Source organism: Pseudomonas sp. 1L-B-1-E-C1, from assembly GCF_057291835.1.
The window spans coordinates 284,507-339,300 of sequence record NZ_JBXAWN010000003.1; the positions used below are offsets into that span (position 1 = coordinate 284,507).

Consider the following 54,794-nt stretch of genomic DNA (forward strand, 5'->3'; position numbering starts at 1 on the left):
TATCCGCTGGGGGCCAATGGCCTTTGGCATGGCGGCGTGCATTTCGATGAAGATTCGGGTCTGGTGCAGGACTCGACAGAAGTCCGATGCATAGCGGACGGTGAAGTGGTTGCCTATCGAATCGATAGCATCTATCCCAAGTCGAATTTCGGTACAACCCAGTCCGACTTTTCCACTGGCTTTGTATTGGTCAAACACCGATTGGAAGTGCCGATGCCGCCAGCGTCGCCGGTACCAGCGGGATCTCCTCCTGCAGCACCCGTTCCCGGCCCGAGTCTTACCTTTTTCAGTCTGTATATGCATTTGTTGCAATGGAAAAGCTATGAAGAAACCCCGGCACTGCCGCGGCCGGCCTTTTGGAGCGGCGGTACGTTGCAGGTCAAGGCAACTGCCAACGATGAACTTCTGGGCTTGCGTGTCCGCCAGGAACCACGAGGAAAGCCCGGGTATGCAACGGTCTTGACAGTTTTGAATCGCGGCACGGTTGTCGAGACAGGCGAAGAGCACAATGGTTGGCTCAAGGTTGTCAGCGTCACGCCAGCCAGTAGCGACCTGCCGCCAGGTACAGGCTGGGTGTTCAAAAGAGAGATGACCGCAGGTCCAACGCCCAATACTTACGTCATTGGTGCCGCTGCCAAAGACCCAATGACTCCGCCTCAGAAAGGTCTTGTTGTACGCGCCTCTGCCAGCCCGTCAGGCGCTGTGAAAGCAATTTTGCCGCACGGTACGCAAGTTAAAATCGGAACCGACGGGACGCGTGGCAAGTACCAGAAACTGCTGGAGATCGTCAGTGGAAATGCTGTTCCGCCGCTGGCAGCGGGAGAGGCGCTTGGATATGTCTGGGAGGGGCTACTTGAGGCCAAGAGTGAGCCAGCCGAAAAGGACGCCGTGCATGTCTTGGCGACTCCATTCCCGATTACCGCGGGCAGTCTGATTGGACATGTAGGGAAGTATCAGAATCACTCCGATTCGGCCCCGAAAAATCTACTGCACGTTGAGATGTTCAGCTGTGAAGACGTGAAAGCCTTTACCGCGCTGAGCAAAGAGAAGGCTGCGGGACTGCCAGCAGCTGAAAAAACGCTAGTGAAAATTCCGAAAGGCAGCGTGGTGGTTACTCACGTTGAGGGAATGGGGCCTGCCAATCCACCTAAAGTGACTGATCCGCAAAAAACAGTTGGCTATGATTTTCTGGTTCCTGTCGGAGTGCTGGAAGCTTTACCCGCGGAAAGAAAAATAAAGGTTCCTGTTGTCATGGGAGGAAGCACTACCTATACGTTGTGGTGGCGCTTGGACGGGTTATTGGGTGATGCCGACGGGAATGAACTCAATGGATGGTTTGCCGAGCCGGATACCAAGTTATCGCGGCATTCACCCTTTGAGTGGGAAGGTTTCAGTTTCATCGAAGAAACTGTCAGTAATGCGGACCACCTCGCTGCATCCCTGCATGCTCAGGAAAATTTGACTGAGGAAGAGCGAGCGACATATTTACCCAATGTTGGAAACGCCAATGATGGTCCCGCTAAGCAGCATCTGTACAAAATGCTCGATAAAAACAGCGACAATAAACTTACACCTGCGGAAATCAAGGAAGCGTTAAGCAAGCCTTGGTTTTCTCAGCCGATATCCCAAATGGTTACGCGTTACGAAAGCGAGTGGCAGTTCAAAAAAGAAAAGTGGGATTCGCTGGACGAACTGATGGGGCATAGTGTCTCGGATCCTCATCAGCAGTGGCTGGAAGAAAAGCTTCGAATTGAACGCCTCAGTTGGTGGGATAAGTTGGTCGGGAAGCATGGCATAACCAGTGATAATAACGTTCAGCATATCCATTTGCTTGGTTTGTTGGGCGGTTTCTTGTCCGGCTGCCCTGAGAAGTGTAAGGCCGAAGTGTATACCCTCGACACAACAGTTGGGCCATATGTAGTATCGAAAAAACTTTTTGAATTTCTGTTGGCAATCGAAGCTTATCGGGAACACCCATATGCATTGTCCGATGCCAACAGTGGAATAACGATAGGTTATGGTTACGATCTGGGGCAGCAAACAGCCGCGAGAGTGGATGCAGAGCTGAAGGACCTGTACACCCCTGAAGAGATAGGAAGATTGAAAGGAGCTCTTGGCAAGAAAGGTCAAGATGCGCGCGATTATGTGCACAACGTCAGCTCGATATCCATCAGTAAGGACAACGCTTTAAAGTTGGCTGTCATCATGAAAAAACGGTATGCCCAACAAGTTGTTGACGTATACCCTAAAGCTATAAATTTGCATCCGGATTGTCAGGGCGTATTACTTTCCCTCGTAGTCAATCGCGGCAATTCCTTATCAGGAAGCACGCCGGCGAAGGCTTTGAAGCGGCTAGAGATGAAACAGATAAAAGAAGATTTCGATAACGATAAACCCGAACTGATTCCTTCCCGGTTACGTAGCATGAAGCGGCTTTGGGAGAATGACCCTAGTACTGCCGGTGTAGCCACGAGACGTGAAAAAGAAGCGGTATTTTTTGAGGAGGCGTTGAAATGCAATTGCTGGAAGTGACGAAGAAAATATTTGCTGTTTTATCGGTCGTATTTCTTTCTACCGGCGTTGCGTCGGCCGAGGTTGATTGTAGCGCCGTCAGTTCAACGAATCCTGACATTATCAGTTGCTCCCAGAAATCGTTTGAAAAAATTGATAAGGTCCTGAATGAGCAATACAAGGCGTTGTCTGCTGAACTCGATTCAACAACTAGGGCGGCGCTTCTTTCTACGCAAAAAAAATGGATAACCCTTAGGGATGAATATTGCAAAAACGACGATGAAGAGGGCGGAGAGTCTCCGATTGAGCAATTGTCGTGTAAGAAACAGTTGACGAGTTTTCGTGTTGCTGAACTTGTTTATCTTCGCACCGGGGTCATAGGAGATGGTTTTTACAAAGCCGTATCGCTGGTTAATGAAAAAGCCACCGCTATGAACTATCCGGAGGCTTTGAAGTTTGTCGGTGGTAACGAGGATTTCGGACCGGCTTGGAAAGGATATGCAGAAGAAAACTGCGCGATAACATCCAGGTTGTTCGGCGAGGCTAAAGATCGGTGCATGGGGAGAATGCGTTTTCAGATTCCGATTTTTTGATTGCTGGTCTCGGTGGTAGTAGTGAAATAGGGCCAGACCACCTTTTAGTAGTATCCGAAAGAGGTGGTCTGCCCCCATGTTCCCACCAAACGCAAAGCCTGAATGACTCAAGGATGAACACAGTGAACCGTTTTGTTTTAACCCTTCTGGCCGTGCTGCTACTGCCAGATTCAGCGGCCTATGCACAGGACGATTGCAGCCATGTCACCTCAAGTCTGGAAATGGTGCCCTGCTCGGAGGCGGCGAAGAAGGCCGCCGATGCGCAGTTGAATGTCAGCTACAAGCAGTTGATGTCGCGGCTTGAGTCTGACTATCGAGCAGATCCGGCATTGGGCGCGGAGTACGCCGCGAAGGTCAAAGAGTCACAACGTGCGTGGTTGAAGTTGCGCGATGCGAACTGCCCTTTGGAGGCATTCGAAATCGAGACGGGGATGCCGGCGCATGTGTTTGCGGTTAACTCGTGTATCGCCAGAATGAGTCGTGAGCGTTCGGAGTATCTGGACAAAATCGTCCCTGTACTTTCATCCGACAAGAACGCTTCGACGGCTCCCACCAGCGACGCTTGCCCCTCGGAGGAGTTCGCGCCTTTCCTGGCAGCGTTTTCCGCCAACAGCGAATCACAACGCCGTCTCACTGCGATGACGGTCAAGTCGCTGGTGTTGAAACCGGTGGCGGGAAAGGAACGTAGTACCTTTGAGCCTTCGACCTCGGGTGTCAGTGGAACAACGTTCACCTATCCGCTGATGGCCGCCATCACACCCGGCAAGACACCTGGAGTCGAGATCGAAGAGGTCGATGACAGTCACGTCAACGTTGTGGATAAACGGGCGGGTAACAGCAATATCAAGATCTTCAACTTCTCTCGTCAGGCATGTTGGGTGCTTGAGGGGGTTGAGGATTGGTCGGTCAGCGAGAAGGATCTTGTCGCAACGGATAACCCGGGAATGAGCCGCGCCGAAAACTTTTGTTATCAGCGTGCAGAAGCGTTGGGTGGGCTGGGGTCTCTTGAGCAATACCGGCTGACTGCGGAGCTGATTGAAGCGTCGCTGGAAAATTTTGTGTGTGCTGCAGAGTCGGGTGATGCACAGGCGAGCCTGTCGGCGGCAAGCCTGAGTCTTTCGCAAATGGCATCTCAGCTGGAAACCCCTAAGGTTGAGGCTTTGTTCAAAGCGGCTTCGAAAATACCAAAGGGTGCGATGGGCTATGCGACGTTTCTTTGTTCGGGAAACTCCACCGACTATAACGGCCCTTGCCTTCATCCCAAGCAGGCAGAAGAGCAGGTTATTCGAGCGATTACCATGGGCTCCACAGACGCGATGAATTATCTGGCTTCTACCTTTGAAGCAGGCGAGTGGGGAACGAAGGATATGTCTCGAGCGTTAGCCTGTTATCAAATGGCGGCTGACAAAGGTGATCAGCTGGGCCTCTTCAACGTGGGGCGATTGGGATCGTCAGCCACGGCGCCGGTCAAAGCCAGCCACTGCATTTAAATGTCGAGGGCCTGTTTGAGGCGGTTTTGCACAAGTTCTTTCTGAATTCCTCACGCTAAAACGTTTAATGCTTGAGCATCTGACGACCCCGATTTTCCTTTAAACTCCCCACCCCCAAGGAACGCGCTCAGGACACGGAATGCCAGCCCCTTCTTCCTCGCTTCGCCCTGCGTTGGTGCTTTGGCTATACGCCGCTGCGATCACGCACATCCTCGCCGGTCTTACCCTGACCTGGGCCGGTGACTCCGGCTTGCTCGATGGCTACCTGCAAGTCCTCGAACTGTCGTTCTGGGGTGCCGATGCGGTTCCCACCGCCGGCCACGAACAACAAGTCTGGTGGCTCGCGCTGTTCGGCGCGACGTTGCAAAGTTATTCGCTGTACATGTTCGCGCTGGTGCACTTGGGCAATCGCTTGAAAGCTCCGGCCATCTGGGGCTGGTTGATCGCCGGCATCCTGTTATGGGCGCCGCAGGACATGTGGCTCTCGGCGCAACAGCAGGTCTGGTCGCACGTGTGGCTCGATGGTTTTGCTCTGTTGGTGTTGTTGCCGCCGCTGTTTTGGCTCTATCGACATGACTGTCGGAAAGGCAATTGCGCGACCGAATCGAGCGACCAGAGCCGTGGCTGATGTATCACCGTTGAGTTTCATACAGCCTCGGTATCTACGCGGACTGCTCTTTGGTTTTGCCCTCACGCAGGTTAGTCATGCCATTGCCGACAAGACCGTGTTGATCGGTGATGCTCTCGGTCAATCGCAGGCCGCTCAAGGGCCAGTTACCGCTTTGGTGGTTATGACACCCTGCCGGTTTTCGATGACGCTTACGCAAGATCAATGGCTGCAGTTCAATTCGCCTGATCTGGTATTCGTTGCGACAAAACAACTTCCCAACACATTGAACGCGCCGCACTTGTGGCAGGCGCCAAGCTCAAACAGCGCTGAGTGGAATTTCGAAAAGTCAGCGGGTCTGAGCGAGCCATGGTTTGGTGTTATGTGTGAAAGTGCGGGAAGTTTTTCCGCTCTCACTAGTCAGCAGTTGCCGGCCGATGGCGCGATGGAGTTGCAGCTGTTGCGTGAAGCCAACGACCGCAAGTGTCCGGCGACTCTGACAGATCACGGCTGGGGGCCAACGTTGTTGGCGGGGGATCCGCAAACCTACACGTTTGAGTCGCTGAAGGGGGCAAAGTCGTCAGGATTCATCATCGGTTATCACGATGAGAGTCGACGTCTGTTCAGTCGCATCACCTTCTGCCTTATGCATAACGAACAGGTACTGATTGGGTCCGCGGAGTCGGGCTCATCCGCCCCGTTGGCGATAAGCGTTGAAGGATTTGAAGAAATCAAAACAGCAGTGCGGAGCATCGCCTTCGAGTGAGGATGTTGACGATGCATTGCATAGATGGAGCTACAGCGTGAAAGGATTTTCGGTTCTTCTCGGCAGCCTGTTATTGGTTGCCGCATCCATGGCATTCGCTGCCGATCCAACCTTCAAGGATTACACCGTCACGCCAGTTTTCACCGGCCCCAACCATAAGCTGGTGCCGCAAGAAAACAGCAGCCCAATGATGGATCAGGCACGGGTGCAAGCCCTGAAAGGCAAGGTCAACTTCGCCGGCCATTACATCCTGCACAGGCTCGGCTGTGGCGGCAGCGCCATTTGCGGCGAAGTGATGGACGCTCAGACTGGGGAAGTCGTTGGCGGTCTACCGAATGCTTACGACGGCAGCACGTTCGGCATGGTTTTCCAGCCCGACAGCAGCTTGATTATCGTGTCCGGCATCACGCTCGACGGCGAAGAAGATGCGCAGGGGAATGCTTTGGAGAGCGGCAACCGGGATCGTTACTACGAGTTTGTGAGCAACGAATTCCGGCTGCTGAGCATGACCGACGTTGAATCGTCGCCGATGGATGAGGAGTGAGTGGATGAACCGTCTTCTCGCGGGCAGTCTTAAGTGGTTGATGATTGTCATGAGCCTGTCAGCTTCAGCCAATGCCTTGTCTGCAAATATTCAGATCGTGGGGGTTGGCGGGCACTTAGTGACGCTGAAGGACAAGACATGGGGCAGGCCTGCTGCGGAGTCGGCGGTTGCCTCGTTTACCGCCAATGGAAAAACGTTTCCCCTCTATGTACCCGCGGTGGGTACTGAGACGCATGAGGCTTGGTTAAGTCCCGACAAGAAAACATTGCTCCTCCTTCAGACTCTGTATGGCGTTGTCATTGGCCAGGAGGGTGAAGAAATCCCGACAGAGGAAACTGGTTGCGGGGTCATTTCAATGGAGACCGGTTGCGTGCTCAGTCAGCCGGCAGCCAGGTTTTGCTACGGCAAGTGGAAGGGCAATCGGTGGACTTCCGGGGAAGAGGATGCGCCTGACCTCGTCATGCAGACGCCGTCTCCAAAGGACTTATTGAAGCAGGTCTCAAATATTGAGATGCCACAATCTCGCGTGGAAGAACTCGCATTCAATCTTCGCACTATAAGTCCAGAGTCCTATATGGCTTGTCACCCACCGTCGCGCAATGTTCAAGCGTTCAACGACCTGGCTTTCTACTTGGCCGAGGGCGGTAGAGATGAGCTGGCGCTGAAGTTTTATCGCGGCGTTGAGGCCGTTGGTAAACGCACGGTACTGATGTTGAACATCGCCGATTCACTCTGGCGCCTCGATCGCAAAGATGAAGCGCAGCGCTATTACAGCCAGTACCGCGACGCGATGAGCGCCGACGGCAAGACGCAGAAAATACCTCAACGTGTCGTTGAGCGATCCGCCATTCAGGGAATGAAAAATTGAACATGTTTGTGCGTTTTATCGTGTTGTCCTTTGGATGCCTGTTTGCCTCCTGCGCGATGGCCGAGGACGACTGCAAAGAAATCACCGTGAGCGCCCAGGTCGATCGGTGTGTGGAGGCAGCTCGCAAAGAAGCCGACACACAACTCAATGCCAGCTACAAGAAGCTGCTGGGACGGTTTGAGGCTCAACAACGGCGCGACCCTGAGCAGGGTAAGGCGCTGGTCGCAATGGCCAGAGAATCCCAGCGCGCCTGGATCAAGCTACGCGACACCACCTGCCCGCTTGAAGCCACGGAAATCGAGCCTGGGGTGGCAGCGCATGTCACAACGGTTAACAACTGCATGGCCAGACTGAGTCTGGAACGTGCGGCTTACCTGGACACAATCGTCGCTGATGAGCCGGGTAATGTGGTCGATCTCAACAAGGTGTACCTGTCCGGCTCCCAGCGCTTCGGCGATGTCGTGGCACGTTATGTCAGCACCTTTGGCAGCCCATGTCTGACGGTCCAAATACTGGCGCCCAACGGCGGTTGGAGGGTGCTGTCCTCCAAGCGGTTCTGCCGCTTCGAGGGCAAGGCATTTTGGACGGATTATGCCGATGCCGGGTTTGAGGATCATTTGTTTGCCGAGGATGGGTTGCACGTGACGCTCAGTTTGACGGAGCTTCGTGGGCTCGGAGAGAAGCGCCTTGCATGTGTGGTTCCGATTCAGAGTGAGCAAATCAAAGAGCTGAAGTGCGGCGCGCTTGAGCCTGGGGCATAACAGGCCAGAGTAATTTGCTGATACCCCTGAAACCGCTAAAGGAATGTTCGGTTTGAAATTTTCGTCTGCATTGTTTTCCGCGTTGCTCGTTTTCGTTCCTCTGGCGGCTCATGGCGAGGTCACGACCAAGGTTTTTTGCTTCCGCTCCTACGAAGGCAAACCCATAAATTTTGAATTCCGAACCTATTACGACTCTGTCGCCAAGTGGAGCGGTGCTGGCGTCAAATACAGCAAGTCAAAAAAGGCTATTGGGCTGGTTCATCGCAGTACTGAACAAGAAGAACTCGTGTATGGCCGGCCCTACCAGTACACGACAACTTGGGTTGAAGTAGTTAATGGCGCACTGACAGGTGAGTATCAGATGGTCACTCAGGGTGGCCGGGTTGATGCGATGTCGTATACGAATTACAAATCCGCAAAGAAGTATTCGTTTGAAAACGATTACAACGTGGATTCGAAATCTGAAACAGGTTGCCAATGGTGAGGCAGGGAATATTCAGAAAGGGGACTTAACGTCCCCTTTTTTCATCCGCAAATCTCGCTACGGCTTGGCCGCCACGCTTCGCACTTCAATCTGGTCGAGCGTCCCTTCCACCATCAATCTCACACCGTCCGCCATTCTGCTCAGGGCCAGGGCCACCGAGCGGCGGGAGCCATCTATGTCGTCCGCAAGATCTGCAGCGATGATGCTGATGGACAGCAGGTCTTCCGAGGCGTTGGCTAGAAGAGCTTCGGCGTCGATGTCCGGGTTCAGGCTGAACAGGCCTTCACGGCGTGGGGCCTGAGGGAGGTCGGATTTGCCGAAGTGGTGATCGAGGGCGCGTTCGGCGGCTTCATGTAGTTTTCTTGAATCGAAGGATTCGTAGGGGGAGGTGTCCTCAGTGTTGGCAGTTGAATTGGTCATCGGTGTAAATCCCTTGGAGTAAGAAGAAATTGCTCCCGAATTCGGACTTGCACATCCGGTCACCGAATACCCGATGACGCAGGAAGCCTATCGGTGATCTTCAAGCTCGACTAGTTCATGGACCGCCCCGCACTTCGCAGGAAATTTCCCATAGATTCGCGGGCCGGAAGATCAAAAGATCGCAGGCTTCGCCAGCTCCTACAGGGATGTGTTTCAACAGGTGTAGGACGTTGCTTGCGGAATCGTGACTTGGTGGTCATCGTGCGGGGAATAGTCAGCATCCTCTGCCAACAGCGTCAGATAGTGGCGTTATCGTCCGAATCCCTTACACTGCCCCGGCCGTTCATTTTCCTTTTGAGGCTGTGCGCATGAAATTTCGTTTTCTTCTGTGGATGATGGGTTTGTTGATGGGTAAGGCCAGCCGGACAAATCCTGCGTTCCAGCAGCAGTTGGGTGACAAGGACCTGGTGTTTCAGCTGCAGACCCTGGATGGGAAAGTGGCGCGGCATTTTGTGGTGAAGAATCAGCGCATCACCAGCAAGTCTGGGGTGGTGGCGGAGCCGGCGTTTGCGATTGCGTTTAAAGATGCCGGTTATGGCTTTGCGACGATGCAGGCGAAGAACAAGCAGTTGGCGTTTATGCAGGGCATTCAGGACAAGTCGATCCAGCTCAAGGGTAATCCGGCGCTGGTGATGTGGTTTCAGGGGTTGATGAAGTATTTGGTGCCGAGGAAGGCTAAGCCTAAGGCTTGAGCCTTTGGTGACGCGGAGCGTGGGAACGATCAGTGGCGGTCTGGTAGACCGAGTTGGATTCTTCGCGAGCAGGCTCGCTCCCACAGGGATTTGTGTAAATCCTGGGGAGCGGGCCTGTTTCGTTTTAGGCCTGGCTGAACTGCGAAGCCAGTTCGCGCAGCAGCACTTCGGCTTCGAGGACTTTGCTGACGACGTCATTGGCCTTGTCGCGAGTCAAACCCACACGCTCAAGCAGCGCGTCGGGGATGTCTTCGTCCGGCCCAGAGCCAATCCCGCGACTGCGCAGCAGGCGCACGGCCAGGCAGACGAGGTTCGGGTATTCGGCGTAGGCGCCGTCGTAGCTTGGGTCGTGCTGGAAGCGCAGGGCGGTGGCCAGCTCATCAGGCATGTCCCAGTAGCGCATCAGCCACGAGCCGATCTGTTCGCGGCTGATACCGAGCAGGTGTTGCTCGATGTAGCTGTGGCACAGGTGCGGGTTGACCTCCAGGTGGCGGCAGATCAGCGAGAAGTGCGGCGGGAACACGTGGGCCAGCAGCAGGTAACCGAAGTTGTGCAGCAAGCCAGCCAAGTAGGTCAGGCCGGCTTCCGGGCGCTGGGCGCGCGGCATGGCGCGGGTCAGGCCTTCGATGACGGCGGCGGTGTAGATCGACTGCTGCCAGTACGGTGTGGTGTGTTGCGGGTGGTCTTTCGGCAGGCTCAGGGTCTTGCCGAGGGCCAGGCCCAGCGCCAGGTTGATCACCAGATCGAAGCCCAGCACGCGAACGATCGCGTCTTCCACCGAGCGGATCTTGCCCGGCGAGGCGTAATACGGCGACGCTGCCCAGCTCACCACCTGCGCAGCCAGCGCCGGGTCGGTTTCAACGACGCCGGTGATGTCGTCGATGGTGGCGTTGGGGTCGACGCGCAGCTTGATGATTTTTTGCGCGGTTTCGGCCAGCGGTGGAATCTCGATGGTCGCTTCCAGACGCTGCTGAATGCGCCGCGCAGTGAACGCCTGCACTGCCTGGGTGATTTCCTCGCGGTCATCGTCCGGGCGGTCGAGATTGGGGCGGATGCTGCTCAGGGCTTCGCCGAAGTTGGCGGCGCTGGCCTTGGTCAGCATCGATTTGAAGTCTTCGCTGGTGATTTCCAGCAGCAGGCCCGGCTCGCCGGAGTTGATCAGCAGCTTCGGCTCGCGCAGCAGGCTTTCCTCGTAGAGGCACGGCGAACTGGTGAGCGCCGGCAGGCCCGGCAGCAGGCTCAGGTTGTGTTTGCCGAGCATCTTTTCCAGACGCTCGGTGGACACGGCGGTTAGGCGGCGACCAGTGAGTTCGGCGAGGCGATTGAGGTCGAGCAACTGGCTCTGTGGAAACAGCACCATCAGCGCGCCCACGGCGTCATCCAGCAACACGGCCTGGACCTTGCGCGAAGCATTGAGGCCGTGGTGGTCGAGCACTTCTTCGTAGGCGATACCCAGCTTGCCAAGCAGCAGCCGAATTACAGACGGCGCGTGCGGGAGTTCGGGGGCGAGAGCTGCGTCAGTCATGGTCTGTATCCGTTTTTGAAACAATGGCAGGAGTATAACCAGCTCTGTAGGAACGATCCTGCACAAACTGCGACGGTGCTCACACTTGGCCGTATTGCTGCCCATGCCGCAGCCAACGGTCGAGCAACGGGCTGACGTGGGTCGGCCAGCGCTCCAGCAAGGCCTGGGCGGCATCGCGCACGGCGGGCAACAAATCGGCGTCGCGCATCAGGTCGGCGACCTTGAATTGCAGCAGGCCGGTCTGGCGGGTGCCGAGCATTTCCCCGGGGCCGCGCAGTTCGAGGTCCTTTTCGGCGATGACGAAACCGTCGTTGGTCTCGCGCATGATGCCCAGGCGCTGGCGGCCGATCTGCGACAGCGGCGGATGGTAGAGCAGCACGCAATGGCTGGCGGCGCTGCCCCGGCCGACTCGGCCACGCAACTGGTGCAGTTGCGCGAGGCCGAGGCGCTCGGGGTTTTCGATGATCATCAGGCTGGCGTTGGGCACGTCGACGCCGACTTCGATCACCGTGGTCGCGACCAGCAGTTGCAGGTTGCCGGCCTTGAACTCGGCCATCACCGCAGCCTTTTCGACCGGCTTCATGCGGCCGTGAATCAGCCCGACTTTCAATTCGCCAAGGGCGGCGGTCAGGTCTTCGAACGTGGTTTCGGCGGCTTGGCAGGTCAGCTCTTCGGACTCTTCGATCAGCGTGCACACCCAATAGGCCTGACGCCCCTCGGCACAGGCGCTGCGCACTCGTTCGATGACTTCGACGCGGCGGGTGTCAGTGACCAGCACGGTGTTGACCGGGGTTCGGCCGGGCGGCAATTCGTCGAGGATCGAGGTGTCGAGGTCGGCGTAGGCACTCATCGCCAGTGTCCGCGGGATCGGCGTGGCAGTCATGATCAGTTGGTGCGGGCACATGCGCCCGCCGACGCCTTTCTGCCGCAGCGCCAGACGCTGTTGCACGCCGAAGCGGTGCTGTTCGTCGATGATCACCAGCGCGAGGTTCTTGAACTGTACTTCGTCCTGAAACAGCGCGTGGGTGCCGACCACCATCGGTGTACCACTGGCGATCTGCTCCAGCGCAGCGACGCGGTTCTTGCCCTTGAGCTTGCCGGCCAGCCACGCGACTTCAATGCCCAGCGGTTCGAGCCAGCGCTTGAAGGTGATGAAGTGCTGTTCGGCGAGAATCTCGGTCGGCGCCATCAGCGCGACCTGATAACCGGCCTCCAGCGCTTGCAGTGCGGCGAGGGCGGCGACCACGGTTTTCCCCGCGCCAACGTCACCCTGAATCAGGCGCAGCATCGGTTCGTGCTGGCTGAGGTCGTAGGCGATTTCGTTGCCGACGCGCTGTTGCGCGCCGGTCGGGTTGAAACCGAGGTTTTTCAGGTATTTCGGTGGCAGTTTCGTGGCTTTCGGCATTGCCGGCGCGCGCAGTGAACGCATGCTTTCGCGCAGACGCTGCTGCGACAGTTGATGCGTCAGTAATTCTTCAAAGGCCAGGCGATGCTGGGCCCAGTGATGACCGAGGGCGAGTTCATCGACGTCGGCATCGGCGGGCGGGTTGTGCAGGTAGCGGATCGCATCGGCCAGCGGCGCCAGTTGATAGTCGCGGGCGAGCTCGGTCGGCAGCCAGTCGGGCAGGGTGCTTGGCTTGAGCAGCGTCAGGGTCTGCATGCACAACTGGCGCAGGCGCTGCTGGGTCAGGCCTTCGGTGAGCGGGTAGACAGGGGTCAGGGTTTCATCCACTGGCGGCGGTTCGTCGCCGGTGATGGCGCGGTATTCCGGGTGGTAGATTTCCAGGCCTGATGCGCCGGGCCGGGCTTCGCCGTAGCAGCGAACCCGCGTGCCGCGTTTGAGGCCTTCTTTCTGCGCGTTGCTGAAATGGTAGAAGCGCAGACTCAGGCCGCCGGTGCCGTCCTGCAAGCGCACGACCAGACTGCGGCGGCGGCCCATGACCACATCGGCGCCGCTGACGGTGCCTTCGACCACGGCGTCCTGTCCCGGCCGCAACGCGCCGATCGGCACCACGCGGGTGCGATCCTGGTAACGCAGCGGCAGGTGGAACAGCACGTCCTGCAGATTCTCCAGGCCGACCTTGGCCAATTTCTCGGCCATGGCCTCGCCGACACCCTTGAGTGCCGTCACCGACACTTGCGACAGCTCCGTCATGACGCTCGCTTAACCGGCCGTAACCGGCGCGGCAGGCTTGGCCACCGAGCACAGGCGAATGGAGTCGGCGAGGATCTCGATGGCTTTCGGCCGTGGGAAGCTCGCGCGCCAGGCGATCGCCACGGTGCGGAACGGCACTGGCGCGGTCAGTGGGCGCACTTCAATCACGCCCGGAGCGTAGTGATGGCTGTCCACCGCGGACAGCGGCAGGATCGAAATACCCAGGCCGGACGCGACCATGTGGCGAATGGTTTCCAGCGAGCTGGACTCGACCGTGGTGTGCTTGGCGCCGTCGTTGCCCTTGGTCAGGGTCGGGCAGGCTTCGAGCACCTGATCGCGGAAGCAATGGCCTTCACCGAGCAGCAGCAGGCTCTTGTCGTTGAGCAGGCCGGCGTCGATGGATTCTTTCTTGGTCCACGGGTGCTGGGCCGGCATGAGCACGTAGAACGGTTCGTCATACAGCGGCAGGGTCAGCACGTCGGCTTCGTTGAACGGCAGGGCGATGATGATCGCGTCGAGCTCGCCGTTGCGCAGTTTGTCGCGCAGCACGTGGGTGAAGTTTTCTTCGATGTACAACGGCATCTGCGGGGCAACCCGGTGCAGTTGTGGAATCAGGTGCGGGAACAGATACGGGCCGACGGTGTAGATCGCGCCGACTTTCAGCGGTGCGGTCAGCTGGTTCTTGCCGGCCTGGGCCAGTTCGCGGATGCCCTGGGCCTGTTCCAGCACTTTTTGCGCCTGGGCGACGATGCCTTCGCCGACCGGGGTCAGGCGCACGGCACTTTTGCTGCGCTCGAAAATCAGCACACCGAGTTCGTCTTCAAGTTTTTTCACGCCCACCGACAGCGTCGGCTGACTGACGTGGCAACGCTCGGCGGCATGGCCGAAATGTTGCTCTTGGGCGAGGGTAACGATGTAGCGTAATTCTGTGAGGGTCATAGCAAGCGTCCATGAAGATGCGCGCCAAGCATACCGGCTGCAATCGATAGACGCACGTTATCAGACTGCGGGCTGAGTGCGACACTGGCCAAGGTCGGTTTGCCGCTCGTAAATAAGGCGAAAAGCAAAAGATCGCAGCCTTCGGCAGCTCCTACATTTGGAAATGCGATCCCCTGTAGGAGCTGCCGAAGGCTGCGATCTTTTGATCTTGCTCTTTAGCGGCGACGTTCAAGCGAATAAACAAACGGCGCAACGATTTCGATCGAGCCGTTGTTGAGCATGTCGGCCGGTGGCTTGGGCAGCGGTTGGGCGCGGCGGATCATGTCCAGGGTGGCACGGTCCAGATCAGCGTTGCCGGAGCGGCCCACCAGTTCGAACGACAGCACATTACCTTCGCCATCAACCACGAAGCGCAGACGATTCAAGCCTTCCTTGCCCCGCGACTGTGCACTCTGCGGGTATTTCTTGTACTTCTGCAAATGCGCGAGCAGGGTGCCTTGCCAGCTGGCCTTGGCCGCCAGTTGAGCCGGCGACGGACCCGGTGCAGGCTGGGCGGATTTCTCCGTCGGTGCCTGGGTCGGTTGAGTATCGGCCGGCTTCTCCTCGGAAGGTTTCTCCTTCGGTGGATCAGGCAGCTTCTTCTCGACCGGCTTCGGCGGTTTCGGCTTGGGCTTCGGCTTGGGTTTCGGTACCGCGATTTCCGCTTTCGGTGCTTCAGCCAGTTTCGGGATCGGCAATTCTTCAACCGGAGCCGGTGGCTGCGGCGGTGTGACGACTTTCGGCGGAGCCGGCGGTGGCGGGGCGGGCAACGGAGCCAGCTCGACCATCATTGCCTGCGGCGGCAGTTCGATGGGCGGGCGGGCGGTCCAGTTCAGCGCCAGCGCGATGGCCAGCGCGTGCACGCCCAGCACCACGGCCAGGCTACCGCTGTAACGCGTCAGCTTATGGCGCGTCGTGATCATTTCTTGGCTGCCGTCTCAAGTCCGACCAGACCGACCTTCAGGTAACCGGCGGCGCGCAGGCTATCCATCACGCTCATCAGGTCACCGTAATCCACGCCTTTGTCAGCCTGGAAGAAGATCGTGGTGTCTTTCTTGCCCTGGGTCTTGGCGTCGAGGGTGGCGCCGAGGGTTTCGGCTTTCACTTCGTCGTCGCCGAGGAACAGGCGCTGGTCCGCTTTCACACTGAGAAACACTGGTTTCTCTGGCCGCGGCGCCGGTTTGGCGGTCGAGGCCGGCAGATCGACTTTGATGTCCACAGTGGCCAACGGCGCGGCCACCATGAAGATGATCAACAGCACCAGCATCACGTCGATGAACGGCGTAACGTTGATTTCGTGGTTCTCGGCCAGATCGTCGTCTGCGCCTTCTTTCAAATGCAGGCCCATGGCCGATTACCCCACTTTAACCATGTGCGGCTGCGAGCTGCGCTCAGGCTGGTGGTCGAGATCGCGGCTGACCAGCAGCAGGACTTCTGCCGAGGCATCGGAGACCTGCGCCTTGTAGCCGGCGATGGAGCGGGCGAAGACGTTGTAGATCACCACCGCCGGAATCGCCGCAACCAGACCCAGTGCAGTGGCCAGCAGCGCTTCAGCGATACCTGGGGCCACGACGGCGAGGTTGGTGGTCTGGGTTTTGGCGATGCCGATGAACGAGTTCATGATGCCCCACACGGTACCGAACAGACCGACGAACGGCGCGGTTGAGCCGATGGTGGCGAGGACGCCGGTGCCGCTGCTCATGTTGCGACCACAGGCAGCAACGAGGCGCTCGAGGCGGAAGCTGACACGCTCCTTGATGCCTTCCTTCTCGCGGCTGTTGACCGACAGGCGCATCTCTTCAAGAGCGTCGTGCACCAGCAGGTTGGCGAGGGTGCCTTCCTTGCCGGCCGTGGCGCTGGCTTCTTTGAGGGTGGTGGCTTTTTTCAGTGCGGCGATCTCGCCTCGCAGACGACGCTTGGCGCCCATCAGCTCGAAGCCTTTGGCGATCCAGATGGTCCAGGTGATGATCGAAGCGATAGCGAGACCGATCATCACGATTTTCACGATGATGTCGGCGTTCTGGTACATGCCCCACGGCGACAGGTCGTGGGCCATGCCCAAGGTGTTATCGGCTTCGAGGACTTCAGGTGCGTCGGCCGCGTCGACAGCCTGCACCGGATCGGTGGCGGCGGGTGCAGTCGGAGCGGCAGCGGGTGCGCTCTGCTCGGTGGCGGCTGGGGTGGCTGGCGCTTGAGCGTCGGCGAAGGCCGCGGTCGGTGCCAGCATCAGGCTGAGCAACAGAGCCGCGACAGCGCTCCAGGCGCGAGGTCGAGTGGTTGGCGAAGCGGGATTTTGATTACGTGTCATGCTGGCCGGACCTGAGGTAGAAAAACGTTGTTGCTCTTCCAGGCCTCGTGAGGCCGAGAACAAAAGTGGCGTGCATTATTGCAAGTAATTCTTGTTAACAAAAGTAATAGAGTAACTTTTTTTCCTTCATTGCTAGCCGTTCGTCCTGTGCCAGAGCTAGTCTGTGCCTTTCCGATGGGAGTTTTCTGATGTCCGCGCCTTCTGTTTTGATTGCCGGTTGTGGTGATGTCGGCAGTCGTCTCGCCACGCAATTGCTGGCGGCTGGCTGGCAGGTTCATGGCTTGCGCCGGGATGTTTCCAGGCTGCCGGAGGGCGTCATCGGCGTCGCTGGTGACCTGTTCAGCGAAGAGTGCCCGGCGACTTGGCCGGTGGGCGCTGTGGATTATCTGGTGTATTGCGCTGCGGCCACCGACCACGACGAAGAAGGCTATCGCAAGGCCTACGTGCAAGGTTTGCAGAATGTGCTGAGCTGGCTGGACGACTATGGACAAGTGCCCGAGCGACTGATCTTCGTGTCCAGCAGCAGCGTGTATGGCCAGCAGGACGGAGCCTGGGTGGATGAGACCTCCGAGACTGTCGCTGCCGGTTATTCAGGGCGTTTGATGCTCGAAGCCGAGCAAATTGCGCTCAATAGCGGGATCCCGGCGAGCGTGCTGCGCCTGACCGGCATTTACGGCCCGGGTCGCGAATGGCTGCTGACCCAGGTGCGTCGCGGTTATCGCGTGGCGGTCGAGCCGCCGCTGTATGGCAATCGGATTCATGCCGATGATGCGGCCGGGTTGCTGGCATTCCTGCTGGAAAAAGATCGCGAGGGCGTGAAGCTGGAGCAGCTTTACATCGGTGTCGACGATGCGCCGGCGCCATTGGCCGAGGTGGTGGGCTGGTTGCGCGAATATCTGGGTGTGACTGAATGGGCGGAAGACGCCAGCGTGCGCCGCACCGGCAGCAAGCGTTGCAGCAATGCGCGGGCGAAAGCGTTGGGCTGGGTGCCGAAGTATTCGAGCTACCGCGAAGGCTATGCAGCGATTCTGGAAGGTCGCTAAAAGCAAAAGATCGCAGCCTTCGGCAGCTCCTACAGGAAAATGCATTCCAAAGTAGGAGCTGCCGAAGGCTGCGATCTTTTCAAAGGGTTACTGCTTTTCCAGCAACCACTTGCGCTCACCTGCGGCGAACTGCGGTTGCTCATCCGCCAGCGCAGCATTCACTGCCTGCAGAATCTCCAGCTCCTTGCCCTTGCGCACAAAGATCCAATTGTTGCCCTGGCCATTGAGTTGCAGCCACATGCTGTCGTTGCCATTGCTCATCGACGCGCAATCGCCGGCCAGGCACAAGGCATAACGATCAACGCCCGGAAGGCCGGTCACCTGGCCATCGGCCTGGAACTGCACGGTGCCGCCTTCACCCTGACCGCTGGTGATGGTCCAGTTGCCGCCCAGATACGCCGAATACAGCGCGCGTTCGAAGCTCGCACCGATTGGCGCGCCTTCGGGCACCGGGATCTGTGCGCGATCGAAGAGTTGTTCGGGTTCGTTGTCGCTGGCGGCTTGCTGCAGGCGTCCGCCGTCGCGTTTCAGTTCGCTGGCGGAACTGCCGTAGAAATCGACTTTCCAGGCGCCGGACTCTTGGCCCAGCAACCGTCCTTCGACATTCTCAAAACCGTTGGTGTAGCGAGCCTGACCGGCCTTGGTGTTGACGTCCCATTCCAGATTCGGGCCGTAGGCCTGCAGCGCTTCGCGCAGAGGGCCGCCCTTGGCGGCGGCATCGATCGCCACCTGGTTGATCCAGGTGCCGCTGATGTCACGGTCGGCAGGGTCGCTGGCGCAGCCGCCGAGGAACAGGGCGAGCAGCGAGAGAGCTAGCGCTTTGCGCATGGTGGAATCCTTTCAAAACCTTTTCTTGCAGCAGTCGGCGCGGCGCTGAAGGCCGCGCCGTGCGCATCACTCGATGACCAGAATGGCATCCATTTCAACCTGCGCACCCTTCGGCAGGGCGGCCACGCCGATGGCGGCGCGGGCAGGGTAGGGCTGGTCGAAGTACTTGCCCATGATCTCGTTGACCTTGGCGAAGTGGCTCAGATCGGTGAGGAAAATGTTCAGTTTGACAATGTCCTTGAACGAACCACCGGCAGCTTCGGCCACGGATTTGAGGTTCTCGAAAACCTGGACAGTCTGCGCTTCGAAGCCCTCGACCAGTTCCATGGTTTTCGGGTCCAGAGGGATCTGTCCCGACATGTAAACAGTGTTGCCTGCCTTGATCGCCTGGGAGTAAGTGCCGATGGCGGCCGGGGCCTTGTCGCTGGTGATGACGGTTTTGGTCATGTAGGACTCCTTGTAATTGGCAGGTTATGCACGCATGCGGGTGATGCGGATCACCCCGGTCAAGGCGCGCAGTTTCTTGATCACGCGGGCCAGGTGCACACGGTCGTGGACGCTGACCACCAACTGCACGACGCTGATGCGACCATCGCGTTCGTCCATGCTGATTTTCTCGATATTGCCGTCGGCCGCGTTGACGCTGCTGGCCAGCAGGGCGATCAGGCCGCGCTGGTGTTCCAGTTCGACGCGCAGCTCGACGTTGAATTCGCCGGTGACATCCTTGGCCCACGAGAGCTGGATGCATTTTTCCGGGTTGTGCCTGATTTCGCTGATGTTGCGGCAGTTGTCCAGGTGCACGACCATGCCTTTGCCCGCCGACAGGTGCCCGACGATCGGGTCGCCCGGGATCGGCGTGCAGCACTTGGCGTAGCTGAGCACCAGGCCTTCGGTACCGCGAATCGCCAGTGGACCTTCCGGACTCGGCAACTGTTCGCCTTCGCCGAGCAGGCGCCGGGCCACCACGTAGGCCATGCGGTTGCCCAGGCCAATGTCTTCGAGCAGGTCTTCGATCAGTTCGAGGCGGTACTCGGTGAGCATCGCCTTCACGCGCTCGGCCGGAATTTTTTCCAGTGAGCTGTCGAAACCGTTGAGCACCTTGTTCAGCAGGCGTTCGCCGAGGCTGATGGACTCGGAACGGCGTTGCAGTTTCAGCGCATGGCGGATGTGCGTACGCGCCTTGCCGGTGACCACGAAGTTGAGCCACGCCGGGTTCGGCCGGGCGCCGGGGGCGCTGACGATCTCGACCGTGGAGCCGCTTTGCAGCGGTTCGGACAGCGGCGCGAGTCGGCGATTGATCCGGCAGGCGATGCAGCTGTTGCCGACGTCGGTGTGCACCGCGTAGGCGAAGTCGACCGCTGTGGAGCCTTTCGGCAGCTCCATGATCCGGCCTTTGGGCGTGAACACGTAGACTTCGTCCGGGAACAGGTCGATCTTCACGCTTTCGATGAATTCCAGCGAGTTGCCGGCGCGTTGTTGCATTTCCAGCACACCCTTGACCCACTGGCGCGCGCGGGCGTGAGTGCCTTTCGGTTGCTCGTCGCCACTGGATTTGTACAGCCAATGGGCAGCGATGCCGTTGTTGGCCATCTCTTCCATTTCGCGGGTGCGGATCTGGATTTCGATCGGCACGCCGTGCATGCCGAACAACGTGGTATGCAGCGACTGATAGCCGTTGGCCTTGGGGATCGCGATGTAATCCTTGAAGCGCCCTGGCAACGGTTTGTACAAATTATGCACAGCGCCCAGTACGCGGTAGCAGGTATCGACCTTGTCGACGATGATCCGGAACGCGTAGACGTCCATGATCTCGTTGAAGGCCCGACGCTTGCCGCGCATTTTCTTGTAGATGCCGTAGAGGTGTTTCTGCCGACCGCTGACTTCGCCCTGGATGCCGTCGATGGCGAGGCAGTGGCCGAGGGACTCTTCGATCTTGTTGACGATTTCCTTGCGGTTGCCCCGGGCGCGTTTGACCGCCTGGTAGATCCGCGCGGAACGCATCGGGTGCATCGCCTTGAAACCGAGGTCTTCGAACTCGATGCGGATCGCATGCATACCCAAGCGGTTGGCGATCGGCGCATAGATCTCCAGGGTTTCCTTGGCGATCCGCCGGCGTTTTTCGCCGGACAGCACTTCCAGCGTGCGCATGTTGTGCAGGCGGTCGGCGAGCTTGACCAGGATCACGCGAATGTCGCGGGCCATGGCCATGGCCATTTTCTGGAAGTTTTCCGCCTGCGCTTCGGCTTTGGTCTCGAAGTTCATCTGGGTCAGCTTACTGACCCCGTCGACCAGCTCGGCCACGGTTTCACCGAACTGCGCTTGCAGCGCCTCTTTGGCGATACCGGTGTCTTCGATCACGTCATGCAGCATTGCGGCCATCAGGCTCTGATGGTCCATGTGCATATCGGCAAGAATATTCGCCACCGCAAGAGGATGCGTGACGTACGCCTCGCCACTGCGACGGCGTTGACCGTCATGGGCTTGTTCGGCGTAGAAATACGCTCGGCGGACCAGGTTGACCTGGTCGTCGCCGAGGTAGGTCGATAAGCGATCGGCGAGGGCGTCTATGCTCGGCATGATGATTCCTGCCGAAAGCTGTGACCCCGCGCCGTGCTACGTCGACCAGGCATAGGCTTAGACGGCCTCGTTCGACTCGTCCTCGAACGCTGCGAACAGCGGTTCATCCTGGACGATTTCCTGTTCGGCGATGAACTCGTAGCTCATGAGGCCTTCAGCAATTTCACGCAGCGCGACTACGGTCGGCTTGTCGTTTTCCCACTGCACCAATGGCTCTTTGCCGCCGGTGGCCAGTTGACGGGCACGCTTGGTAGAGAGCATGACCAGCTCAAAGCGGTTTTCCACGTGTTCTAGGCAGTCTTCAACGGTTACGCGGGCCATGGTATTCCTCGGAGCGAATGCAATATGCGCGCTGCCCGGTTGGGCGAGCGGACTGAGCAGTTTAAAAAATCACCAGCGATTAGGGAAGCGCTGATTTTTTGACCAGACCCTTCAACGCGCTGCAAGCTCCAATGTAAAGCGCTTGCAGGCATTTTGGGAAGTGATGATTTAGCCGAGCAATTCAGCCAGCAATTTGCCGAAACGCACTTGCTGGCGTTTCTGTTGCAGTTGATTGGCACGGAAAATCGCTTTCAGATCGTCCAGCGCGTGGGCGAAATCGTCGTTGATGATCAGGTAATCGTAATCGACGTAGTGGCTCATCTCGCTGACCGCTTCGCGCATGCGGCCGTCGATGATCTCGTCGCTGTCCTGGCCACGGTTGGTCAGGCGCTGGTGCAGGGCTTGCAGCGATGGCGGCAGGATGAAGATCGAGCGCGCCTGCGGCATCAGCTTGCGCACTTGCTCGGCGCCTTGCCAATCGATTTCCAGAATCAGGTCATGACCTTCGTCCAGCGTCTGTTGCAGGCGGCTTTGCGAAGTGCCGTAGAAGTTGCCGAAGACTTCGGCGCGTTCAAGGAAGTCACCATGCTCGCCCATTTTCACGAACTCTTCGCGGGTCACGAAGTGGTAGTTCACGCCGTCCACTTCACCCGGACGCATGGCGCGGGTGGTGTGCGAGACCGAAACGCGGATCTCCGGATCGGCGTCGGTCAACGCCTTGACCAGACTGCTCTTGCCCGCGCCCGATGGCGCGGAAATGATGTACAGGGTGCCGGTGTGTTGGGTCATGTCGGGGTAGCCTTACTCAATGTTCTGCACTTGTTCGCGCATCTGCTCGATCAACACCTTGAGGTTGACGGCGGCCTGGGTGCTGCGCGGGTCGAAGGCCTTGGAGCCCAGTGTGTTGGCCTCGCGGTTGAGCTCCTGCATCAGGAAGTCCAGACGCCGCCCGGCGGCACCGCCGGACTTGAGCACCCGGCGAACTTCGATGATGTGGGTGCTCAGGCGATCCAGTTCTTCGGCTACGTCGCTTTTTTGCGCGAGGATGACCATTTCCTGTTCCAGACGCTGCGGGTCGAGTTCGGCCTTCATGTCAGCAAAGCGGTCGAGGACTTTCTGGCGCTGGGTGGCGAGCATCTGCGGCACCAGTTCACGCAGGGTCACCACGTCTTCTTCGATGGACGTCAGGCGATCATTGATCAAGCGAGCCAGCTCCGCGCCTTCGCGCTCGCGGCCAGCCTTCAGATCCTTCAAACCCTGATTGAACAGCGCCAGCGCTTCGGCGTTCAATGCTTGCGGGTCGGTCGCATCGGCCACCAGAACGCCGGGCCAGGCCAGCACTTCCAGGGGATTCAGTGCGGCGGGATTCTTGATCAGCCCGGCAACGGTTTCCGCAGCGGCAACCAGTTGCGCAGCGCGCTCGCGGTCGACTTGCAGCGGCTTGCCGGTGCTCTCCTCGGTGAAGCGCAGCGTGCACTCCAATTTGCCCCGCGACAGGCCCTGACGCAGCGCTTCACGCACGGCGCCCTCGAGGTCGCGAAACGATTCGGGCAAACGCAGGTGCGGTTCCAGATAGCGGCTGTTGACCGAGCGCAGTTCCCAGCTCAGGGTGCCCTGAACACCGGCTTTCTCGACGCGGGCGAAGGCGGTCATGCTGTGCACCATGGCGGTGACCTCGCAATGCAGATCGGCGCGAAACGCTGTTTCGCAGGCGCGATTTCAATGAATTTAAGCCGACTGGCAGCAAAGGCGCAGGATTGTAGCGCAGTGCGGCGAATGCGCCCAAACACACGGTGTGACAAAGCGCTGCAGCCCGTCGGTTATGCACGCTTGAGGGGCTTCGGTCGTCGGCCGGCAGTTTTAACCAGTGCCCACTCGCGGTGCAGCGCTCTATAATGCTCGGCAGTTTTCCGTCCTCAGTACAGGTATCCCTATGAAACGTCCAAGTGGTCGCGCTGCCGATCAGCTCCGCTCGATCCGCATCACCCGCAACTACACCAAACACGCCGAGGGATCCGTACTGGTCGAATTCGGTGACACCAAAGTCATCTGCACCGTCAGCGTCGAGAACGGCGTGCCGCGTTTCCTCAAAGGCCAGGGCCAGGGCTGGCTGACTGCCGAGTACGGCATGCTGCCGCGCGCCACCGGCGAGCGTAACCAGCGTGAAGCCAGCCGTGGCAAGCAGGGCGGACGTACTCTGGAAATCCAGCGTCTGATCGGCCGTTCCCTGCGCGCGGCGCTGGACATGTCCAAGCTCGGCGACGTGACCCTGTATGTCGATTGCGACGTGATCCAGGCCGATGGCGGTACTCGCACCGCGTCCATCACCGGCGCCATGGTTGCGCTGGTCGATGCCTTGAAAGTGATCAAGAAGCGCGGCGGCCTGAAAGGCGGCGACCCGCTCAAGCAGATGATCGGTGCAGTCTCGGTGGGCATGTACCAGGGCGAGCCGGTGCTGGATCTGGACTATCTTGAAGATTCCGCTGCTGAAACCGACCTGAACGTCGTGATGACCAGCACCGGTGGTTTCATCGAAGTGCAGGGCACCGCCGAAGGCGCGCCGTTCCAGCCTGAAGACCTGAACGCCATGCTGGAACTGGCGAAGAAAGGCATGAACGAGATTTTCGAACTGCAGAAGGCCGCACTGGCCGACTGAGGTTCTTGACCACAAGGAGGACGTGATGAGTGACGAGCAAGAGTTGCTGCCCAAACCGAGTCAGCAGGTTCGCCAATGGGCGATGTTCTGTCACTTGTCCGCCTTGCTGGGGATCTGGCTTCCATTCGGCAATCTGATCGGGCCGCTGATTCTTTGGCAGATGAAGCGCGAGAAGGACCCTTTCATCGATGCGCAGGGCAAAGAAGCGCTGAATTTTCAGATCACTGTGGCGATTGCCTCAATGATCTGCTTCCTGCTCATGCTGCTGATCATCGGTTTCTTCCTGTTTGGTTTGCTGGCGATCGCGGCGCTGGTCCTGACGATCATTGCAGGTGTCAAAGCCAACGAAGGTTTCCCCTACAGATATCCGTTCACCTGGCGATTGATCAAGTGAAAGTCTGTTGTATCGCAATATGAAAATGCCCCGACTTATCGGGGCATTTTTATTTGTGCAACTAAATAATTGGGTTTTGTTGTAGGACTAGTCTGTTAACGATGTGCGGCTTGGAATTTATTTACTGATATTTTTCAATTACATCTTTGGTCACAACTGATCAGGCAAGTGTATATTCCTGTCCTTGTTATTCGCGCAAGCTGGTTGTTAAAGTTGCCCGGTGTAATGTTTCGATTGAAACATTTCGATATGTTCAAGCCATCGATGGCACTTGAACTCCCCAGTAATCAGTGTTGAGAAAATCAGCCGGTTCACCGGTCGGGCCCAGGTAACAGCTCGCCTCGTGAATACTTAGCCAAGAATAATCCACATGATTCAGCTCGATTTTTACGGCACGCTCGTGGCCGCTTCCTTAGTATTACTGCTCGGACGCGGACTTGTTGCGCGTGTTGGCTTTCTGCGAAGTTACAATATTCCCGAGCCGGTAGCGGGCGGCCTGCTGGTCGCGTTGCTGTTATTGATATTGCGAACTATGGATATCGAAGTTCGCTTCGATACATCATTGCAGACACCGTTGATGTTGGCTTTCTTTGCCACGATTGGCTTGAGCGCAGACCTTGCCAGTCTGAAGAAGGGCGGTCGCATTGTCGGCATCTTCCTGCTGGCCGTCATCGGTTTGCTGGTGGTGCAGAACGCCATGGGCATCGGGCTGGCAACCCTGCTCGGACTCGATCCTTTGATGGGCTTGCTGACGGGCTCGATCACGCTGGCCGGCGGCCACGGTACTGGCGCTGCATGGGGCGCGGTGTTCAGCGAGAAATATGGTCTGGCCTCGGCTTCGGAGCTGGCGCTGGCCTCAGCCACGTTCGGTCTGGTCCTGGGTGGCCTGATCGGTGGGCCGGTTGCGCGGTTGCTGATCAAGCGGGTGCAAGTGCCGGGGTGCAATCAGCAGCAAGCGCCGCGACTGCCAAGAGGGTTTGAGCAGCCGAACAAAGAACGTTCGATCACGCCTTTTTCGTTTGTCGAGACACTGGCGCTGATTGCCGTCAGCTTGCTCGCGGGCAATCTTTTGAATGGCTTGCTGCATGGCACTGCTTTCGAACTGCCGACGTTTGTTTGCGTGCTGTTTGTGGGTGTGGTTTTGCGCAACAGTCTGTCAGCGCTTGGCTTGTATCAGGTATTCGAGCGTGAAGTTTCTGTGCTCGGCAATGTCAGCCTCTCGCTGTTTCTGGCGATCGCGCTGATGTCGCTGAAGTTGTGGGATCTGGCAGCGCTGGCATTGCCGATCTTCATCATTCTGGCCGTGCAGGCGCTGGTCATGGCGCTGTTCGCGATTTTCGTGACGTTCCGCGTGATGGGCAGCAACTATGATGCCGCCGTGCTCGCCGCGGGGCATTGCGGCTTTGGTCTGGGTGCCACGCCGACGGCCATTGCCAACATGCAAGCAGTCACGCAGCGGTATGGGCCTTCGCAGATCGCGTTCCTGGTGGTGCCGATGGTCGGGGCGTTCTTCATCGATATCGTCAACGTCATCGTGATCAAGCTGTACCTGACCTTGCCATTCTTCGCTGCGGTCTAGGAAGCACGGCGCATAAAAAATGCCCGCATCTCACGATGCGGGCATTTTCTTTGGCTGCGATAAAACGCTTAGATGGTCAGCGTCCAGTCGTAGTCGACGATCAACGGTGCGTGCTGCGAGAACCGTGGCTGACGCGGCAGGCGTGCGCTGCGCACCGAGCGACGCAGGCCCGGGGTCAGGATCTGGTAATCGAAGCGCCAGCCCAGATTGAGCATCTCGGCCTGTTCGTTATCCGGCCACCAGCTGTACTGGTCGCCTTCACGGCTGACTTCACGCAGTGCATCGACATAGCCCATGTTGCCGACAATCTCGTCCATCCAGGCGCGTTCCGGCGCCAGGAAGCCTGGAGACTGCTGGCTGTCGCGCCAGTTCTTGATGTCGAGTTTCTGCTGCGCAACGTACAGCGAGCCACAGTAAATGTACTCGCGACGTTTGCGTCGCTGTTTGTCCAGGTACTTGCCGAAATCGTCCATGAGCTTGAACTTCTGGTTCAAGTCCTCATCGCCGTTCATCCCCGAAGGAAACAGCAAGGTGGCAATACTGACTTTGTCGAAATCTGCTTGCAGGTAGCGCCCGTAGCGGTCGGCCGTCTCGAAACCGAGACCGCTGATGACAGCCTTCGGTTGCAACCGCGAATACAAAGCCACACCACCTTGGGCAGGGACTTCGGCATCGCAGGCATAAAGGAAGTAGCCATCCAGTTGGAAGGCTGGGTCATCCAGTTCAAAGGCGGAGGCACGGGTGTCCTGCAGGCAGATGACGTCGGCATTCTGGGCTTGCAGCCAACTGAGCAAACCGCGCTCGACTGCCGCCTGAATACCATTGACGTTCACACTGATGATCCGCATAAATGGCCCCAAAAATCGCGTGCGTGTATGATACACGGCGTCAAGCTAATTAGCTAAATCCGTGGTATTTGGGGTTTTTTTCATGCAAGCGTATCAGCGCGATTTCATTCGTTTTGCCATCGATCGCGGCGTTTTGCGCTTCGGTGAGTTCACCCTGAAGTCCGGGCGCACCAGTCCCTACTTCTTCAACGCTGGCCTGTTCAACTCGGGTTCGGCCCTAGCGCAACTGGGGCGTTTTTACGCTGCGGCCATCGCCGAAAGCGGCATCCCCTTCGACGTTCTGTTTGGCCCGGCCTACAAAGGCATTCCACTGGCGGCGACTACCGCCGTTGCGCTGGCCGAGCATCACGACCGTGACCTGCCATGGTGCTTCAACCGCAAGGAAGCCAAGGCCCACGGCGAGGGCGGCAGCCTGGTTGGCGCACCGCTGACTGGCGAAGTCTTGATCATCGACGACGTAATCACCGCCGGCACCGCCATTCGCGAAGTGATGCAGATCATCGCTTCCCAGGACGGCGCCAAGGCCGCCGGCGTGCTGATCGCGCTGAACCGTCAGGAGCGTGGCAACGGCGAGTTGTCGGCGATCCAGGAAGTCGAGCGCGACTTCGGCATCCCGGTAATCAGCATCGTGTCGCTGAATCAAGTGTTGGAGTTCCTCGCCGACGATCCACAGCTCAAGCAGCACCTGCCAGCCGTGGAAGCCTATCGCGCCCAATTTGGCGTGTGATACGCACTTGTAGGAGCTGCCGAAGGCTGCGATCTTTTGATCTGGAAAAACAACATCAAAAGATCGCAGCCTTCGGCAGCTCCTACACGGGTCTAACGCAGTTTTTGCCATTTGATCAGCAGTCTCAGCGCCAGTCCGACATTGACCAGCGCAAACACCAGCAGCGCTACAACCACCATTACATACAACGTGCGATCCACATCGAAATCCCACAAATCCAGCGTGCTGCTGTCGATGATGCCAACCGCAGCCGGCAAGTTGACGTAAAACAGCGCCACAAACGCGCACGTCAGTGGCAATGCTCGCCAGTAGAAAGCAGCCATCACGTTTTCTCGACTGCGCTTTCGGCCCTGCGAACCCTTTTGAAACTCATCCTCAGTCAGCGCTGCATTGAGCGCCGGCCACGCCAGATTGAACATGAACGTAGTCAGGGTCAGCAGCAAGCCACTGACCGCGACGATGTCACTGAACGGCATTCAGACCCAGCGTTGCGCAAAGCAATGCATGGGAATCTTCGCTGATCTCGAACTGCCCGGCGCTGCCCTTGCGTTTGGTGATGGGTTTGAAGGTCGGCTCGTTTTGGGTGATGAGCATGTTCAACTCATCACGAATCACGTCCGAGCTGATCACCACCAGAAAGACGTTTTGCGCATGCTCGGCGGATTCGATCACCGCGCGCATGCTGTGCTGCAGGATGTCATCAAGCTGGTTGCGAAAGCGCGAAACGGTGTTCTTCAGCAGGGTTTTGCTTTGGCTCTGGGTCAGTTGAAAGATCGTCGATATCTGCGATTCGGTCGGCAGGGTCTGCCCGAAGTAACTTTGAATCAGGTAGAGCAGGCGATCCTGTTTGGCTTCGTCAGCGCGGCTGGGCATACCGCCTTCGACCAGCATTTTCAGGTATTCGGTCAGGCTGGCCTTGGCGATGCGCTCCAGCGCGTGGGCGATTTCAGCATCGCCGATGCGCAAGGTCTTTTTCACCGGTTCCTTTTGTTCCTGCTCGAAAGCGTCGGCGTCGATCGTGAACGAGATCTGCATGGATCAGGCACTCCGGATTATTTGTCGCTGGCGGCTGGGTAGGGATCCTGAGGCGCATCTCCCTGGCCACGCAGCACTTTCCAACCCTTGAGAGGATGAGACGCTTCCGTGAAGTCAGGGCAGGGCGGCATCGAAGTCTGCGAGGGGGCTGAATACTCTCGGCCGCAGTCCACGCAAGCATAAGTACCTGCTGAAATGTCACTGCCGTAAGGAACGCTGTCTTTTTGCATGGGAAGATCTCCGCTGGATGAGGGGAAGATCCTAGGGAGATTTATTCTGAAGGGATGTCGGACGTTTCGCAGTGTTAAGTCAGGCGTTTCTCTCGCGCACAAAAAAGATCGCAGCGTTCGTCAGTTCCTGCAAAAGCGGATTCTCGCATGTGCGAAATCCCTGTAGGAGCTGCCGAAGGCTGCGATCTTTGCTTTCAGCGATTAGCGATCAAGGACGCTTGCGATTGCTGATCAGCGTACCCACTCCGGTGTCAGTGAAGATTTCCAGCAGGATCGCATTCGGCACACGACCGTCGATGATCAACGAACTGCCAACACCACCCTGAACCGCTTCCAGTGCACAACGGATCTTCGGCAGCATGCCGCCGTAGATCGTGCCGTCAGCGATCAGGTCGTCGACCTGCTGCGTGCTCAGGCCGGTCAGCACGGTGCCCGATTTGTCCATCAGGCCGGCGATGTTGGTCAGCAGCATCAGCTTTTCGGCCTTCAGCGCTTCGGCAACCTTGCCCGCCACCAGGTCGGCGTTGATGTTGTAGGACTCACCGTTTTCACCCACGCCGATCGGCGCGATGACCGGGATGAAGTTGCCTTTGACCAGCAGGTTCAGCAGCTCGGTATTGATCCCGACTACTTCGCCGACGTGGCCGATGTCGATGATTTCCGGCTGGGTCATCTCCGGGGTCTGGCGGGAGACGGTGAGCTTCTTCGCCCGGATCAGCCCGGCATCTTTACCGGTCAGGCCGATCGCGCTGCCGCCATGGCGGTTGATCAGGTTGACGATGCTTTTGTTGACCTGACCGCCGAGGACCATTTCCACCACGTCCATGGTCGCCGCGTCGGTGACGCGCATGCCGTCGACGAAATGGCTTTCGATCGACAGGCGCTTGAGCAGGTCACCGATCTGCGGGCCGCCACCGTGCACGACCACCGGGTTGATGCCCACGGCTTTCATCAGCACGATGTCGCGGGCGAAGCCGGTTTTCAGCTCCTCGCTTTCCATCGCGTTGCCGCCGTATTTGATCACCAGGGTCTTGCCGACATAGCGTCGGATGTAAGGCAGCGCTTCGGACAGGACCTTGGCAGTGTTGGCGGCGGCTTCGCGTTCGAGGGTCATTCAGGGCTCCGGGTGGATCAGAACGGTAGTTGGAGATCAGGTGCAACGCGTTTCAGTTGGGCGTGGAACACATCCTTGATGCGCTGCAATTCAGCCTCGTCATCGGCCTCGAAGCGCAGCACCAGCACCGGTGTGGTGTTGGACGCGCGCACCAGGCCCCAGCCTTTGGCGTAATCGACCCGCACGCCGTCAATGGTGGTCAGGTCGGCGCCTTCGCCCCACTGAGCATCGTGCAGTGCATCAATGATGCTGAATTTGCTCTCTTCGGTCACATGGATATTTATTTCCGGCGTGGAAATATCGTTCGGGAAGGTCGCAAACAGCTCTTCCGCGGTGGATTTTTCCTTGCTGAGGATCTCCAGCAGACGCGCGGCGCTGTAGATGCCGTCGTCGAAACCGAACCAGCGTTCCTTGAAGAAGATGTGCCCGCTCATTTCGCCGGCCAACAGCGCGCCGGATTGTTTCATTTTCTTTTTGATCAACGAGTGACCGGTCTTCCACATTAGCGGCCGACCGCCGTATTCCTTGATCAGCGGCACCAGGCGACGGGTGCATTTGACGTCGAAGATGATTTCCGCGTCCGGGTTACGCGCCACTACGTCGCGGGCGAACAGCATCAGCAGACGATCCGGATAGACGATGCTGCCGGTGTTGGTCACCACGCCAACGCGGTCGCCGTCGCCGTCGAAGGCCAGGCCGATATCGGCGTTGGTCTCTTTGACCTTGGCGATCAGGTCGACGAGGTTCTCCGGTTTGCCCGGATCCGGATGATGGTTCGGGAAGTTGCCGTCGACTTCGCAGAACAGCGGGATGACTTCGCAGTTCAGCGCTTCGATCAGTTGCGGGGCGATAACGCCGGCCGCGCCGTTGCCGCAGTCGACCACGACTTTCAGGCGCCGGGCCAGTTTGATGTCCTGGACGATTTCGGTGTTGTAGCGGTCGAGGATTTCGACTTGGGTGACGCTGCCCTGGCCAGTGCTCAGGTCATTGTTCTTGATGCGCTCGTGCAGCACTTGAATCTGTTCGTTGGCAAGGGTGTCGCCGGCGATCACGATCTTGAAGCCGTTGTAATTGGACGGGTTATGGCTGCCGGTGAGCATCACCCCGGACTTGCCGGCCAGCACGTTGGCGGCGTAATACAGCGCTGGCGTTGGCACCAGGCCGACATCGCTGACGTGGCAGCCGCTCTCGGCGATGCCGCGAATGAGTTCCGCGACCAGCTCCGGGCCGGACAGGCGACCGTCGCGACCGACCGACACGTTCGGTTCGCCCTGAGCCAGGCTCTGAGAGCCGATGGCGCGACCGATCCAATAAGCGGTTTCACCGTTGAGGAATTCCGGCACGGTGCCACGAATGTCGTAGGCGCGGAAAATGCTGTCAGGCAGCTTCGGGGCGATCTTGGCGGGGGTGTTCATCTGCGGAAATGCTCCATCTCGAAAAGGGCGGGACAGACCGGCGAAATCTTCGACGGCAGGCTCAAACTGAAGGGTATGACGGCGTTTTCCGCAGAGAGTTCGTGCTATGAAAGGGCCATGATGCCTCGGCGGACCGGGCTCGCGACCGGCAAAACCTTGATTTTCCGCGCTTAACCGTTCAGGCGAATCTGCACAAATTTCCGTGAGCTGCCGCAGGCTGCGATCTTTTGACTTTGTGTTTCAAGATCAAGATCAAAAGATCGCAGCCTGCGGCAGCTCCTACAGGGCGTATCCGATTACTTGGTGCCGGTATGCCCGAAGCCGCCGGTGCCACGTTCGGTTTCGACGAATTCCTCGACCATTTCGAAATGCGCCTGCACCACCGGTACCAGCACCAGTTGCGCCAGACGTTCGCCGACGGTCATGGTGAAGTCGCTCTGGCCGCGGTTCCAGCAGGAGACCATCAGCGGCCCCTGGTAATCGGAGTCGATCAGGCCGACCAGGTTGCCCAGGACGATGCCGTGTTTGTGGCCCATGCCCGAGCGCGGCAGGATCAGTGCAGCGAGGTTCGGGTCACCGATGTACACCGACAGGCCGGTGGGGATCAGCACGGTTTCACCCGGTTTGATCACGATGTCCTGTTCCAGCATGGCGCGCAGGTCGAGGCCGGCTGAGCCCGGGGTGGCATATTGCGGCAGCGGGAAGTCGGTACCGATGCGTGGATCGAGGATCTTGGCTTGCAAAGCGTGCATGTAAATTAAACCTGGTTCAGACGTTCGGCGATAAAAGTGACCAGTTGGCGAGCGATCTTGCTCTTGCTGGTCTGGGCGAAAACCGTGGCGTGCAGCTCACGGTCGATGACGCTGCAGGCGTTTTCTTCGCTGTTGAAACCGATGCTCGGGTTGGCGACGTCGTTGGCGACGATCAGATCGAGATTCTTGTCCTTCAGCTTGCGTGCAGCGTAGTCGAGCAGGTGTTCGGTTTCGGCAGCGAAGCCAACACTGAACGGACGGTCGGGACGGGTTGCGATGGTGGCAAGGATGTCCGGGTTGCGCACCATTTGCAGGACGAAGCCGTCACCGCTCGTAGGATCTTTCTTGAGTTTATGCGGGGCGACGACTTCAGGGCGGTAGTCTGCCACCGCTGCCGACGAGATGAACACATCGCAAGGCATGGCCGATTCGCAGGCGGCGAGCATGTCGCGGGCGCTGACCACATCGATACGGGTGACGCGATCCGGCGTCGGCAGGTGCACCGGGCCGCTGATCAGGGTGACGCGGGCGCCGGCTTCCACGGCCGCTTCGGCGAGAGCAAAGCCCATTTTGCCGGAGCTGTGGTTGGTGATGTAGCGCACCGGGTCGATGTTTTCCTGGGTCGGGCCGGCGGTGATCACCACATGCTTGCCGGTCAGGGCCAGGCGCTGGAAGCAATCGGCGGCGAGCAGCGCCAGATCGGTGGCTTCCATCATGCGGCCCATGCCGACGTCGCCGCAGGCCTGGCTGCCCGAGGCCGGGCCGAAGGTCTTCAGGCCACGGCTTTCCAGCAGTTGCAGGTTGGCCTGGGTCGCCGGGTCGCGCCACATCGCCTGATTCATCGCTGGCGCGACAGCAACCACGGCGTCGGTGGCCAGCACCAGTGTAGTCAGCAGATCGTTGGCAATGCCCTGGGCCAGACGGGCGATCAGGTCGGCGGTGGCCGGAGCGATCAGCACCAGATCGGCCCATTTCGCCAGCTCGATATGGCCCATGGCGGCTTCGGCGGCGGGGTCGAGCAAGTCGAGGTGAACGGGGTGGCCCGACAGGGCCTGCATGGTCAGCGGGGTAATGAATTCGGCGCCGCCATGGGTCATGACCACGCGCACTTCGGCACCCTGGTCGATCAGGCGGCGAACCAGATCGGCGCTCTTGTAGGCCGCAATGCCGCCGCCGACGCCCAGAACGATGCGTTTCCGATACAGCCGCTGCATAGGTCTGCCTTTCATTTCGTTGATGATTGCGGTGCGATGCCCCTCCCCAGGGTTGAATCGACCGCCAAAAAGATGGGCTACGATATCACAGCGACCGCTACGGAACAGCGGCGCCCACAGACAAGGAGGTGCTATGAGTATTCGCGATTGGCCGGCGGCGGAACGGCCACGGGAACGGTTGTTGGAACATGGAGCGGGGAGTCTTTCGGACGCCGAGTTACTGGCGATTTTTCTGCGCACCGGATTGCCCGGAAAGAGCGCCGTGGACCTCGCCAGACATCTGCTGATGCAATTCGGCGGCCTGCGTTTGTTGCTCGAGGCCGATCAGGACGCATTCAGCAAACAAATGGGCCTGGGCCCGGCCAAGTTCGCTCAGTTGCAAGCCGCTCAAGAGATGAGCAAGCGCCATCTGGCCGAGCGCTCACGACAGAAGCCGGCGCTGGAGAACCCTCAGGTCGTACGCGATTACCTGAAGGCGATGCTGCGGCATGAACCGCACGAGGTGTTCGGCTGCCTGTTCCTTGATTCAAAACATCAGGTGCTGAACTTCGAGGCACTGTTTCGCGGCTCGATCGACAACACCAGCGTGCATCCCCGGGAAGTAGTGAAGCGCGCGCTGGCCAATAACGCCGCGGCGGTGATCCTGTGTCACAACCATCCGTCCGGCAATACCGATCCGAGCCAGGCGGATCGGCTGCTCACCAAGCGCTTGCAGAAGACTCTGGAGTTGATCGACGTGCGGGTGCTCGATCACTTCATCGTTGGTGACGGTGAGCCGCTGTCGATGGCCGAGTGTGGCTGGATGTAACTCTCGAAAACGGTGCAAATCCACTGTGGGAGCGAGCTTGCTCGCGAAGGCGTCGTGTCAGTCAGCATAATATTTACTGACAGACCGCTTTCGCGAGCAAGCTCGCTCCCACAGGCTGATTGCATCCTCAGGTCTTGCGTTGGTCAGGTTATTTGAGGCTGACCTTGGAGTAGTCCTGCCGGCCGAACGGACTTACCGAGTAACCCTGAACATCCTTGCGCGTCAGTGCATAGGCTGTTGGATGCGCCAACGGCAGCCACAACGCCTGCTGCTGAATCTGCGCCTGGGCCTGTTCATACAGCTTGGTGCGTACGCCTTGTTCGCTGGTGGTCTTGCCGGCGCTGATCAGCTTGTCCAGATCGGCGTTGCAGTACCGCGCAAAGTTGGTCCCGGACTTCACTGCGGCGCAGGAAAACTGCGGGGTGAGGAAGTTGTCCGGGTCGCCGTTATCGCCGGCCCAGCCCATGAACAGCAGGTCATGTTCGCCGGCCTTGGCGCGGCGAATCAGCTCGCCCCATTCGATCACCCGGATCTCCGCCTGAATGCCGATCTCGGCCAGGTCCGATTGCAGCATCTGCGCGCCGAGGCTCGGGTTCGGGTTCAGCAGACTGCCCGATGGGCGCGTCCAGATCGTGGTCTGGAATCCATCTTTCAATCCGGCCTTGGCCAGCAGCGCCTTGGCCTTGGCTACGTCGTGCGGATAGCCCGGCAGGTTCTTCGCGTAGCTCCAGGTGTTCGGCGGGTAGGGGCCGTTGGCCGCTTCGGCAGTGTCTTCGAACACGGCCTTGATGTAGTTGGCCTTGTCGAAAGCGAGGTTGATCGCCTGGCGTACTTCCGGCTTGTCCAGCGGCGGATGCTGGCTGTTGATGCCCACGAAAGCGGTCATGAACGCGTCAGTCCTTTCGACTTTCAGTGTTGGTTCTTTCAGCGCGGCCTGTACGTCCAACGGCTTTGGCGACAGGGCGATCTGGCATTCATTGCGCCGCAGCTTTTGCAGGCGCACGTTGGCGTCCGGCGTGATGGCGAAGATCAGCGGGTCGACGGCAGGCTTGCCATGGAAGTAATCCGGGTTGGCCTTGTAACGGATCGCCGCGTCTTTCTGGAAGCGATTGAACACGAACGGGCCAGTGCCGATTGGCTGGCTGTTGAGTTTGTCGGTCGCACCAGCCTTCATCAGCTTGTCGGCGTATTCAGCAGAGTAGATCGAGGCGAAACCCATGCTCAGGGTCGCGAGAAAGGTCGAATCCGGGTGATCAAGAGTGAAGCGCACGGTAAGCGGATCGAGGGCATCGATTTTCTTGATCAGGGTCGGCAGTTGCATCGACTGCGCATGCGGGAAACCACTCTGGGTGACTTTGTGCCACGGGTTGGCCGGGTCGAGCATGCGGTCGAAGCTGAATTTGACGTCTTCGGCACTCAGCTCGCGGCTCGGCTTGAAGTAATCGGTTGTATGAAATTTCACCTGCGGGTGCAGCTTGAATACATACGTCAGGCCATCAGTGCTGACCTCCCAGCTGTCGGCCAGGCTCGGGATCACCTTGCCACTGGCGGTGTCGAAATCCACCAGACGGTTCATCAGTACGTCAGCCGAAGCGTTGGTGGTGGTCAACGAGTTGTACTGCACCACGTCGAACCCTTCAGGGCTGGCCTCGGTACACACGCTCAAAGCGGCGGCCTGGGCGAGGGGGCTCAGCAGGAGCGGGGCGAGCAACAGGGGTAGGGCAGCGAGGCGCATGGTCGGTTTCCTTTACAGATCGAAGGCCCATCTGCAAGTGCAGTCTGGAAAAGTCCTACCCTAGAGCTCTGAATTGCAAATGACTATCCCCTTTTTGCATTTTCAGGCGCAGTCTTGCACGGTTTCGAGCGCTGACAGCCAGATGGAAAGTCTGAATCGTCTGTAGGGCGGGAATTCTGCGACGAGTGGTCAAAACTCGTCGCGGCCTTTATTCAAGGCACCTGAGGCGGAAAAAATCGCCCCTTTTCCGATTGATTGCACACCGATTGTTGTTGCACCCCGGTCTTTCTGGTATAAAGCAGCGCTCTTTTCTAGGGGCCCGGTTCCTTCACTGTAGGTGTAGCCGGTAAGACCTCTAAAGAAACGCGGCGCCTGGCGCCAAATGACTGAGAGATTAAGCGGCCAACCCATGCCGGGTTGGGCATGTGGTTTTAGAGGGCTGAGGCATGTCGAGAGTATGTCAAGTTACCGGTAAGGGTCCGGTGACTGGGAATAACATTTCCCACGCAAACAACAAAACCCGTCGTCGTTTCCTGCCGAACCTGCAGCATCACCGCTTCTGGGTTGAAGAAGAGAAACGTTTTGTGCGTCTGCGCGTATCTGCCAAAGGCATGCGTATCATCGACAAGCGTGGCATCACTGTCGTGCTCGCCGAACTTCGCCGCGATGGCAAGATTTAAGGGAGCTAATCATGCGTGAATTGATTCGTTTGATCTCGAGCGCCGGTACTGGTCACTTCTACACTACCGACAAGAACAAGCGTACTACCCCGGACAAAATCGAGATCAAGAAATATGATCCGGTTGTTCGCAAGCACGTGATGTACAAGGAAGGCAAAATCAAGTAATTGATTTTTCCTGACTACGAAAAAGGCCCGTATCTCACGATACGGGCCTTTTTTGTTGGAGCAGCCCTGGGTTTGATCCCCGGGGCCGCGGTGTGGGCTGATCTCAGCCAAAGCTGAATGAATGGATATTGCCTGCTGGGTCCGGGGTAATATTCAGGCGATCAGGACGGATATCGGTGGGGCAAGTCATGACACAAATATCTGTAATGCCCGTCAGCTCGCTGATGTAAGCCACGACGCTGCGTACGTAGCGGGTGCCGATCAGGTGGCGAATTTGTTGCAGTGCTTCTTCATTGGTCATTTCGCATTTCCTTATGCGTGCGTTGGGTGCCTTTTTCAGGCCGCCCGATTCTCTGACCAGTTTCGCCAGGCCGTGCGGTATATAGTTATTTTTTCTCGAAAATCACATAGATCTTGCGGCAAGCCTCGAGCACTTCCCAGGTACCGCGAAACCCCGCCGGAATCACGAAGCGATCGCCAACCCGCAAGGTCTTCGCATTGCCATCGCTGTCACGCAGTACCGAAACCCCCTGCAGAATCTCGCAGTACTCATGCTCGGTGTAATTCACCGTCCACTGGCCCACCGCGCCTTCCCACACACCCACGCCCATCTGCCCACAAGGGCTGTCATATTGATGGAACACCGCCTGCTCAGGGTCGCCCTTGAGCACTTTCGCCGGATCCGGGCGATAGCGTTCGGCTTCGCTGCTGGCGAGGCTGATGTCGACGACGTTCTGGATGTTCATTGTTGTTTTCTCCGCTAATGACGACGCGTTGGCTGGAATGGGCCAAAGTCTATGTTTATTAAAATGAACACCGCAAGGCCGTATGGCCAGCTTGTGTCAAATATATTGAAACAAACCCGGCCGCTGGTTTAGGGTGGCGGGTGCCTCGGGCCGAAAGTGCAGGCTGGCCGGGCAGAATTCTTGAACAGCGTCGCAACGCTTGCGGCGCTCGTATTCAATAAGAGGAGGACACCCGAATGACCACCCTGACTCGTGCCGACTGGGAACAACGCGCCCGCGATCTGCAAATCGAAGGCCGCGCCTTCCTGAATGGCGAATACACCGACGCCATCTCCGGCGAAACCTTCGAATGCATCAGCCCGGTCGATGGCCGCCTGCTCGGCAAGATCGCCAGCTGTGACGCCGCCGATGCTGACCGTGCCGTGGAAAACGCTCGCGCTACTTTCAATTCCGGCGTCTGGTCGCGCCTGGCGCCGACCAAACGCAAAGCCACCATGATCCGCTTCGCCAGCCTGCTGAAACAGCATGCCGAAGAACTGGCGCTGCTGGAAACCCTCGACATGGGCAAGCCGATCAGCGATTCGCTGTATATCGACGTGCCGGGCGCGGCGCAGGCGCTGAGCTGGAGCGGTGAAGCGATCGACAAGATCTACGATGAAGTCGCCGCGACCCCACATGATCAATTGGGTCTGGTGACCCGTGAACCGGTGGGCGTGGTCGGCGCTATCGTGCCGTGGAACTTCCCGTTGATGATGGCCTGCTGGAAACTCGGGCCAGCGTTGTCGACCGGTAACTCGGTGATCCTCAAGCCGTCGGAAAAATCGCCGCTGACCGCCATACGTATCGCTGCGCTGGCCGTTGAGGCCGGTATTCCGAAAGGCGTGCTCAACGTGCTGCCGGGCTATGGCCACACGGTCGGCAAGGCGTTGGGTCTGCACAATGACGTCGACACGCTGGTGTTCACCGGTTCGACCAAGATCGCCAAGCAACTGATGGTCTACGCCGGCGAATCGAACATGAAACGCGTCTGGCTGGAAGCGGGCGGCAAGAGCCCGAACATCGTCTTCGCCGATGCGCCGGACCTGCAGGCCGCCGCCGAATCCGCCGCCAGCGCCATCGCTTTCAACCAGGGCGAAGTCTGCACCGCCGGTTCGCGGCTGCTGGTCGAGCGCTCGATCAAGGACAAATTCCTGCCGATGGTGATCGAGGCGCTGAAAACCTGGAAACCCGGCAATCCGCTGGATCCGGCGACCAACGTCGGTGCGCTGGTCGATACCCAGCAGATGAACACCGTGCTGTCGTACATCGAATCCGGTCACACCGATGGCGCCAAACTCGTCGCCGGCGGCAAGCGCATCCTCCAGGAAACCGGCGGCACTTACGTTGAGCCAACCATTTTCGATGGTGTGAGCAATGCGATGAAGATTGCCCAGGAAGAGATTTTCGGCCCGGTGTTGTCGGTGATCGCTTTCGATAGCGCAGAAGAAGCCATCCAGATCGCCAACGACACGCCATACGGTCTGGCCGCAGCGGTGTGGACCCAGGACATCTCCAAAGCGCACCTGACCGCCAAGGCCTTGCGCGCCGGCAGCGTGTGGGTCAACCAGTACGACGGTGGCGACATGACCGCGCCGTTCGGTGGCTTCAAACAGTCGGGCAACGGTCGCGACAAATCGCTGCACGCCTTCGACAAGTACACCGAGCTGAAGGCGACTTGGATCAAGCTGTAATGCATTAAGGGGCCTGAGTAGATCGGGCTCCCGACCATACAGAGATCCCCTGTGGGAGCGAGCCTGCTCGCGAAAGCGGTGTATCAGTCAGCAGACCTGCTGAATGTGAAACCGTATTCGCGAGCAAGCTCGCTCCCACACTGGTTTTGTGGTGCAGATAAAAATATCCACAGGAGCGTGGAACATGCGGTGGGCGACGTATTTCGCCGTGTTGGCGTCTGTCTTGAGTGTCGGCCTGGCCCTGGGGGTCAGCATGCCGCTGGTGTCGTTGCGTCTGGAGGGCTGGGGCTACGGCTCGTTCGCCATCGGTGTGATGGCGGCGATGCCGGCGATCGGTGTACTGCTGGGGGCGAAGATTTCCAGCCATCTCGCTGCGTATTTCGGCACCGCTAACCTGATGCGTTTGTGCCTGTGGGCCGGGGCATTGTCGATCGGTTTACTGGCATTGCTGCCGAGTTATCCGATCTGGTTGCTGCTGCGGCTGCTGATCGGCGTGATCCTGACCATCGTGTTCATCCTTGGCGAGAGCTGGATCAATCAGCTGGTTGTCGAAAAGTGGCGCGGGCGTCTGGTGGCGCTGTATGGCAGCAGCTATGCGCTGAGCCAACTGTCCGGTCCATTGCTGCTGGGCGCGCTGGGCACCGAGCACGATTATGGTTTTTGGGTCGGGGTCGGTCTGCTGACGGTCTCGCCCTTCCTGCTCTTGGGTCGCAGCGGCGCGCCGAGCAGTGAGGCCAACAGCGTGACGTTTGGCGATCTGTGGGGCTTTGCCCGGGAGTTGCCGGCGATTGCCTGGGCGGTGTCGTTGTTCGCCGCGTTCGAGGCGATGATCCTGACGCTGCTGCCGGTGTACTGCCTGCAGCAGGGGTTCACCGCCGAAATCGCTCTGGCCATGGTCAGCACCGTGGTGGTCGGCGATGCGCTGTTGCAACTGCCGATCGGCGCATTGGCCGATTACCTGTCGCGGCGCACGCTGTTTACCGGGTGCGCGGTGGTGTTGATGCTGTCGAGTCTGGCCATTCCAGTGTTGCTCGACACACTGCTGATCTGGCCGCTGTGGGTGCTGTTCGGCGCCAGTGCCGGCGGCTTGTTCACCCTGTCGCTGATCCTGATCGGCGAGCGCTACCGTGACGATGCGCTGGTGCGCGCCAATGCGCATATCGCGCAATTGTGGGGTGTCGGTTGTCTGGTCGGGCCGTTGGCGGCGGGGGCAGGCAGTCAGTGGATCAATGGGCATGCGTTGCCGCTGTTGATGGCGGCAGGGGCTTTCGGGTTGGTTATCCTGTTGTTGCGCCAGGGCGCCTTCGGCAAAATCCAGACTGCTTGAGATAAAAAGATCGCAGCCTTCGGCAGCTCCTACAGGGCAAACGCATTGCCAACTGTAGGAGCTGCCGAAGGCTGCGATCTTTTTGCTTTTTACAGCATCCGCTCCAGGCCGACGCTGGTGCTGAACCATGAATTGAAGCGCCGCCACCAGCTCCCCGGTTCCTTGGTCAGGGTATGCATCTGGCCGTTGTCCTCGGTGACCCAGACGACCTTGCCGTCCTCAAGCTTCGCCTGATAGCTCAGGGTCGGCGCCATGCCTTGCAGCGCCAGTGCGCGCACGTGCTCGGCCAGTTCCGGGCTGTCGACCAGGACGCCGACTTCGGTGTTCCACAACACCGAGCGTGGGTCGAAATTGAACGAGCCGATAAACGATTTGCGCCGATCGAAAATCATCGCCTTGCTGTGCAGGCTGGAATCCGAGCCGCGATACGAGCGGCTGTAAAACACCCTCGGACCGCTGCCATAGTTATCCCCAGGCTGACGGCGCAGTTCATAGAGTTTCACCCCGTGTTCAAGCAACGCCTTGCGATAGGGCGCGTAGCCGCCATGCACCGCCGGCACGTCGGTGGCCTCCAGCGAATTGGTCAACAGACTCACAGAGACCCCGGCATCGGCGCGCCCGGTCAGGTAGACCAGCCCCGGCTGACCCGGCACGAAGTACGCGGAGATCATGATCAGCTCTTTGCTGACACCGGTCAGTTCCGGCGCCAGTTGCGTGGTCAGCAGCAGGTGCGGATCGGGTTCGCCCTTGGACAACACCTTGCTCGGCGCATCCCACAGGGCCTGGTTCCAGGCCCAGATCAGTTCCTTGCGCCAGATGTCCATGCGCGGGTCGGTGGTGAACTTCATCAACTGCTGATACAGCGCGTGGTTCTGCTTGCGGGTTTCTTCCAGCGACTCTTCCAGGCGCGTGCGCGTGTTTTCCAGGTCGGCGGCGGTCGGCTGGCTGGAGAGGAATTCGTCGATCGGCTTGCTCAGCGCACTGTTCCAGTACTGATCGAAACTGTGCCCGAGCTGCTCGGCCACCGGGCCGATGCTGAGCATGTCGATGTCGGTGAAATTCAGGTTGGGTTCGGCGTCGAAATACTCATCCCCCAGATTGCGTCCGCCGACGATGGCCGCGCTGTTGTCCGCCAGCCACAGCTTGTTGTGCATGCGCCGGTGCTGCACGGACAGATTGAACAATCGCCCGGCCGCACGCGTAACGCCGGTGCTGCGCCCCAGGTGCAACGGATTGAACAAACGAATCTGAATCTGCGGATGCGCCGCCAGGGTGGCGATGATCTGGTCGAGGCCGTCGCTGGTGGTGTCGTCGAGCAGGATGCGCACGCGCACGCCACGGTCGGCAGCCTTGAGCACTTCCTCCACCAGCATCCGCGTGCTGATGCCGTCGTGGACGATGTAGTACTGCAAATCGAGGCTGACCTGGGCGTGACGAATCAGCTCGGCCCTGGCAGTAAACGCCTCGCCGCTGTCGGAGAGCAGGCGAAACCCTGACTGCCCCTTGTAGGGCGCGGCCTGCGCCTGGATCGAACGGCCGAAGCTGGATTGCGAAGCAGGCAAAGCCTGGCTCGGTTCGCGCGGTACATCAAGGCTGGCGCAGCCGCTGAGGATCGAGGCGAGTATCAGTAAAGCGAGTAGGGGCTGTCTGAAGCTCACGTAGGATCGTTCCGGTTGGCGGCTGAGGTCGGCATTTTGGACGCCGGGCTGGCAAAAAAGGTCAGTCGGTCTCAGCGAGTAATCTGATTGCCGCGGCGCCGACCTTGCGCACCGCTTCTTCGATCTGCGCTGTTGGTTTGGCAGCGTAGTTCATCCGCAGACAATTGCGGTATTTGCCCGAGGCGGAAAAGATGCTGCCGACGGCAATCTGTACGCCTTGATCGTGCAGCGCGCGATTCAGTTTCAGCGTGTCGAAACCTTCCGGCAGCTCCACCCAAAGCATGAAGCTGCCCTGCGGGCGACTGGCGCGAGTACCGGTGGGAAAGTAGCGCGTCACCCAGTCGATCATTGCATCGCGATTGCGCTGGTACTGCATGCGCATGCGCCGCAAGTGCGGCTCGAAATGCCCGGCCTTGATGAACTCGGCAATCGCGATCTGCGGTTGTGGCGCGGTGGATCCGGTGCTGATGTATTTCATGTGCAGCACCCGCTCCAGATATCGGCCGGGCGCCACCCAGCCGATGCGCAGCCCCGGCGCCAAGGTCTTGGAGAACGAGCTGCACAGCAACACGCGGCCGTCTTCGTCGAAGGATTTGATCGTACGCGGGCGCGGGTAGGTGTAGGCCAGTTCGCCATACACATCGTCTTCGATGATCGCCACGTCGAAACGCTGGGCCAGGGTCAACAGCGCGCGTTTGCGCGACTCGGGCATGACGTAACCGAGCGGGTTGTTGCAGTTGGGGGTGAGCTGAATGGCCTTGATCGGCCATTGTTCCAGAGCCAGTTCAAGTGCGTCGAGGCTGATCCCGGTGAGCGGGTCGGTAGGGATTTCCAGGGCTTTCATGCCGAGGCCTTTGAGGGTCTGCATGGCGCCGTGGAAGCTCGGCGAGTCCACCGCGACGATGTCACCCGGCTCGCAGACCGCGTGGATGCTGGTGGACAGCGCTTCGTGGCAGCCAGTGGTGATCACCAGATCGCTGGCGCTCAACTGACAGCCGGAATCGAGCATCAGGCGCGCGATCTGTTCGCGCAGTTCGAGGTTGCCGTGGATGTTGTCGTAATACAGACCGGGCATATCCTGCCGGCGGCTGATCCGTGCCAGTCCACGCAGCAAGGGTTTCATGGTCGGCGAGCCGACATCGGGCATGCCGCGCCCCAACTGCACGACGTCCTTGCGTGGTACGGCGCGGATCAATTCCAGCACCTGATCCCACTGCGAAATTTCCACCGGCCGCTGCGCGGGGCGGCCAATCGCGGGCAATTCCGGCAGCTCGCGACCGACAGGCACAAAATAGCCGGACTTGGGTTTTGGCGTGGCCAGACCGTTGTCTTCAAGCACCCGATAGGCCTGCTGCACCGTGCTCAGGCTGACTCCATGTTCAACGCTCAGTGCACGCACCGACGGCAAGCGATCACCGGGGCGATAGAAGCCTTGTTCGATGCGGGTGCCGAGCAACTCGGCGAGGTTTACATACAGAGTCATGGTGGCCTCGGTGTCCGTTGGTGGAAACCAGTACAGATGCGGCAAAAATCAATCATTCAGTCGGCGAATCGACGAATCTGTATGGAATTAATACAGGTTCGTTGAATCTGTAATGGTTTTGTTCGCCCGCGCATCATGGAATCTCTGGCTACCCAAGTAAACAGGAGCAACGAAAATGAACGGCTTGAGCGATGTGCGGCTGACGTTACACAGTCAGGAACTGGCGGCAGGGCAGAAGGACAGCGCGCGCAATCTGCTGCGTAACGCACCGTCCGGCCTGAGTCGCTGGGGCCTGTTCTGGCATCGTCTGCACACGCGCAAGGCGTTGCTGGAATTGACGCCGGAACAGCTCAAGGATGTCGGGCTGACACTGGAGCAGGCGCGGGAGGAGGGGTTGAAGCCGTTCTGGCGGATCTGAGATCTGTATCGTTCATGCGGGCCTCTTCGCGAGCAGGCTCACTCCTACAGGGGAAACGCATTTCAACTGTAGGAGTGAGCCTGCTCGCGATAGAGCCCTTAAAGCCACCGCAACTCTGTCAGACCAACTCTTTAAGCCGATGCCACAACATCCCCAGCGCCAACAACGGCGAGCGCAAATGCTTGCCGCCGGGGAAGGTGATGTGCGGCACCTTGGCGAACAGATCAAAGCCGCCGCCATGCTGCCCGCTGATCGCCTCAGCCAGCAGCTTGCCGGCCAGGTGCGTGGCATTCACCCCATGCCCGGAATAGGCCTGGGCGTAATACACGTTCGGCTGGTCGGCGAGCCGGCCAATCTGCGGCAAACGGTTGGCGCCGATGCCGATCATCCCGCCCCATTGATAATCGATCTTCACCCCGGCCAATTGCGGGAACACTTCAAGCATCTTCGGCTGCATATAAGCGCCGATGTCTTTCGGGTCGCGCCCTGAATAATGGCAGGCGCCGCCAAACAGCAAACGACGATCAGCCGAGAGCCGGTAGTAATCCAGCGCTACCCGCTGGTCGCAGACCGCCATGTTCTGCGGCAGCAGGTCATGCGCCAGCTCTTCGCTGAGCGGTTCGGTGGCAATGATGTAGCTGCCGGCGGGCAAAACCTTGCCGCTCAGCTGCGGGTTCAAGCCATTGAGGTAAGCATTGCAGCCCAGCACCAGAGTCTTCGCCCGCACCGAGCCTTGGGCCGTGTGCACCTTCACTTCAGGGCCGTAATCGATGCGCGTCACCGCCGAACGTTCGAACAACTGCACGCCCAGTTGCTGCGCCGCGGCCGCTTCGCCCAGCGCCAGATTCAGCGGGTGCAGATGCCCGGAGCCCATGTCGATCAGGCCGCCAACGTAGCGTTTCGAACCGACCACGGTGTGCATTTCGTTGGCCTGTAGCAGACGGGTTTCGTAGCGGTAACCGAGGCCGCGCAGTTCTTCGGCGTCTTCGGCAAAACCCTCAACATCAGAAGCTTTGTTGGCGAGGTCGCAGTAGCCCCAGGTCAGGTCGCAGGCAATGCCGAAACGCTCGACACGTTGGCGAACAATCTCCACGGCTTCAAGGCCCATAAGTTTCATCTCGCGCACGCCATCGACACCGATGACATTGGCGAACTGATCGAGGCCGTGACCGACGCCGCGAATCAACTGCCCGCCGTTGCGACCGCTGGCGCCCCAGCCGATCCTGTGCGCTTCCAGCAACACTACGCTGAAGCCGCGTTCGGCCAGCTCCAATGCCGTGTTCAACCCGGAAAAGCCGCCGCCGACGACGCAGACATCAGCCGCCACCTCGCCTTGCAAGACAGGATGGTCGGGCTGCGGCAAGCTGCTGGCGGCGTAATAAGAGGCAACGTGGGGCTGGCTCGCGGTGGTCTGGGCGCGGGCGGTCATGGGCATCATCCAACGGCTGAGTGTCGAGAAAATTTGACGGAGCATAAGCTGCGCGGCTGAAGGCGGGCAACATCGGTCGGTCTGCGGTGTCTGGATCCGCGCTTTTGCGGCACAATCGTTGTCCCGCCACTTTGGTCACCGTTTCGATGAGCTGCAACAGCCAGAAAATCCGCACCCTGCGTCAGCAGATCCCGACGTTCGACTGCGTGCCGGGCTGCCACGACTGCTGCGGGCCGGTGACCACCTCGCCCGAAGAGATGGCACGACTGCCGCGCAAGACCCGCGCCGAGCAGGATGCGGCGCTGGAAGAACTCAACTGTGTGCACCTGGGGCCGAATGGCTGCACGGTGTATGAAGAGCGACCGCTGATTTGTCGATTGTTTGGCACCACCAAGACCCTGCCATGCCCGAACGAGCGGCGACCGCTGGAGTTGATTCATCCGCGGGTGGAAAAGCAGATATTCGAATACATGGCGGCGAATCGGCAGGTATTAGTTTGAAAGATCGCAGCCTTCGGCAGCTCCTACAGGACCGCATTCCAATGTAGGAGCTGCCGAAGGCTGCGATCTCTTGATCTTCAAATGTCAGTCCGGAATCGGCAGGCAGAGGCTCTCTTTCACCTCTTCCATGACGATATAGCTCTTCGACTCACGCACATGCGGCAGCTTCAACAGAATGTCGCCCAGCAGCTTGCGGTACGAGGCCATCTCGGAAATCCGCGCCTTCACCAGATAGTCGAAATCCCCTGAGACCAAATGGCACTCCAGCACATGCGGCAGCTTCAGCACCGCGCGGCGGAATTCCTCGAATGTGTCTCCGGATTTGTAATCGAGACTGATCTCGACAAACACTAGCAAGCTACCTTTCAAATGCTGCGGATTGAGCCGGGCGTTATAGCCCATGATGATTCCTTCGCGCTCCAGACGCCGCACGCGCTCGGTGCAGGGCGTTGTGGACAGACCGACCTTTTCCCCGAGTTCGGTAAAGGAAATCCGCCCGTCCGCCTGCAGGATGCGCAGGATGTTGCGGTCGATCTTGTCCAGCTCACGTTTGGTCTGAGTGTTGGTACGCATAGGGGATGCGCCTCCGTGAAAAGGGTTTTTGCCGAGAATTGTCGCCAAATATAGGCGCTTATATAGTGAAAAGCACTGGCATTTCTTTTTTACACTGCGCCCATCATTGCTCTAACAAACAGTTCGGCGAAAAGCCGCGATGAGGGATTGAAAATGCGCGTCATGGTCTTGGGTAGCGGCGTCATCGGTACCGCCAGTGCTTACTATCTGGCGCGTGCCGGGTTCGAAGTGGTGGTGGTGGACCGGCAGCCTGCTGCGGCCATGGAAACCAGTTTCGCCAATGCCGGCCAGGTGTCGCCGGGCTATGCCTCGCCGTGGGCTGCGCCGGGCGTACCGCTCAAGGCGATCAAGTGGCTGCTTCAGCGCCACGCGCCATTGGCGATCAAGGCCACCGCCGACATCGATCAGTACCTGTGGATGGCGCAAATGCTGCGCAACTGCACCGCCAGCCGTTACGCGGTGAACAAGGAGCGCATGGTGCGTCTGTCCGAGTACAGCCGTGACTGCCTCGATGAGTTGCGCGCCGAAACCGGCATTGCGTACGAAGGTCGCAGCCTCGGCACTACCCAGTTGTTCCGGACTCAGGCGCAGCTGGATAACGCCGCCAAGGACATCGCCGTGCTGAAAGAATCCGGCGTGCCGTTTGAAGTCCTCGATCGCGCCGGCATCGCCCGCGTCGAACCGGCTTTGGCAGGCGTCACCGACATTCTTGCCGGCGCACTGCGTCTACCGAATGACCAGACCGGCGACTGCCAGATGTTCACTACTCGCCTCGCCGAAATGGCGCGCAAGCTCGGCGTGGAATTCCGTTTCGGCCAGGACATCCAGAAGCTCGACTACGCCGGTGATCGCATCAACGGCGTGTGGGTCGACGGCAAGCTGGAAACCGCCGACCGCTACGTGCTGGCGCTCGGCAGCTACTCGCCGCAACTGCTCAAGCCGCTGGGCATCAAGGCTCCGGTGTATCCGCTCAAGGGCTACTCGCTGACCGTGCCGATCACCGATCCGGCTATGGCGCCGACTTCAACCATTCTCGACGAGACCTACAAGGTCGCGATCACCCGTTTCGACAACCGCATCCGCGTCGGCGGCATGGCCGAGATTGCCGGTTTTGACCTGTCGCTCAACCCGCGTCGGCGCGAAACCCTGGAGATGATCGTCAACGACCTTTATCCTCAGGGCGGCAATCTGGCCGAGGCGAGTTTCTGGACCGGCCTGCGTCCGACCACGCCGGACGGCACGCCGATCGTTGGTGCCACGCCATTCAAGAATCTGTTCCTCAACACCGGTCACGGTACGCTCGGCTGGACCATGGCCTGCGGTTCCGGCCGTTTGCTCGCCGACCTGATGGCAAAGAAAAAGCCCCAGATCAGCGCCGAAGGCCTCGATATTTCCCGTTACGGCAACCAGACCCAGGAGTCCGCAAAACATGTCAATCCAGCGCCAGCTCACCAATGAGCGCATGAGTCAGATCGTCAGCCACAACGGCATCGTGTATCTGGCCGGGCAGGTCGGGGACGACTTCGACGCCGGAATTGAACAGCAGACCCGCGACGTGCTCGCCAATATCGAGCGCCTGCTCGATCTGGCGGGGACGGACAAGCAGCATCTGTTGTCGGCGACGATCTACCTGAACGACATCGACGCTCACTTCGCCGGGATGAACTCGGTGTGGGACCAGTGGCTGCCGAAAGGCGCCGCGCCGGCCCGCGCCACCGTCGAAGCGAAGATGGCCAAGCCGAGCATTCTGGTGGAGATCTCCATCGTCGCCGCGCTGCCATAACGTTTTAGAGATCCCTCTCCCGGTGCTGTTGGCGGCTCACGCCGTCAGTCAGCGCCGGTTTTTCTTTCCATGACCGCCCAGAAGTCTGCCGCCATGCGTCCTGCCCGTGCCCTGATCGATCTTCAAGCCCTGCGTCACAACTACCGAATTGCCCGTGAAGTCACCGGTGCCAAAGCGCTTGCGGTGATCAAGGCGGACGCCTACGGCCATGGCGCGGTGCGTTGCGCCCAGGCACTGGAAGCCGAGGCGGACGGTTTTGCCGTGGCGTGCATCGAAGAAGCACTGGAGCTGCGCGCTGCCGGGATTCGTGCGCCGCTACTGCTGCTGGAAGGCTTCTTCGAAGCTGACGAGCTGGCGTTGATCGTCAAGCATGATTTCTGGTGCGTGGTGCATTCGCTGTGGCAGCTCGAAGCGATCGAGCAGGCAGCCCTGAGCAAACCGATCACGGTGTGGCTCAAGCTCGATTCCGGCATGCACCGCGTCGGCTTGCATCCGAAAGATTATCCATCGGCGTATCAGCGTCTGCTGGCCAGCGGCAAAGTGGCCAAGATCGTTTTAATGAGCCACTTCGCCCGCGCCGATGAACTGCATGCGCAAAGCAGTGCCGAGCAGGTGGCAGTGTTCGAAGCGGCGCGTAAGGGCCTGGCGGCGGAAGTCAGCCTGCGCAACTCGCCAGCCGTGCTCGGCTGGCCAGAAATCAAAAGCGATTGGGTACGCCCAGGCATCATGCTTTACGGCGCGACCCCGTTCGAAGAAGCCAACGCAGTGGCCGAACGCCTGCAACCGGTGATGACCCTCGAATCGAAAGTCATCAGCGTGCGTGAATTGCCGGCCGGCGAACCGATCGGCTATGGCGCCAGATTCATCACCGACAAACCCATGCGCATCGGCGTGGTCGCCATGGGTTACGCCGACGGCTACCCGCGTCAGGCGCCGACCGGCACGCCGGTGCTGGTGGCCGGCAAACGCAGCCGCCTGCTAGGCCGCGTGTCGATGGACATGCTCTGCATCGACCTGACCGATGTACCGGAAGCCGGCCTCGGTTCTGACGTCGAGTTGTGGGGCAAGAACATCCTCGCCAGCGAGGTGGCGAAGTGGGCCGACACCATTCCTTATCAAATCTTCTGTAACCTGCGTCGGGTGCCGAGGCTCTATTCCGAGGGTTGACGCCGCTACGGGGGGCAAGTGTTGTAAATACTGAACGCTGTCGCCATGATAACGCTCAATATTCTTACAACATCAGGAGGCTCGCGCCTTGGACGTCGGTGAACGACTGCAATCGATCCGCAAGCTCAAAGGGCTTTCCCAGCGTGAACTCGCCAAACGTGCGGGCGTCACCAACAGCACCATTTCGATGATCGAAAAGAACAGTGTCAGTCCTTCGATCAGTTCGCTGAGAAAGGTGCTCGGCGGCATCCCCATGTCGATGGTCGAGTTCTTCTCCGAAGAGATCCTGCAGGACCAGCCTACCCAGATCGTCTACAAGGCCAATGAGCTGATCGACATCTCCGACGGCGCCGTGACCATGAAACTGGTCGGCCGCGCACACCCCAGCCGCGCCATCGCCTTCCTCAACGAAATCTACCCGCCGGGCGCCGACACCGGCGAAGAAATGCTCACCCATGAAGGAGAGGAAACCGGGATTCTGGTGGAAGGTCGCCTGGAGCTAGTGGTGGGTCTGGAAACTTTTATCCTCGAAGCTGGCGACAGCTACTATTTTGAAAGTACCAAGCCGCATCGTTTCCGTAATCCGTTCGACGTGCCGGCGCGACTAATCAGCGCAGCCACGCCGGCGAATTTCTAAGCAAGAGGCGCCAGACCATTACGGCGTAGGCACCCGGACCGTTTTACCGATGCGCAACAAGACCCCTCTAACCATGGGGTTGTTTCAGTACAGCGGCCTACCCGCTATACTTGCGCCCGCCTGCGAACCGTGGCCGCAGGCGTGAATAGCCACCATTGAGGGTGAACGCGTGAACCTAATTATGAAAATGCTGGCTGCACCAGCAACCGTACTGGCCCTCTGGGCTGTCAGCGCTCAAGCTGCGACGAATGACGACATCGCCAAACGCCTCGAGCCCGTCGGCCAGGTGTGTGTTCAAGGGCAGGAATGCAAAGGTATGGAGGTGGCTGCGACCGCAGGCGGCGGTGGCGGGGCGAAGGCACCTAAAGACGTGATCGCCAAGCACTGCAACGCTTGCCACGGCACGGGACTGCTCGGCGCGCCGAAGATCGGCGACAAGGCAGCCTGGAAGGAGCGGGCCGATCATCAGGGTGGTCTGGACGGCATCCTTGCCAAGGCCATCACCGGCATCAACGCCATGCCGCCAAAAGGCACCTGCGCCGATTGCTCCGATGAAGAGCTCAAGGGTGCGATCAAAGAGATGTCCGGTCTGTAAGCGGCGCTCTCAACGAAAAACCGTTTTCGGACGGTTTTTTTGTGCCTCCAACCTCACAGCATGTTTTTCGTAATGTAAGCGCCGGCAGAATTGAGCACGGCTTTGTAGACGGCATAAGCGTCAGTATCTTCGGCGGCTATTTGCTCGCAGCGCCCTCCGGATATCTGCCTCAGATCACAGCCCGGGATCGACATGATGAGGGGAGAGTGAGTAGCGATGATGAATTGCGCGCCGCCGCGCGACAGCTCCATTATCCGGTTGATAAACACCAATTGCCTCACCGGGGATAACGATGCTTCCGGCTCGTCGAGCAGGTACAGTCCCTGGGCTTTGAATCGGTGGTGGAAGAGCGCTTCCATTGCTTCACCGTGCGACATGCAATGCAAATCCACGCCACCGTAATAGGTCTTGATTTCAGGATCAAAGCTCGGCTCTGCATCGAGCTTGCGGATCGTAGTGCTCAAGTTGTAGAAGGTTTCCGCTCTGTAGAAAAAAACGTCCTTCTCCCTTCGGTAGCCTTTTGAGAGCGTCAGGGTTTCATGCAGTTTCGAATGGGTGTTCTCGGTCGAGAAATTGAAATTCTTCCCACCGCCTTCTGGATTGCAACCCAACTTGATGGCAACAGCTTCAAGTAAAGTGGATTTTCCAGAGCCATTTTCCCCGATAAAAACAGTTATTAAGCTGCTGAATTCAAGCGGAAAGAGGTCATGTAGAAAGTCAGCCGCCGTCATGTCTGGCTTCAGGCGTATTTGTTGGATAAACAGATCATTCATATCGATACCCTCTGAAGATTCTGTCGATTGAAACCTTCACGCCGATCATCGCTATCCCGAGTCTTATCGAGCTCGAGCTGGCCATGGTAAAGATTCCGATATAACCGAGACAGGCAATTAGACGCTCGCCAAATAATTCCGGGGTGGCAGCGGCGCTGAATAAAATGACAGATACCGTCCCGGCGGAGATGGCCATTTCCGGCCAGAAGGATTGGATGGCGCTTGCTTTCTGATATTTGTAGCGTGCTCGTACTGTGCCCCTCAAATATCCAAAGCTTCTGATGAGTTGCATTTTACTTTGTTCGCCTTCGCTGGAAACTTTGAACGTGTTAATAAGCGAGTCTTTGTACAAATCCTCTTTCGACATTTCTGCTGCATATAGCCGCTGGATTATAGGCTTGGCAAATCTCAATTGCACACAAGTCAATACAATGGTTGAAGCGATTGGCAGGAAGAAGTAGATGTTTTCCCTAAGCAGAATAAAGGCAGCGGACAATGTCAAAATGCAGGAGCCGATGAGATGAATTGCGTCATGAATGACGGAAGCAATTTTCTCAGCATCTTCTTTAATCATTGTCACCCGAGAACATAACGGAGAGGGCCGCTCATCATGCACAATGAAACTGATAAGCACAAAACGAGACTTCGCTTCCATGAGCGTCGCATAGGAGTTACCCAGAGTTTGCGTTGAAAGCTTGGTTAAAAAAACAGCGATAAGGACGAAGTAAACCTCATTGCTAATCGCACCAGTGGTGAGAGCCGTCAGGCTTTTGGCGACGACTGATGGTATCAACAATTGACATGCGGCTGCTAATGTAAGGCAAATCACGGACAGAAAAAAAACGGTCAGATTTTTTTGCAGGCAAATAAACATGGTTCAATGCCCCTCGTGCTGTAGTCCATAGCCGCGAATCCGACTACGTCTGTAAGATGCCTCTCTGCTTGAGTAGTAGATGGATATCAGCGATGTCGCAGGGCTCAGCACGCGCTCAAGATAGATGGCTGAGGCAAAAATGGCACCTATATTAGAATTTCCGGCGTTTAGCAGATGGGCCGACACTAATAATAGAACCACTATCGCCACTGGATAACATGAGCTTGATATTGATTCGAAAGTCGATGCTTTCAGGCTTGAGCGAAAAGCGAGGCGTTCGATATTTTTTATATCTAGCTTGGCCCTGTTTGTATATGGTTTTGCATTATATAAATGCTCACAGATAGCACCGATGGTTACGGTGTTATGCTGTACGTACTCATCATATAGCGATCTACTGGCTCTTCGAGTAGCAAGATGTGCAACTAAAGCATAGAGGAGGCCGCTAAGTGGCGCGAGCGCCAAAAGCGGGTGGTAGAAGGCGGTTATGAAAAGCGCAACGATAATGATGCTGCAGTTCAGCGAAATATCAAAATATAGCGAGTGATACAAATACATCGAGCCATCAACGTCGCCATCAATCAGTTCGATCCACTCGCCTGGTTTTTGAGTATGCCCGAAGCTTCCGCCAAGTAGATGATTCAGAATTGCCTTCTTCAGAATAAATCTGGTTTTGGAGGCGGTTTTTTGTAGATGGATGTTGGCTGCCAGCTTGAATGGGGGAGTGGCGATAAGAAAGAACGCAGCACCTGCGAGCGTGTATAAATACAAGCTGTCGCCTCCCAAATAAAGATTGATGGAGTTGCCAATCAAATAGGGTGATGCGCTTGTTAGAGCCGCAATGCCTACACCAAAGCAGCATAATATTAGATTATTTTTCATGAATTTAAGAATTCCATCTGGTGGGGGAGGAATGGAAATTCATACTCATGCTCGATTAGCCCAATTGCTCCGATTAACGATCCCACTCGTCCGATCCACAAACCTAAAGGATCAGCAGTCTTTGTTCTAAGTTCACGACTGCTCTGTTCGCTGAGATTGATGATGTTGGACCATAGAAATATTTTTGGGTCATTGAGCGATTCTGGTGAAAGCTTTTTAATGATATTTAGAATTCCAAAAGCGCCGTGACATAAGGAATCGTTAATAGGTCGCTTTCTTTTTTCTAGATCACAGTAAGAAAATACAGTTTTGGAGGGATGTTTTTCCAAGAACTCCGTTGCCAGCGGCACCCCATTTTTGGCGAAATAATCTATTGCCAAGTAGTTTCCTGGTAAGCCATGACTCCATGAAAACTCGCCCGCACTTGATGCTGAACGTTTTCTATAGTCATGCCAATTTTCGATAATTTCATCGTATTGTTCGAGCTCCCAAGATAGAAATCCTAGGAATATCTTATTGACTGAATCTTTTTTTGCAATCAGATCGTTAAAATAAAATAGTGAATATGCGCACCCCATAATTCCATGAGACAAGCCGCTTAATAAAGCATCGCTTCTCGTAGTAACTGCATTATCGAATGTTGCTAGCGTACGTCCGTCTATAAGCGTGAGTTCTGGCTCTAATTTGCCATATAAGGATTTCGCTAAATCAGAAAATTGTTCGTCTTTCGTTAGGGTGAATATATGTGTCAGTACGTTTAGAGTTCCGAACATGCCTGATAGAAAGTCTGACCCCCAAAAATATTTTTGCCACCATGGCTCACTGAGTACCTCTTCAACATATCTCTTGTAGAGTTGTAGTAGTTCACTTCCTCTTTTATCATCAAAATAGTCTAAGCTTATCAGTAGCGGTACAATTGCAGATGATAAGCCAAAGTGAAATCCACCTAGATGCGTGCCTTTATTCGAAAGTTTTTGGGCTATTCTGCTGTAGCAAGCATTTAGCAGCTCGCCTACCAAGGCTTTATCTACAGCGCTGCTGCGGCTGGCAGCGACTACGCAGCCGTAGAGAATACCAGACAATCCGTAGTAGAAATCGTCCCCCAACTCGGAGAATTCCATGTAACCGCCAGGTGAGGAATGAAATCCTAGCCAAAGCCCATTGCTGGAAATTTCGGTGGCTAGCATCTCATTGATCAACTTCGCATTGATCTCTGATGATAACCTGATTTTGTAAATGATCTCGTCTATATTTGAATACCGAGGGTCGTTCAGGTCGTCGTTTTGTTTGAATTTGTATTCCGTCAGCTTATTACCATGCTCATACATATTTCT

General features: G+C 58.1%; 57 protein-coding genes and 1 pseudogene (2 of these 58 running past the window's edge). 27 read left to right on the plus strand and 31 right to left on the minus strand.

Annotated features, from left to right (window positions below; translation table 11 throughout):
• From AC0Z4S_RS07545 to AC0Z4S_RS07585, 9 genes are all read left to right on the plus strand, one after another.
• A protein-coding gene (locus AC0Z4S_RS07545; RefSeq protein WP_083353832.1) for a pesticin C-terminus-like muramidase crosses the window boundary here: on the plus strand, positions 1-2,532 show its 3' portion. It extends 117 nt beyond the left edge of the window; the window shows 2,532 of its 2,649 coding nt (coding positions 118-2,649); the start codon falls outside the window, past its left edge; the stop codon is at positions 2,530-2,532.
• Positions 2,514-3,104 (plus strand): lysozyme inhibitor LprI family protein, encoded by a 591-nt coding sequence (locus AC0Z4S_RS07550; protein ID WP_083353831.1) that lies wholly within the window; start codon positions 2,514-2,516, stop codon positions 3,102-3,104. Before AC0Z4S_RS07545 ends, AC0Z4S_RS07550 begins: the two co-directional genes overlap by 19 nt.
• Positions 3,105-3,226: 122 nt before the next feature.
• Positions 3,227-4,594, plus strand: coding sequence for a lysozyme inhibitor LprI family protein (locus AC0Z4S_RS07555; protein WP_083354359.1), 1,368 nt, complete (start codon positions 3,227-3,229; stop codon positions 4,592-4,594).
• Between the two features lie 139 nt (positions 4,595-4,733).
• On the plus strand, positions 4,734-5,222 hold the full coding sequence (locus AC0Z4S_RS07560; RefSeq protein ID WP_485622581.1) for a cell division protein: 489 nt from the start codon (positions 4,734-4,736) through the stop codon (positions 5,220-5,222).
• Complete coding sequence (locus AC0Z4S_RS07565; protein ID WP_231982429.1) at positions 5,215-5,967, plus strand: hypothetical protein; 753 nt, start codon at positions 5,215-5,217, stop codon at positions 5,965-5,967. Before AC0Z4S_RS07560 ends, AC0Z4S_RS07565 begins: the two co-directional genes overlap by 8 nt.
• An 88-nt stretch (positions 5,968-6,055) precedes the next feature.
• Complete coding sequence (locus AC0Z4S_RS07570) at positions 6,056-6,511, plus strand: hypothetical protein (protein WP_191636995.1); 456 nt, start codon at positions 6,056-6,058, stop codon at positions 6,509-6,511.
• A gap of 4 nt (positions 6,512-6,515) precedes the next feature.
• The gene (locus tag AC0Z4S_RS07575) at positions 6,516-7,379 is read left to right on the plus strand and encodes a tetratricopeptide repeat protein (RefSeq protein ID WP_485622582.1); all 864 of its coding nucleotides are present in this window, start codon (positions 6,516-6,518) and stop codon (positions 7,377-7,379) included.
• 2 nt (positions 7,380-7,381) lie between these two features.
• Positions 7,382-8,140, plus strand: a complete 759-nt coding sequence (locus AC0Z4S_RS07580; RefSeq protein ID WP_485622646.1) for a lysozyme inhibitor LprI family protein — start codon at positions 7,382-7,384, stop codon at positions 8,138-8,140.
• A gap of 43 nt (positions 8,141-8,183) precedes the next feature.
• On the plus strand, positions 8,184-8,624 hold the full coding sequence (locus AC0Z4S_RS07585; protein ID WP_485622583.1) for a hypothetical protein: 441 nt from the start codon (positions 8,184-8,186) through the stop codon (positions 8,622-8,624).
• A gap of 57 nt (positions 8,625-8,681) precedes the next feature.
• Here the strand turns inward: AC0Z4S_RS07585 and AC0Z4S_RS07590 are convergent, their stop codons facing one another.
• Positions 8,682-9,044, minus strand: a complete 363-nt coding sequence (locus tag AC0Z4S_RS07590) for a DUF6124 family protein (protein ID WP_083353825.1) — start codon at positions 9,042-9,044, stop codon at positions 8,682-8,684.
• A 368-nt stretch (positions 9,045-9,412) separates the two neighbouring features.
• Here AC0Z4S_RS07590 and AC0Z4S_RS07595 point away from each other — a divergent pair, with 368 nt between their 5' ends.
• Complete coding sequence (locus AC0Z4S_RS07595) at positions 9,413-9,796, plus strand: helicase (protein ID WP_064389575.1); 384 nt, start codon at positions 9,413-9,415, stop codon at positions 9,794-9,796.
• Between the two features lie 124 nt (positions 9,797-9,920).
• Here the strand turns inward: AC0Z4S_RS07595 and AC0Z4S_RS07600 are convergent, their stop codons facing one another.
• The 6 genes from AC0Z4S_RS07600 to exbB form a co-directional block, all read right to left on the minus strand.
• Entirely contained in the window at positions 9,921-11,321 is a 1,401-nt protein-coding gene (locus tag AC0Z4S_RS07600) for an aminoacyl-tRNA deacylase and HDOD domain-containing protein (RefSeq protein WP_485622584.1), read from the minus strand.
• Positions 11,322-11,400: 79 nt separating this feature from the next.
• The gene (gene recG, locus AC0Z4S_RS07605; RefSeq protein WP_041476627.1) at positions 11,401-13,476 is read right to left on the minus strand and encodes an ATP-dependent DNA helicase RecG; all 2,076 of its coding nucleotides are present in this window, start codon (positions 13,474-13,476) and stop codon (positions 11,401-11,403) included.
• 9 nt (positions 13,477-13,485) lie between these two features.
• A complete protein-coding gene (locus AC0Z4S_RS07610; protein WP_024014805.1) occupies positions 13,486-14,415 on the minus strand; it encodes a hydrogen peroxide-inducible genes activator in 930 nt (309 codons plus the stop codon).
• Between the two features lie 215 nt (positions 14,416-14,630).
• Entirely contained in the window at positions 14,631-15,377 is a 747-nt protein-coding gene (locus tag AC0Z4S_RS07615) for a TonB family protein (RefSeq protein ID WP_041476628.1), read from the minus strand.
• Complete coding sequence (gene exbD / locus AC0Z4S_RS07620; protein WP_016772535.1) at positions 15,374-15,802, minus strand: TonB system transport protein ExbD; 429 nt, start codon at positions 15,800-15,802, stop codon at positions 15,374-15,376. The genes AC0Z4S_RS07615 and exbD overlap by 4 nt, the downstream gene beginning before the upstream one ends.
• Before the next feature lie 6 nt (positions 15,803-15,808).
• The gene (gene exbB / locus AC0Z4S_RS07625) at positions 15,809-16,762 is read right to left on the minus strand and encodes a tonB-system energizer ExbB (RefSeq protein WP_485622585.1); all 954 of its coding nucleotides are present in this window, start codon (positions 16,760-16,762) and stop codon (positions 15,809-15,811) included.
• A gap of 188 nt (positions 16,763-16,950) precedes the next feature.
• Here exbB and AC0Z4S_RS07630 point away from each other — a divergent pair, with 188 nt between their 5' ends.
• Positions 16,951-17,805: an SDR family oxidoreductase gene (locus AC0Z4S_RS07630; RefSeq protein ID WP_485622586.1), complete on the plus strand. Its 855-nt coding sequence runs from the start codon at positions 16,951-16,953 to the stop codon at positions 17,803-17,805.
• Positions 17,806-17,892: 87 nt separating this feature from the next.
• On the opposite strand, the gene AC0Z4S_RS07635 is transcribed toward AC0Z4S_RS07630, so the two are convergent.
• The 6 genes from AC0Z4S_RS07635 to AC0Z4S_RS07660 form a co-directional block, all read right to left on the minus strand.
• Positions 17,893-18,633: a hypothetical protein gene (locus tag AC0Z4S_RS07635; RefSeq protein ID WP_042608111.1), complete on the minus strand. Its 741-nt coding sequence runs from the start codon at positions 18,631-18,633 to the stop codon at positions 17,893-17,895.
• Positions 18,634-18,699: 66 nt separating this feature from the next.
• Positions 18,700-19,080 (minus strand): RidA family protein, encoded by a 381-nt coding sequence (locus AC0Z4S_RS07640; RefSeq protein WP_078739772.1) that lies wholly within the window; start codon positions 19,078-19,080, stop codon positions 18,700-18,702.
• A gap of 24 nt (positions 19,081-19,104) precedes the next feature.
• Complete coding sequence (gene spoT, locus AC0Z4S_RS07645; protein ID WP_485622587.1) at positions 19,105-21,210, minus strand: bifunctional GTP diphosphokinase/guanosine-3',5'-bis pyrophosphate 3'-pyrophosphohydrolase; 2,106 nt, start codon at positions 21,208-21,210, stop codon at positions 19,105-19,107.
• 57 nt (positions 21,211-21,267) lie between these two features.
• The gene (gene rpoZ, locus AC0Z4S_RS07650) at positions 21,268-21,531 is read right to left on the minus strand and encodes a DNA-directed RNA polymerase subunit omega (RefSeq protein WP_008030604.1); all 264 of its coding nucleotides are present in this window, start codon (positions 21,529-21,531) and stop codon (positions 21,268-21,270) included.
• Between the two features lie 168 nt (positions 21,532-21,699).
• Complete coding sequence (gene gmk / locus AC0Z4S_RS07655; RefSeq protein ID WP_039757364.1) at positions 21,700-22,320, minus strand: guanylate kinase; 621 nt, start codon at positions 22,318-22,320, stop codon at positions 21,700-21,702.
• Between the two features lie 12 nt (positions 22,321-22,332).
• The gene (locus AC0Z4S_RS07660) at positions 22,333-23,196 is read right to left on the minus strand and encodes a YicC/YloC family endoribonuclease (RefSeq protein ID WP_016770639.1); all 864 of its coding nucleotides are present in this window, start codon (positions 23,194-23,196) and stop codon (positions 22,333-22,335) included.
• A gap of 268 nt (positions 23,197-23,464) precedes the next feature.
• On the opposite strand from AC0Z4S_RS07660, the gene rph reads away from it, so the two are divergent.
• The 3 genes from rph to gltS all read left to right on the plus strand — a co-directional run bounded on the left by rph (position 23,465) and on the right by gltS (position 26,160).
• Positions 23,465-24,187, plus strand: a complete 723-nt coding sequence (rph, locus tag AC0Z4S_RS07665) for a ribonuclease PH (protein ID WP_027610407.1) — start codon at positions 23,465-23,467, stop codon at positions 24,185-24,187.
• A gap of 25 nt (positions 24,188-24,212) precedes the next feature.
• Entirely contained in the window at positions 24,213-24,581 is a 369-nt protein-coding gene (locus tag AC0Z4S_RS07670) for a DUF4870 domain-containing protein (protein WP_485622588.1), read from the plus strand.
• A 370-nt stretch (positions 24,582-24,951) separates the two neighbouring features.
• Positions 24,952-26,160, plus strand: a complete 1,209-nt coding sequence (gltS, locus tag AC0Z4S_RS07675; RefSeq protein ID WP_253497199.1) for a sodium/glutamate symporter — start codon at positions 24,952-24,954, stop codon at positions 26,158-26,160.
• A 68-nt stretch (positions 26,161-26,228) separates the two neighbouring features.
• On the opposite strand, the gene AC0Z4S_RS07680 is transcribed toward gltS, so the two are convergent.
• Positions 26,229-27,008, minus strand: a complete 780-nt coding sequence (locus AC0Z4S_RS07680; protein ID WP_016772543.1) for an exodeoxyribonuclease III — start codon at positions 27,006-27,008, stop codon at positions 26,229-26,231.
• 82 nt (positions 27,009-27,090) lie between these two features.
• Between AC0Z4S_RS07680 and pyrE the strand changes: the two genes are divergently transcribed.
• Positions 27,091-27,735, plus strand: coding sequence for an orotate phosphoribosyltransferase (pyrE, locus tag AC0Z4S_RS07685; protein ID WP_042608114.1), 645 nt, complete (start codon positions 27,091-27,093; stop codon positions 27,733-27,735).
• A 92-nt stretch (positions 27,736-27,827) separates the two neighbouring features.
• On the opposite strand, the gene AC0Z4S_RS07690 is transcribed toward pyrE, so the two are convergent.
• The 6 genes and pseudogenes from AC0Z4S_RS07690 to coaBC form a co-directional block, all read right to left on the minus strand.
• Entirely contained in the window at positions 27,828-28,211 is a 384-nt protein-coding gene (locus tag AC0Z4S_RS07690; protein ID WP_485622589.1) for a hypothetical protein, read from the minus strand.
• A complete protein-coding gene (locus AC0Z4S_RS07695; RefSeq protein WP_123441840.1) occupies positions 28,198-28,770 on the minus strand; it encodes a hypothetical protein in 573 nt (190 codons plus the stop codon). The genes AC0Z4S_RS07690 and AC0Z4S_RS07695 overlap by 14 nt, the downstream gene beginning before the upstream one ends.
• 438 nt (positions 28,771-29,208) lie before the next feature.
• A complete protein-coding gene (gene argB / locus AC0Z4S_RS07700) occupies positions 29,209-30,114 on the minus strand; it encodes an acetylglutamate kinase (RefSeq protein ID WP_016772548.1) in 906 nt (301 codons plus the stop codon).
• 17 nt (positions 30,115-30,131) lie between these two features.
• Positions 30,132-31,508 (minus strand): annotated as a pseudogene (locus tag AC0Z4S_RS07705) (phosphomannomutase/phosphoglucomutase); the annotation flags it as partial.
• A 317-nt stretch (positions 31,509-31,825) separates the two neighbouring features.
• A complete protein-coding gene (gene dut / locus AC0Z4S_RS07710; protein WP_008086463.1) occupies positions 31,826-32,281 on the minus strand; it encodes a dUTP diphosphatase in 456 nt (151 codons plus the stop codon).
• A 5-nt stretch (positions 32,282-32,286) separates the two neighbouring features.
• Complete coding sequence (gene coaBC, locus AC0Z4S_RS07715) at positions 32,287-33,495, minus strand: bifunctional phosphopantothenoylcysteine decarboxylase/phosphopantothenate--cysteine ligase CoaBC (protein ID WP_039757372.1); 1,209 nt, start codon at positions 33,493-33,495, stop codon at positions 32,287-32,289.
• A 133-nt stretch (positions 33,496-33,628) separates the two neighbouring features.
• Here coaBC and radC point away from each other — a divergent pair, with 133 nt between their 5' ends.
• Positions 33,629-34,303 carry a RadC family protein gene (radC, locus tag AC0Z4S_RS07720; RefSeq protein WP_253497193.1) on the plus strand — a complete coding sequence of 225 codons (675 nt, stop codon included), beginning with the start codon at positions 33,629-33,631 and terminating at the stop codon, positions 34,301-34,303.
• A gap of 148 nt (positions 34,304-34,451) precedes the next feature.
• On the opposite strand, the gene AC0Z4S_RS07725 is transcribed toward radC, so the two are convergent.
• Positions 34,452-36,038 (minus strand): ABC transporter substrate-binding protein, encoded by a 1,587-nt coding sequence (locus AC0Z4S_RS07725; RefSeq protein WP_485622590.1) that lies wholly within the window; start codon positions 36,036-36,038, stop codon positions 34,452-34,454.
• Between the two features lie 446 nt (positions 36,039-36,484).
• Between AC0Z4S_RS07725 and rpmB the strand changes: the two genes are divergently transcribed.
• Together rpmB and rpmG are read left to right on the plus strand one after the other, a co-directional pair.
• Positions 36,485-36,718, plus strand: coding sequence for a 50S ribosomal protein L28 (gene rpmB, locus AC0Z4S_RS07730; protein ID WP_007920377.1), 234 nt, complete (start codon positions 36,485-36,487; stop codon positions 36,716-36,718).
• An 11-nt stretch (positions 36,719-36,729) separates the two neighbouring features.
• A complete protein-coding gene (rpmG, locus tag AC0Z4S_RS07735; protein ID WP_016772554.1) occupies positions 36,730-36,885 on the plus strand; it encodes a 50S ribosomal protein L33 in 156 nt (51 codons plus the stop codon).
• Positions 36,886-36,988: 103 nt separating this feature from the next.
• Here the strand turns inward: rpmG and AC0Z4S_RS07740 are convergent, their stop codons facing one another.
• Positions 36,989-37,186, minus strand: a complete 198-nt coding sequence (locus AC0Z4S_RS07740) for a hypothetical protein (protein WP_471877001.1) — start codon at positions 37,184-37,186, stop codon at positions 36,989-36,991.
• 85 nt (positions 37,187-37,271) lie between these two features.
• Positions 37,272-37,631, minus strand: a complete 360-nt coding sequence (locus AC0Z4S_RS07745; protein WP_471877002.1) for a cupin domain-containing protein — start codon at positions 37,629-37,631, stop codon at positions 37,272-37,274.
• A gap of 236 nt (positions 37,632-37,867) precedes the next feature.
• On the opposite strand from AC0Z4S_RS07745, the gene AC0Z4S_RS07750 reads away from it, so the two are divergent.
• Positions 37,868-39,361 carry an aldehyde dehydrogenase gene (locus tag AC0Z4S_RS07750; protein WP_253497187.1) on the plus strand — a complete coding sequence of 498 codons (1,494 nt, stop codon included), beginning with the start codon at positions 37,868-37,870 and terminating at the stop codon, positions 39,359-39,361.
• A gap of 184 nt (positions 39,362-39,545) precedes the next feature.
• Positions 39,546-40,688, plus strand: a complete 1,143-nt coding sequence (locus AC0Z4S_RS07755) for an MFS transporter (RefSeq protein ID WP_485622591.1) — start codon at positions 39,546-39,548, stop codon at positions 40,686-40,688.
• Positions 40,689-40,777: 89 nt separating this feature from the next.
• Here the strand turns inward: AC0Z4S_RS07755 and AC0Z4S_RS07760 are convergent, their stop codons facing one another.
• Together AC0Z4S_RS07760 and AC0Z4S_RS07765 are read right to left on the minus strand one after the other, a co-directional pair.
• Positions 40,778-42,346 (minus strand): phospholipase D family protein, encoded by a 1,569-nt coding sequence (locus tag AC0Z4S_RS07760; RefSeq protein WP_485622592.1) that lies wholly within the window; start codon positions 42,344-42,346, stop codon positions 40,778-40,780.
• A 61-nt stretch (positions 42,347-42,407) separates the two neighbouring features.
• Complete coding sequence (locus tag AC0Z4S_RS07765) at positions 42,408-43,829, minus strand: aminotransferase-like domain-containing protein (protein ID WP_485622593.1); 1,422 nt, start codon at positions 43,827-43,829, stop codon at positions 42,408-42,410.
• 175 nt (positions 43,830-44,004) lie between these two features.
• Between AC0Z4S_RS07765 and AC0Z4S_RS07770 the strand changes: the two genes are divergently transcribed.
• The gene (locus AC0Z4S_RS07770) at positions 44,005-44,247 is read left to right on the plus strand and encodes a DUF1127 domain-containing protein (protein WP_253497175.1); all 243 of its coding nucleotides are present in this window, start codon (positions 44,005-44,007) and stop codon (positions 44,245-44,247) included.
• A 118-nt stretch (positions 44,248-44,365) separates the two neighbouring features.
• On the opposite strand, the gene AC0Z4S_RS07775 is transcribed toward AC0Z4S_RS07770, so the two are convergent.
• Complete coding sequence (locus AC0Z4S_RS07775) at positions 44,366-45,676, minus strand: NAD(P)/FAD-dependent oxidoreductase (RefSeq protein WP_485622594.1); 1,311 nt, start codon at positions 45,674-45,676, stop codon at positions 44,366-44,368.
• A gap of 146 nt (positions 45,677-45,822) precedes the next feature.
• Between AC0Z4S_RS07775 and AC0Z4S_RS07780 the strand changes: the two genes are divergently transcribed.
• Positions 45,823-46,176: a YkgJ family cysteine cluster protein gene (locus AC0Z4S_RS07780; protein ID WP_471877009.1), complete on the plus strand. Its 354-nt coding sequence runs from the start codon at positions 45,823-45,825 to the stop codon at positions 46,174-46,176.
• 84 nt (positions 46,177-46,260) lie between these two features.
• Here AC0Z4S_RS07780 and AC0Z4S_RS07785 read toward each other — a convergent pair whose 3' ends face one another.
• On the minus strand, positions 46,261-46,749 hold the full coding sequence (locus AC0Z4S_RS07785) for an Lrp/AsnC ligand binding domain-containing protein (protein WP_010465173.1): 489 nt from the start codon (positions 46,747-46,749) through the stop codon (positions 46,261-46,263).
• A 153-nt stretch (positions 46,750-46,902) separates the two neighbouring features.
• On the opposite strand from AC0Z4S_RS07785, the gene dadA reads away from it, so the two are divergent.
• The 5 genes from dadA (at position 46,903) to AC0Z4S_RS07810 (ending at position 50,931) form a co-directional block, all read left to right on the plus strand.
• Positions 46,903-48,207 (plus strand): D-amino acid dehydrogenase, encoded by a 1,305-nt coding sequence (dadA, locus tag AC0Z4S_RS07790; RefSeq protein ID WP_485622595.1) that lies wholly within the window; start codon positions 46,903-46,905, stop codon positions 48,205-48,207.
• On the plus strand, positions 48,179-48,532 hold the full coding sequence (locus AC0Z4S_RS07795; protein ID WP_253497163.1) for a RidA family protein: 354 nt from the start codon (positions 48,179-48,181) through the stop codon (positions 48,530-48,532). The genes dadA and AC0Z4S_RS07795 overlap by 29 nt, the downstream gene beginning before the upstream one ends.
• A 93-nt stretch (positions 48,533-48,625) precedes the next feature.
• Positions 48,626-49,699 carry an alanine racemase gene (alr, locus tag AC0Z4S_RS07800; RefSeq protein WP_485622647.1) on the plus strand — a complete coding sequence of 358 codons (1,074 nt, stop codon included), beginning with the start codon at positions 48,626-48,628 and terminating at the stop codon, positions 49,697-49,699.
• Positions 49,700-49,787: 88 nt separating this feature from the next.
• Positions 49,788-50,336: a cupin domain-containing protein gene (locus tag AC0Z4S_RS07805; RefSeq protein WP_016772566.1), complete on the plus strand. Its 549-nt coding sequence runs from the start codon at positions 49,788-49,790 to the stop codon at positions 50,334-50,336.
• A 181-nt stretch (positions 50,337-50,517) separates the two neighbouring features.
• The gene (locus tag AC0Z4S_RS07810; protein ID WP_039757383.1) at positions 50,518-50,931 is read left to right on the plus strand and encodes a c-type cytochrome; all 414 of its coding nucleotides are present in this window, start codon (positions 50,518-50,520) and stop codon (positions 50,929-50,931) included.
• A 53-nt stretch (positions 50,932-50,984) separates the two neighbouring features.
• Here AC0Z4S_RS07810 and AC0Z4S_RS07815 read toward each other — a convergent pair whose 3' ends face one another.
• The 4 genes in view from AC0Z4S_RS07815 to lanM are tightly spaced (at most 3 nt apart) and all read right to left on the minus strand, a layout consistent with a single transcriptional unit that may run on beyond the window.
• The gene (locus tag AC0Z4S_RS07815; RefSeq protein WP_253497160.1) at positions 50,985-51,704 is read right to left on the minus strand and encodes an AAA family ATPase; all 720 of its coding nucleotides are present in this window, start codon (positions 51,702-51,704) and stop codon (positions 50,985-50,987) included.
• Positions 51,697-52,578, minus strand: coding sequence for an ABC transporter ATP-binding protein (locus AC0Z4S_RS07820; RefSeq protein WP_485622596.1), 882 nt, complete (start codon positions 52,576-52,578; stop codon positions 51,697-51,699). Before AC0Z4S_RS07820 ends, AC0Z4S_RS07815 begins: the two co-directional genes overlap by 8 nt.
• Before the next feature lie 3 nt (positions 52,579-52,581).
• The gene (locus AC0Z4S_RS07825; protein ID WP_485622597.1) at positions 52,582-53,460 is read right to left on the minus strand and encodes an ABC transporter transmembrane domain-containing protein; all 879 of its coding nucleotides are present in this window, start codon (positions 53,458-53,460) and stop codon (positions 52,582-52,584) included.
• A protein-coding gene (lanM, locus tag AC0Z4S_RS07830) for a type 2 lanthipeptide synthetase LanM (protein WP_485622598.1) crosses the window boundary here: on the minus strand, positions 53,457-54,794 show its final stretch. 1,593 nt of this gene lie beyond the right edge of the window; only the last 1,338 of its 2,931 coding nucleotides appear in the window; the start codon falls outside the window, past its right edge; the stop codon is at positions 53,457-53,459. Before lanM ends, AC0Z4S_RS07825 begins: the two co-directional genes overlap by 4 nt.

What these genes read in the sequence shown, in the direction of transcription:
- AC0Z4S_RS07550 (WP_083353831.1), top strand. Translation starts at nt 2,514, where the DNA reads ATGCAATTGCTGGAAGTGACGAAGAAAATATTTGCTGTTTTATCGGTC.
- AC0Z4S_RS07560 (WP_485622581.1), top strand. Translation starts at nt 4,734, where the DNA reads ATGCCAGCCCCTTCTTCCTCGCTTCGCCCTGCGTTGGTGCTTTGGCTA.
- AC0Z4S_RS07570 (WP_191636995.1), top strand. Translation starts at nt 6,056, where the DNA reads ATGGCATTCGCTGCCGATCCAACCTTCAAGGATTACACCGTCACGCCA.
- AC0Z4S_RS07575 (WP_485622582.1), top strand. Translation starts at nt 6,516, where the DNA reads ATGAACCGTCTTCTCGCGGGCAGTCTTAAGTGGTTGATGATTGTCATG.
- AC0Z4S_RS07580 (WP_485622646.1), top strand. Translation starts at nt 7,382, where the DNA reads ATGTTTGTGCGTTTTATCGTGTTGTCCTTTGGATGCCTGTTTGCCTCC.
- AC0Z4S_RS07585 (WP_485622583.1), top strand. Translation starts at nt 8,184, where the DNA reads ATGTTCGGTTTGAAATTTTCGTCTGCATTGTTTTCCGCGTTGCTCGTT.
- AC0Z4S_RS07590 (WP_083353825.1), bottom strand. Translation starts at nt 9,044, where the DNA reads ATGACCAATTCAACTGCCAACACTGAGGACACCTCCCCCTACGAATCC.
- AC0Z4S_RS07595 (WP_064389575.1), top strand. Translation starts at nt 9,413, where the DNA reads ATGAAATTTCGTTTTCTTCTGTGGATGATGGGTTTGTTGATGGGTAAG.
- AC0Z4S_RS07600 (WP_485622584.1), bottom strand. Translation starts at nt 11,321, where the DNA reads ATGACTGACGCAGCTCTCGCCCCCGAACTCCCGCACGCGCCGTCTGTA.
- recG (WP_041476627.1), bottom strand. Translation starts at nt 13,476, where the DNA reads ATGACGGAGCTGTCGCAAGTGTCGGTGACGGCACTCAAGGGTGTCGGC.
- AC0Z4S_RS07610 (WP_024014805.1), bottom strand. Translation starts at nt 14,415, where the DNA reads ATGACCCTCACAGAATTACGCTACATCGTTACCCTCGCCCAAGAGCAA.
- AC0Z4S_RS07615 (WP_041476628.1), bottom strand. Translation starts at nt 15,377, where the DNA reads ATGATCACGACGCGCCATAAGCTGACGCGTTACAGCGGTAGCCTGGCC.
- exbD (WP_016772535.1), bottom strand. Translation starts at nt 15,802, where the DNA reads ATGGGCCTGCATTTGAAAGAAGGCGCAGACGACGATCTGGCCGAGAAC.
- exbB (WP_485622585.1), bottom strand. Translation starts at nt 16,762, where the DNA reads ATGACACGTAATCAAAATCCCGCTTCGCCAACCACTCGACCTCGCGCC.
- AC0Z4S_RS07630 (WP_485622586.1), top strand. Translation starts at nt 16,951, where the DNA reads ATGTCCGCGCCTTCTGTTTTGATTGCCGGTTGTGGTGATGTCGGCAGT.
- AC0Z4S_RS07635 (WP_042608111.1), bottom strand. Translation starts at nt 18,633, where the DNA reads ATGCGCAAAGCGCTAGCTCTCTCGCTGCTCGCCCTGTTCCTCGGCGGC.
- AC0Z4S_RS07640 (WP_078739772.1), bottom strand. Translation starts at nt 19,080, where the DNA reads ATGACCAAAACCGTCATCACCAGCGACAAGGCCCCGGCCGCCATCGGC.
- spoT (WP_485622587.1), bottom strand. Translation starts at nt 21,210, where the DNA reads ATGCCGAGCATAGACGCCCTCGCCGATCGCTTATCGACCTACCTCGGC.
- rpoZ (WP_008030604.1), bottom strand. Translation starts at nt 21,531, where the DNA reads ATGGCCCGCGTAACCGTTGAAGACTGCCTAGAACACGTGGAAAACCGC.
- gmk (WP_039757364.1), bottom strand. Translation starts at nt 22,320, where the DNA reads ATGACCCAACACACCGGCACCCTGTACATCATTTCCGCGCCATCGGGC.
- AC0Z4S_RS07660 (WP_016770639.1), bottom strand. Translation starts at nt 23,196, where the DNA reads ATGGTGCACAGCATGACCGCCTTCGCCCGCGTCGAGAAAGCCGGTGTT.
- rph (WP_027610407.1), top strand. Translation starts at nt 23,465, where the DNA reads ATGAAACGTCCAAGTGGTCGCGCTGCCGATCAGCTCCGCTCGATCCGC.
- AC0Z4S_RS07670 (WP_485622588.1), top strand. Translation starts at nt 24,213, where the DNA reads ATGAGTGACGAGCAAGAGTTGCTGCCCAAACCGAGTCAGCAGGTTCGC.
- gltS (WP_253497199.1), top strand. Translation starts at nt 24,952, where the DNA reads ATGATTCAGCTCGATTTTTACGGCACGCTCGTGGCCGCTTCCTTAGTA.
- AC0Z4S_RS07680 (WP_016772543.1), bottom strand. Translation starts at nt 27,008, where the DNA reads ATGCGGATCATCAGTGTGAACGTCAATGGTATTCAGGCGGCAGTCGAG.
- pyrE (WP_042608114.1), top strand. Translation starts at nt 27,091, where the DNA reads ATGCAAGCGTATCAGCGCGATTTCATTCGTTTTGCCATCGATCGCGGC.
- AC0Z4S_RS07690 (WP_485622589.1), bottom strand. Translation starts at nt 28,211, where the DNA reads ATGCCGTTCAGTGACATCGTCGCGGTCAGTGGCTTGCTGCTGACCCTG.
- AC0Z4S_RS07695 (WP_123441840.1), bottom strand. Translation starts at nt 28,770, where the DNA reads ATGCAGATCTCGTTCACGATCGACGCCGACGCTTTCGAGCAGGAACAA.
- argB (WP_016772548.1), bottom strand. Translation starts at nt 30,114, where the DNA reads ATGACCCTCGAACGCGAAGCCGCCGCCAACACTGCCAAGGTCCTGTCC.
- dut (WP_008086463.1), bottom strand. Translation starts at nt 32,281, where the DNA reads ATGCACGCTTTGCAAGCCAAGATCCTCGATCCACGCATCGGTACCGAC.
- coaBC (WP_039757372.1), bottom strand. Translation starts at nt 33,495, where the DNA reads ATGCAGCGGCTGTATCGGAAACGCATCGTTCTGGGCGTCGGCGGCGGC.
- radC (WP_253497193.1), top strand. Translation starts at nt 33,629, where the DNA reads ATGAGTATTCGCGATTGGCCGGCGGCGGAACGGCCACGGGAACGGTTG.
- AC0Z4S_RS07725 (WP_485622590.1), bottom strand. Translation starts at nt 36,038, where the DNA reads ATGCGCCTCGCTGCCCTACCCCTGTTGCTCGCCCCGCTCCTGCTGAGC.
- rpmB (WP_007920377.1), top strand. Translation starts at nt 36,485, where the DNA reads ATGTCGAGAGTATGTCAAGTTACCGGTAAGGGTCCGGTGACTGGGAAT.
- rpmG (WP_016772554.1), top strand. Translation starts at nt 36,730, where the DNA reads ATGCGTGAATTGATTCGTTTGATCTCGAGCGCCGGTACTGGTCACTTC.
- AC0Z4S_RS07740 (WP_471877001.1), bottom strand. Translation starts at nt 37,186, where the DNA reads ATGACCAATGAAGAAGCACTGCAACAAATTCGCCACCTGATCGGCACC.
- AC0Z4S_RS07745 (WP_471877002.1), bottom strand. Translation starts at nt 37,631, where the DNA reads ATGAACATCCAGAACGTCGTCGACATCAGCCTCGCCAGCAGCGAAGCC.
- AC0Z4S_RS07750 (WP_253497187.1), top strand. Translation starts at nt 37,868, where the DNA reads ATGACCACCCTGACTCGTGCCGACTGGGAACAACGCGCCCGCGATCTG.
- AC0Z4S_RS07755 (WP_485622591.1), top strand. Translation starts at nt 39,546, where the DNA reads ATGCGGTGGGCGACGTATTTCGCCGTGTTGGCGTCTGTCTTGAGTGTC.
- AC0Z4S_RS07765 (WP_485622593.1), bottom strand. Translation starts at nt 43,829, where the DNA reads ATGACTCTGTATGTAAACCTCGCCGAGTTGCTCGGCACCCGCATCGAA.
- AC0Z4S_RS07770 (WP_253497175.1), top strand. Translation starts at nt 44,005, where the DNA reads ATGAACGGCTTGAGCGATGTGCGGCTGACGTTACACAGTCAGGAACTG.
- AC0Z4S_RS07775 (WP_485622594.1), bottom strand. Translation starts at nt 45,676, where the DNA reads ATGACCGCCCGCGCCCAGACCACCGCGAGCCAGCCCCACGTTGCCTCT.
- AC0Z4S_RS07780 (WP_471877009.1), top strand. Translation starts at nt 45,823, where the DNA reads ATGAGCTGCAACAGCCAGAAAATCCGCACCCTGCGTCAGCAGATCCCG.
- AC0Z4S_RS07785 (WP_010465173.1), bottom strand. Translation starts at nt 46,749, where the DNA reads ATGCGTACCAACACTCAGACCAAACGTGAGCTGGACAAGATCGACCGC.
- dadA (WP_485622595.1), top strand. Translation starts at nt 46,903, where the DNA reads ATGCGCGTCATGGTCTTGGGTAGCGGCGTCATCGGTACCGCCAGTGCT.
- AC0Z4S_RS07795 (WP_253497163.1), top strand. Translation starts at nt 48,179, where the DNA reads ATGTCAATCCAGCGCCAGCTCACCAATGAGCGCATGAGTCAGATCGTC.
- alr (WP_485622647.1), top strand. Translation starts at nt 48,626, where the DNA reads ATGCGTCCTGCCCGTGCCCTGATCGATCTTCAAGCCCTGCGTCACAAC.
- AC0Z4S_RS07810 (WP_039757383.1), top strand. Translation starts at nt 50,518, where the DNA reads ATGAAAATGCTGGCTGCACCAGCAACCGTACTGGCCCTCTGGGCTGTC.
- AC0Z4S_RS07815 (WP_253497160.1), bottom strand. Translation starts at nt 51,704, where the DNA reads ATGAATGATCTGTTTATCCAACAAATACGCCTGAAGCCAGACATGACG.
- AC0Z4S_RS07820 (WP_485622596.1), bottom strand. Translation starts at nt 52,578, where the DNA reads ATGTTTATTTGCCTGCAAAAAAATCTGACCGTTTTTTTTCTGTCCGTG.
- AC0Z4S_RS07825 (WP_485622597.1), bottom strand. Translation starts at nt 53,460, where the DNA reads ATGAAAAATAATCTAATATTATGCTGCTTTGGTGTAGGCATTGCGGCT.